The following is a 56900-nucleotide window of genomic DNA, read 5'->3' as shown; positions in this document are numbered from 1 at the left end:
ACCACGAGGAGAGCGCCGTGACCATCGCTACTGTCAACCCCGCTACCGGTGAGCTCATCGAAGAGTTCGCCCCACTCGCGGAGGAACAGGTCGATCAGCGGCTGACGCGAGCAGAGGCCGCGGCCGCGATACTGCGGGCAACCGACTTCGACACTCGTGCCCGGTGGATGCGGGCAGCCGCAGACCTGGTCGAGGCCGAGGCAGCCCACACGGCGCGAAGGCTCACGATCGAGATGGGCAAGCCGATCGCGCAGGCCCGCGGAGAGGTCCTCAAGTGCGCGCACGCGATGCGGTTCTACGCCGACAACGCCGAGAGCCTGTTGGCCGACCAGCCACTCGCTGACCCGAGCACGGTCAGAGCCTCGGCTGCCTACACCTCCTACGAGCCTCTGGGCGTCGTTCTTGCCGTGATGCCGTGGAACTATCCGATGTGGCAGGTGATCCGCTTCGCTGCGCCTGCGCTGATGGCCGGCAACGTCGGCCTGCTCAAGCACGCCTCGAACGTGCCGCAGTCCGCGATGTACCTCGACACGCTCTTCGAACGCTCGGGCTTCCCCGTCGGGTCGTTCCAGACGCTCCTCATCGGCTCGGCCGACGTCGAAGCAGTCGTCCGCGACCGGCGCGTCGCCGCCGTGACGCTGACCGGTTCCGAGCCGGCCGGGCGGTCGATCGCAGCTGTCGCGGGCTCAGAGGTGAAGAAGGCCGTGCTGGAGCTAGGTGGGTCCGACCCGTTCATCGTGCTGCCCTCCGCCGATGTTCGCGCGGCGGCCCGAACGGCCGTGACCGCTCGTACGACCAACAACGGCCAGTCCTGCATCGCGGCCAAGCGGTTCATCGTCCACACGGAGGTGTACGAGGAGTTCGTCGAGGCCTTTGTCGCGGGCACAAAGGCGCTGACGGTCGGCGACCCGCTCGACGAGAAAACCGAGATCGGGCCGATCGCTACGGAGGGCGGTCGGCGCGACCTCGTCGAACTGGTCGACGACGCCATCGCGAAGGGTGCCGTCCTGCGGTGCGGTGGGTCGGCGGTCGGTAATCAGGGGTGGTTCTTCGAGCCGGCGGTGCTGGAAGAGGTCACCGACGAGATGCGGGTGTACCAGGAGGAGGCTTTCGGCCCGCTGGCCGTGGTTCACCGGGTCGACGACATCGAGCAGGCCGCGGCGCTCGCCAACGACACGACCTTCGGCCTCAGCTCGTCGGTCTGGACCACTGATCCGGACGAGGAACGGTTCCTGATCACTCGCCTCGAGGCCGGTGCCGTCTTCGTCAACGGCATGAGCGTCTCTTTCCCCGAGTTGCCTTTCGGCGGCGTGAAGGACTCCGGTATCGGCCGCGAGCTCGCCGCGGAGGGCATCCGGGAGTTCTGCAACCTCAAGACGATCTGGAAGAACTGACGGGAAACGTTGGTCTCCTCGGACCCGGCGCGGGCTCGGCCATCGCCCGTCGGCTCCTCGCGCACGGTCATGACGTCGTGGCCTGGAACCGTACCCCGCGCCGCTCGCCGAGCTGGTCGAAGTCGGCGCTCGACCAGCTGCCCTGCCCGGGAGGCGATCGGCGCGTGGGTGAAGGCGGCGTTGGCCGGCGGGCCGTGCCGTAACAGTGACCGGACCCTCTCCACCGGATACAGGTCCGTGTGTGCATGAGGGCAGTTGCACGACGGTGAGCCAGTCGTGCGCGGTGGCGTACTCGCGTATCCCGGCGGCCCGATGGGTGTTGAGATCGTCGTGGACGAGGACGATGCTGGTGCCGAGTCGGATGTGGGCCGCACGACCAGGCCGCGATGGTCAGGCCGCGGTGGTCAGGCGCACCGCGAGGACCAGCGCACGTCACCCCCGACAGCACTCCGAAGATTTCAGTGGTCGAAAAGCTCGATGAAACGTGGCAGCGACGCGTCAAGCGCGTCGTCGTATGACATCGATGCGAACTCGTAGAGGGAGCGACGGCCAGCGGCACCTGCGCCGGTCGCCCTCAGTGCGTTGTCGAGCCACTCCCGGGCGACCACAGCTGCTCGGCCGGTCTCGACCACGGCCTGCACGAGACCGACCTCGCGGGCCCTCTCGGCGGTGAACGGCTCGCCGGAACCTATGTTCTCGATCGCCAGGCGCGGCCCGAGCCGATGGATAATGGGCACTTGCGCGATCATGGGCCACATCCCGGCGCCGACCTCCACCGTGCCGATTCGCGCACTGTCCACCGCGACAGCGAAGTCGCACGCCGCGACGAACGAGGCGCCCCCGGCGAGCGCGTCGCCGTTGACAGCAGCCGCGACAGACAAACCCAGACGAGGGAAAATCCGGAGGGTCTCCATCAACGCCTTGCCGAACAGAGCTGGGTCTGCACCTGCTTTGATGGGAGCGATGTCGAGACCGCCGCAGAAGGTCTCACCTGCGCCGGTGAGCAGGACGGCGCGGATGTCCGGGTTGTCGTCACACTCCTGCAGTCGGGTGCGGATGTCGGTGAGGATGCCTGGGTTCAGCAGGTTCCGCTCGCCATTGTGAATGGTCAAGACGCTGACAGCACCGACCACTTCTTGCTCCACGCCGCCGCTCCAGACGCTGTCCACGCTGTTCGCCATCTGAGTCCTCTCACTTCGTTGCGGTCTGTTTGTCGAAAACGGCGCGCCCTGTTCCTGGCATGTCGGCCTTGCCGCGCCGCGATGCGTCACTGATGCGTCCTCGCCCAGGTATCAGAGGACTCGGAGGATGTCGTCGACGCGGTCCTTGGCGTCGCCGAAGAGCATGGCGGAGTTCTCGCGGTAGAAGAGCGGGTTCTGGACGCCGGCGTACCCGGAGGCCATGGAGCGTTTGAAGACGATGACGTTCTCGGCGTTCCAGACCTGGAGGACGGGCATGCCGGCGATGGGTGAGTCCGGGTCCTCGGTGGCGGCGGGATTGACGGTGTCGTTGGCGCCGATGACGAGGACGACGGTGGCGTCGTCGAAGTCGTCGTTGATCTCGTCCATCTCCAGCACGATGTCGTAGGGGACCTTGGCCTCGGCAAGCAGGACGTTCATGTGGCCCGGCAGCCGGCCCGCGACCGGGTGGATGCCGAAGCGCACGTTGACGTCCCGGTCCCTGAGTCTGCGGGTCAGCTCGGCGACGCCGTACTGGGCCTGAGCCACGGCCATGCCGTAGCCGGGAGTGATGATCACCGAGTCGGCCGACCCGAGGAGCTCGGCGACCCCCTCGGCAGTGATCTCGCGGTGCTCGCCGTAGTCCTTGTCGTCGGCCGGGCCGGCCTCGATGCCGAACCCGCCGGCGATCACGGAGATGAAGGACCGGTTCTCGACAACGCACCAGCACCCGGCTCCACCACGACGTCGTACCCCAACTTCACCAGCTGGACCACCGTGGCAGGAGTCGCGGCAACGCGCGTCTCGCCGCGGCGGGCTTCGCTCACGATTCCGATCAGCATTCCCAGAACTCCAGGGTGTCGATGTTGCAGAGCACTCGGCGGACCCTCACGCACGCAAAGCAGGAGCGCCGTCCAAGGCGAGTGCGGACCTTGGACGGCGCTTGCCTGGGGGCCTGCGATCAGGCGACGGGCTTCGTCAGACCGCCGTCGACGCGCAGCACCTGACCGGTCACGTAGGAGGCGTCGTCGGACGCCAGGAACGCCGCCGCGGCGCCGATTTCGGTGGGCTCGGCCCAGCGGTCGAGGCGAATGCCAAGCCCCTTGGCCATACCTGCCCGAACCTCTTCGGCGCTCTTGCCCTGCTGCTTGCCCATGGCCTCGGTCTTGGTGAGCCAGCCCTCGGTCTTCGTCATCCCGGGAGAGATCGCGTTTACCCGGATGTTGCTGGGAGCCGCCTCGGTCGCCAGGTAGCTCGTGAGCGCGACCACGCCCGCATTCACGATGCCCGTAGGACCGGTGTTGGGAATCACCGCGTGTGCAGTCGCGCCGGCAACATTGACGATGTTGCCGCTGCCAGTCCGGCTCAGGAACGGGAGAGCGGCCTGCGAGACGCGAAGGAACCCGATCAGCTTCGTGTCGAAGGCCGATGCGATGACCTTCTCGTCGACCTTGTCCAGGGGGGACGGCGCGAGCTGCGGCCCTGCGTTGTTCACGAGGATGTCAAGGCTGCCCTGCCACGCGTGCACCTCTGCCAGCGCGCTGTTGACGGAATCCGCGTCGGTGACGTCCGCGACGACGGGGAGCACGTCCGCGGCGCCGGCTCCAGCGGTGAGACGACCGGCCGCAGCCTTGACGGCTGCTTCGTCCCTGGCTGCGATCGCCACCTTGGCGCCACGTTCGAGCAGCGCCTGCGCGATGGCGAAGCCCAGCCCTCGACTACCACCGGTCACGAAAGCAGTGCGGCCATCCAAGTTCCAACCTGCAGCCATGTCGGGCTCCTCCAGTCAGCAGTTCATTCCTTACTGAGGAGAGTGGATCTGAAGCGCTGAGGCCACTGCAAGCGCGGTTAACGCAGGGTTCACACACGGACTGTCGGGCCATCTCGCACCTTCCGAACGGGTAACGGTGCGAGGCGCATAATGCGCCCAGTCTGCTCTGAGGTTGAAGGAGGGAGGGGTGATGGAGGTCCTCAGCATCGAGGTACCCCACGGGAAACGGGGCGCTGGTGGTCGCCGCAACCGTGGAGCGCGCTCGCGCGCCAAAGTTGCGATCGGGACCTTCGACGGTGTTCACCTCGGTCACCGTCAGGTCCTCCACGGGTGCGACACGGTGCTCACATTTGACCCGCACCCGATGCAGGTGCTCAAGCCGCGCCAGGTACCGAGCCTGCTGAGCGATCGCCGACGGAAGCTCCAGAAGCTTTGCAGCCTGGGGATCCGGCGCGTGGCGATCGTCCCGTTCGACCAGGCCTGGTCGCGGGTCCCCGCCGAAGACTTCGTCGAAGGTGTCGTTGTCGACCAGCTTGGTGCGGAGTTCGTCAGTGTCGGCCAGGGCTTTCGATTCGGCGCCCGGGGCGCCGGGACGACAACCACTTTCGAGCAGCACCCCGAGCTGAGCACCCGGGTGGTCCCGCTCGTCACGTGGGGCTCTGCCCGTGAGCCGATCTCATCAACGCGCATCCGCCGGCTGATCTTCGACGGCGACGTCGAATTGGCCGCTGACCTGCTGGGAGTCTCTTTCGCCCTTCCGGCGGTCGTTGGCGATGAGGGACAGTTGCTGATCTCGTACGAGTTCACCCTCCCCGCCCCCGGGTTGTATCTCGGGTACGTCGACAGTCACCCTTGCGCGCTTCGAGTGTGTCAGGACCGCACGGTCGAGGTCATGAGCACAGCGCGGACCGGCACCCATGTCGAGGTGACGTTCGTGAAGCGAGCCTCATAGGCCGGGCCGACGTTCCGCCACTCCCTCAGGTGTTCGGGTTCCGCGGATCCCACAGGCGCCTGGGCGTGTGCCGTTCACAGCCCTTCCCACCGGGATATCCGACGAGCTCTGGCCGGAGCTCCCAGGGGGCAAGCGGCAGATCCGGGTCTGACCTGCGCCGGGCCTGTCGTGCGCACCGTCGGCTCACACATGATCTGGATGCCATGCGAGATGAGGTGAGCAAGGGCGGCCTCGAAGCCGTCAACGTGGCCACTCCCGGATGAGTCTCCACCCAGTCGTCCTCGGCCTCGATGGGACCGAGGACGTAGCAGCCCTCGGCGCCCAGAACGTCGACGAAGAACCGGGGCGCGGCGTCGAGATCGGGCACGGTGGTTCCTGGACGGTTACCACTGCGCAGACCCGGCAATCCACCAGCAGGCATCTCACACCCTCCTGACGTGTTTAGTATTACTGCACATCAGTCTCGGGCAGCGTCCGACGCCGAACAAACGACCGCCCGTAGACCGCATGCCGGAATCGAGGAGGGAACGGACCCGTGGAACCCGAAGCACGCGCTCGCTTGCGCACCGCTCGCACTGCGGCCAAGCTCAGCGTTCGCGAGTTGAGTCGCCGCGTCGGCATCTCACCGAGCATGTTGTCCCAGATCGAGAACGGGCACTCGGAACCCTCGGTCGCCACCCTCTACTCCCTGGTGTCGGAACTCTCGATCTCGTTCGACCAGCTCCTCGCCGTACCGGGGGCGGAGCACAGTCCCGGCCCACCGGCGACTCCCACGTCGCCTCTTGTGGCGCCCGACGAACGAGCTGTGCTCGTGATGGACAGCGGCGTCACCTGGGAGCGGCTTACGCCCAGCCCCGACCCGTTTGTCAATGCACTGCTGGTGACCTACCCACCTGGCAGCAGCTCCTCCACGAACGGAGGGTTGATGAGTCACCATGGGCGGGAGTACGGCTTTCTGATGTCGGGGCGCCTGACCGTCCGCCTCGGGTTCGAGACCTACAGCCTCGAACCCGGCTCGTCCATCAGCTTCGACTCTGCAGTTCCTCACTTGTACGTGAACGAGAGCGACGAGCCGGCGAGTGGCCTGTGGCATGTGGTCGCCGGCCACGGTGCGTCGGGAACCGAGGGCGCGATCCCCACCTGTCACCCCACTGACACACGGCGAGGAGGCCGCTCGTAACGACCCCGCTGCTCAGCGGGAGTTGACGCCGCTTGCTCTTCAGGTGTTCAGTAATACTGAACGCGCGTGTATCAGGTCGAATGCAGGCGGTGCGCGTGCGTCTCCCATATCCGCGACTGTGCGCTTGGCAAAGGACTTGTGATGGCGATTCCGACGTTTGGACCGAACGCGGTCGACTGGGAAACCCGCGTCGACATGAACAGGCTTCGCGACGAGCGGCTGACCCGTCTCCGTGAGTCGTTGGAGCGGTCCGACCTCGGTGCGGTCCTGGCCTTCGACTTCTCCAACATCCGCTACATGACCTCGACCCACATCGGCACCTGGGCAATCGACAAGATGATCCGGTTCTCCCTGCTGGTCAGGGGAGGTGAACCGATAGTCTGGGACTTCGGTTCAGCCGCCAAGCACCACCAGCTGTACAACCCGTGGTTGGACTACTCGAAAGCCCACGCGGACGGTGACCCGCACGGAGCCCATCACGGGGCCGATGCCCGTAACCCGAGCGGCGCTCGCGCCGGCATCTCGACCTTGCGTGGCGCCATCAACCCTCTGGTCGGGATGGCCGACTCCGTCGCCCGGAAGATCAAGCGCGAACTCGAGCTCTATGGGCTCCTGGACGAGCCGCTCGGCGTCGACGTCATCGAACTCCCGGTCCTGATGGCCCTGCAGAACGCGGGCATCACGGTGGTCGACGGCCAGCAGGTGTTCCTGGAGGCCCGACGCATCAAGACACGTGACGAGATCCATCTGCTCACCCATGCTTGCTCGATGGTCGACGCCGCCTACGAGAACCTCTATGAGTTTCTCCGGCCGGGTGTGCGCGAGAACGAGTGCGTGGGTGTGGTGGCCAAGACGCTCTACGACCTCGGCTCGGAGTTCGTCGAAGGCGTCAACGCGATCTCCGGGGAGCGGTGTGCGCCACACCCCCACGTCTTCTCGGACCGCATCGTGCGGCCCGGGGATCCGGCGTTCTTCGACATTCTGCACAGCTATAACGGCTATCGCACGTGCTACTACCGCACGTTTGCTGTCGGCAGTGCTTCTTCCGCCCAACGCGACGCCTACACGCGCTGCCGTGAGTACATGGACGAAGCGATCAGCCTCGTCCGGCCCGGAGCCACGACGGCCGACATCGTGTCGGTGTGGCCGACGGCGCAGGAGTTCGGGTTCCCCGACGAGGAAGCGGCCTTCGCGCTTCAGTACGGCCATGGTGTCGGGCTGTCGATCTGGGAGAAGCCGGTGTTCTCCAGACTGGTGTCCCTCGAGCACCCCGAGGTACTCGAAGAGGGCATGGTGTTCGCGCTGGAGACCTACTGGCCGTCAAAGGACGGTTGGGGCGCGGCCCGGATCGAGGAGGAGCTCGTGGTGACCGCGGACGGGTGCGAGGTGATCACCAAATTCCCCGCGGAGGAGCTTCTTGTTGCCGGGCGGCGTTACTTCACCGTCTCGGGACCGTTGTCGACCGAGCGTGACTCCCAGTCGCATCTGAACACGGTTGCCGGGACCCGGTCCAGCCACCGCAACGACTCTGCTGACCTCTGACCGACGGGGCTGTCCCAAGCCCGTTGGTTCACGTGGCCGTGGGCCGCAGATTGCTCCCGTGAGTCAGATCGGCACAACACCCTCACGGAACTCCGCCTCGAACTTCCGCTACTTGTGAGCCGTCACCCTCGACTGGCCCGCTGGGCACGGACCTTTGCGTTACGAGGGGACCTCACACGGCCGGCCGGCACCTTGCTCTCCGCCTTGCGTGGTGGAAAGCGCCGGCCGACCGAGATCGGCCTTCGAGTCCCATCAAGATCGTTTATGGGTGGGGCTCGCCCTTCGCCGGACATCGAGACGGCCTCTGCTTGATCGTGTGTTTCCACCAGGAAACACGTTGATCAACCAAAGGCCGTGATGGAGGGTCTGCAAGACGATGCCGCGTCACCGAAAGATCTGCGTTGAGGTCTACGGACGGATTGCTGCGGAGACCGGGGAGTTGCCCCGCCGGTATGAGGCAAGGGCCGGAGCGACATGCCGGGCCGCTGGTGTGACGCTCAGTCGGTATGCGATCAGTCGGTGGTCTCAGGGGCGATGTTCTTGTTGAAGCGGAGCATGTTGTGAGGGTCCCAGGCAGCCTTGATCGAACGCAGCCGCTGGTGCTTGGCCTTGCTGCCGTGCACTCCGCGCCGCCACTCTTCGCCCAGGTCGTCGGTGAGGTTGGCGTAACCGTTCGTCAGTGCGTGCGGCCGCATCGCCTCGGTGAGGGTCGTGGCCCACTCGTCGTACTGCGCGTCGTACTCGGGCGCGTCCCACTTGCAGATTGCTTCCCACAGCCAGGCGGCTCCCGTACGGGAGAAGGCCATGGCGTCCTCGTCGACATCCTCGGAGATCGCGCCGCCCATGAACGAGATGTTGATCGAGTAGATGACGCCGGGGTTCGACGGCAGGGCGACAACGTTCTCCAGCAGCACGTCGACAGCGCCGGCGGACAGAGTCGGCAGGTACCCACCACGCAGGTTCATACGCATGCCGTAGGGGGCGACGGCGTCGAGCATGCTGTTCGCCTGGACCCATGTGGTCTTCGCGACCAGGTTGGCGAGCGGTTGGCCGAGTGCGGCGAGCGGCTCGACGACCTCATGAGCCGTGGTGGGCTCCCCGGTGTAGACCACGACGAGAATCAGCACCGGCTTCCCGTGCACCTCCTCGGGCAGCATCGGCAGCGGGGGAGCATCAGCGATCGCGACCAGCAGGCCCAGCTCCCGCGGGGCTGTGGCCAGGTGCGCCGATAGCTTGCCGAGGACGTCGGCGGCCTGGTCGAACGGGAAGATCAGCTGTCCTGCAACGACGTCGGGGCCGACCGGGTGCGCGCGGTACTCGAGCGAGGTGACGACCCCGAAGTTGCCGCCCCCGCCGCGCAGCGCCCAGAACAGCTCGGGGTTCTCGGTCTCGTCGGCGCGGACCTTGCGGCCGTCCACGGTGATCACGTCGCAGGCCAGCAGATTGTCGACGGTGGCGCCGTAGCGGCGCATCAGGTACCCGATGCCGCCGCCCAGAGTCAGCCCGGCGACGCCGGTGCTGCTGACCGTCCCGGCGGGTACGGCCAGGCCGTGCTGCTGTGCGGCGGCGTCCATCTCGCCCAGCTTGACGCCCGGTTGGGCCCGTATCACCCGGGTCTCCGGGTCGACGGTGACCGCCCGCATCGCCGAGAGATCAATGACCAATGCGCCACCGGGCATCGCATAGCCGTCGGAACCATGCCCGCCGCCGCGCACGGCCACCGGTATGGCGTGTGCGGAGGCGTAGCGCAGCACGGTCGCGACGTCATCCTCGTCGGCGCACTGCGCGATCAGCGCGGGGCCCTCGTCGGCGGCACGGCCCTGATACAGGGCACGCGCCGCGTCGTACTGATCGTCGCCGGGCCGTAGTACCGCGCCGCGGAAGTCGGTGGGGAAGCCGGAGTAGGTGTGGGGTTCTGTTGACACGCTCATGGGGGGTCTCCTGTGTCAGGGACGCACAAGTTCTCACCGGAAAATCAGCTTCCGATTGCGCCGAAAAGAACCTAATCACCGGTGAAGAAAACGTCCGTTAATCGTCCCTGCCGATCGTCACACGGCGTGCCGATGCCCGCGGGAACGTCCGCCTGATCAGCCCGCTGAGCGGCGGGTGGGCTGCCGTCTGCTCACACCGGGGATTCGCGCTGTGCTCCCCGGCCGGCGCGTCGCGACTCGTAGCAGTCTCGCGAACCCGCGAACCGAGCCCCTGCGTACGCTGCTTCGTCTGGAGGGGGAGCAGTTGAGGTGCAGTGAGGTTTTCCCAGCGTTGATCACGTCCAGATTCCGTGGAGGTGGCGGTAGCCGATGGCCTGGGAGACCCCGGCGTCGCGGGCCAGGCGGTGCACACATCCGCATGCGCGGAACCAGCGCAGCACAGCACGGCCTGACCGAACGGCCCCATGACATCCAGCTGGACACGGTCGAAGTCGGTGTTCGGCACCACCGCCCGGCCTGTCAGACGAAGTGCAGGCGCAGTTCGAGAGGGCGGGCTCGACCCGCCGGTGCCACCCAGGGCGCCTTTGGGATCCATTCTGCGCCGTCGATGCCAAGGTTTCCAGAGCGAATGGTTGAAAATGGATCCATTCTCTGTCACGGTGGAGGAGTGACACCATCAACGGCTCGCAGCGAGGACACCACCAGTTCCTCGCCCAGGCGTTGAGGTATCTCCGTCCGGCGGCCTGGACGCGACCGCAGCGTCTCGGACGAGTTTCGCGCGCCCTGCTGCGTACGCTCGGTGAGATCTGCGGCCTCGACCGAGGCAAGGTCGATGCGCCGTGGCACGCACGATGCGTTTCACCCTGTCCGTTGACCATCGACCTGCCGACTGCGCGGTCGCGGCTCAGTGGATGCAGGAGTTCATCAGCCTCCTCGAGAACCCGTGCGGATCGTGACGTGACGTCCAGAGCGTTGAAGGACACAATGAGCCTGCCCGAGCAAGACCCTCAAGCGAAGACTCCCCCTGTCGCCTGGAGCGTGGCGCTGCGCGGTGCCGTACGAGGCAGGTCCATGGCGCAGACGACCGCGGCCGCCCTGATAGTCGGGTCAACTCTGTTCATGGCCAACCTGTACTCGCAGGTCCGGGACGGCCCGTTCACGTGGGTACTCACGATTCGCATCGCCCTGACCTTCCTCGTGCCGTGGTTCAACGCGACGATGGGGATCGCGATCGGCTCCCGGAAACCTGGCACTTCACCGCGTTGCCAGAACGAGCCTGCAAATATGGCCAAGCCCCAGGAGTCTGCCCCACCTTCCCCCCGATCCAGCCGCTTCCAGGCAGGACCCGTCGAAAGGTAATTCTCATGTCACTGGTGCCGCTCCTCACGTCCGATCAGTTCTCATCGGCCGACCAACCCGCTCTCGCCCAGGGGGTGAAAAATTTCGGCGAAGTGCTGAACACCTGGGCGGGCATCGGTAACAGCCCCGGCTTGTTCGCCAAATACCTGCCGTTCCTCGGGCAGCTCAACGGCCCCGGCGCGTTGGATCAGCGTGTGAAGGAGCTGGTCGGCGTGCGCGTCGCCGTGCTCAACCACTGTCGCTATACAGCGAGTCACCGATGCACGTCTGCGCTGTCGAAAGGGGTGGGGGTCGACGAGCTCGCGGCCGTTGCGAACGGCAAGCTCGAAGGCTTCACCGAGCAGGAGCGGCTGGCTCTTCAGCTAGCTGAGGAGATGACAGTCGTCCTTCCGACGGTTCCCGTAGAAAGTAATCCGACCGGCGTCTCGGGGAGTGTCCGCGACGACGTGCAGCAGGTGTTCGACGCAGCGGCGCTGGTAGAGCTTGTCATGTGCATAAGTGTGTGGAATGCGTTGTCACGCTTCCACCGTGTCATGGACTTCGAGCTGGACATGCCGGAGGCACCCGCACCTGTGGCGGCCCAGCTCTGAAACCGAGTAAGGCAGTGAGGCCGGTCAGGCAGGAGTCTGGCCGGCCTCACGCTGTAGCCGGACGAGCCACGCGCGCGGCGAGCGGCTTGCGAACGTCCTGCCGCTCGTAGCGGCCATCCGCTTGCAGGCGAGGCTAGGCGAGGTGGGGAGGCATCGCGAGCCGTTGTGCTCGCCGTGAACCGGTGCTCCGCAGCACCTTGGGATCCGCCCAGACACATGTTGTGGTCAGGAAGCTGCACGTGAGACTTGAACAGGACCCGTCGGAACTCTGCTCCTCTGCGCCGATGCCGGCACCGCCGCGCAAAGAGCGCGCGGATGCGGCGCGCAACCGCGTGGCGATACTCAAGGCTGCCGCAAGACTCTTCGACGAGTATGGCGCGGACGGCACCTCCATGGACCAAGTGGCGGCTGCCGTAGGTGTCGGCAAGGGCACCTTGTTCCGTCGCTTCGGCGAGCGACAGATCCGGACTGGCCACCGCGCTGCTGGCCGACCGCGAGCAGGCACTGCAGGAAGCCACCTACACGGGCCCGCCCCCACTGGGTCCGGGGGCCCCGGCATGCGAGCGCCTCATGGCATTCTTCGATGCCTACGTCGACCACCTGATCCAGCACCTGGATCTGGTCCGCACATCGGAGACCTCGACCACGGGCGCGCGCTACCGGGCCCAGGCCTACCGTTTCTGGCACCGCCATGTGACGACCCTGCTCAACGCCCTACCTGACCCGCAGGCCGCAGGCCGCAGCCCACACGCTCCTCGCCACACTGTCCGCCGAACACGTCACCGCGCTCCTCCCCGAACACAGACTCCGCGCCTGTCTGACCCACCAGGCCCGCATCACACTGCATGAGCCCGGGAAGCACACTTCGTTGGAGGTCTCCGGCCAGCGGCATGCGCAACCTTCCTTAAGACCTGATCGAGTACGTCAACCAACGCCGTTCCAACGCTGCTTGCCCGGCGGTCTTCCCGGGCCTGCACCCCCGGTGCGCATTTGGCGCGCCACCTCGACGGCGGTGCACCGGCAGGCATGCCCGTGCACCAGACGGAAGCGCTCGGCGCGACCAGCATCTACGTGCTGTTCCCCGCGGTTACGAATCAGGCCGGCCTTCAGGCGCGCGTGGCCCTGCTCGCCGCCTACCGGGCAGTGGATCAGATCCTGGATGAACGTGGGCGGCGGACTTGGCGGCGGTCCGAGAGTCGGTTCTTCGGCTGCCCGCAGCCGCTACCCCGAGGGTGGCCCCATCGACTTCACGCGACACCCCGCGGCCGGTCCAGGCCGGCCACCGGCTCACCAAGGGCCGGTTCCCCCAGCAGCACGTGGCCACAGTGCCGAGAATCCTGACGGCCGGGCTTGCCTCCCTCGCGCGCCATCTGCTTCCGCGCCATTGTCTATACTTCGACGATGGAGCCGGGCGGATCGGCACACCTGTTCGCGGGCCGAACTCACAATGCTCCGTGACTACCACATCGCTGCGCGATGTATAAGCGAACACCCTTGATGCGCATGGGTTGTTGCGCTCCCGCTCCGCGTGAGCGCCAGCCGGGGCCCTCGTACAACCCTGATGCCCAGCATCAGGGTTGACGCTCTGTTCGCTGCGCTCCCGGATCGGCGCAGCATCGCTGACGGCGTCTCGGCGAGATTAACGCGCCACTAACGCCCCTTGGCTAAAGTCACAGGAATCAACGGCCGGGCGAGTGTCCACTTCGCACTGAGATGTGATTTCGTCGATTCGCATTGCGCAGTTCGAAGCGTCGGCCGATTGTGAAGCCGTTTTCCCATCTACTAACGCGTTGAGGGGTAACTTCTAAACGGGTTCGCCGCAATTCCCGGTGACGTTCTGGCGAGTGGAATTTGAATGACGGCCCGACAAGAACAGTCCGTGCACGATGGTACTTGGTGAAGTGGAGAAGGTGGCATTTGATGCGAACTGGCGACCAGTACTTGGAGTCTCTCAGGGACGGGCGCGTTGTCTGGGTCGGAGGTGATCGGATCGATGATATCACGACACACCCGAAGACCAGGGCAGCGGCCAGGAGTTTTGCGAAGTTCTACGACCTGCATCACGAGCCCGAGATGCAGGACGTCATGACCTTCGTCGACGACGGCGGAGTGCGTCGTTCGATGATGTGGTTCAAGCACGAGGACGCCGAGGGGCTGCGGCGTAAGCGTGTGTACCTGGAGACCGTGGTCCGGGAGCTCGATGGCGGATCGATCGGGCGGACCCCGTGCGCGAACAACTACGGCCTGGTCACCTACGAAGAGGACCCGCAGCCGTGGAGCGACCAGTCCGTGGGTACTGGCGGGCGTGACCTGACCGTGGGCATCCGAAAGTTCCTGGATCTGGTGAAGGAGGGCGACCTCAACTGCGCCTTCGCCTTCATCGACCCTCAGATCGACCGGTCCAGGCAGCACGCGGCCAAGACCGCGCTGCGTGTCGTGGAGACTCGCGACGACGGCATCGTGGTCAACGGTGTCAAGGCCGTGGCCACCGGTGTGCCGTTCGCCGACTACATTCACATCGGCGTCTTCTATCGCCCGGGAATCGAGAGCGAACAGGTCATCTACGGCGCCTGTCCGGCGAACGCGCCGGGCGTCACGATAGTCTCCCGCGAGGAGACGGTGCGTGACGATCTCGTTAACCACCCGATTTCTTCGGCCGGTGACGAGCTCGAATGCACCGTCATCTTCGACAACGTGTTCATTCCGTGGGAGCTTGTATTCCACATCGGAAGTCCCGAGCACGCTTCGCTGTACCCGCAGCGCATCTTCGACTGGACGCACTACGAGTCGCTCATCCGGCAGATGGTCCGGGCCGAACTCATGGTCGGGCTCGCGATGCTGATGACCGAGCACCTCGGCACCTACCAGATTCCGCCGGTCCAGGCGCGCCTGGCGCGTCTCGTCGAGTTCTACCAGACGATGCGAGCCCACGTGATCGCGTCCGAGACGGAAGGGTTCATCTCGCCGTCGGGGCTCTACAAGCCGAACGTTCTGCTCTTCGACTTCGGCCGGTCGTACTACCTGGAGAGGTACTCGGAAATGAGGAACGAGGTGATCGACCTTGCCGGCCGTGCCTCGCTCCTGTTCCCCACCGAGGAGCAGTGGAACAGTCCCGAGCTTCACGACTGGCTGGAACCGCTGCAGGCAGGTGCGGCCGGCGAGCCCTACGACCGTGTGCGCATCTCGCGCGTGATCCGTGACCTGTTCCTCTCCGACTTCGGCGACAGGGTGAGCACCTTCGAGCAGTTCAACGGGACCCCGATACTCGGCACTCGGATGTACACGATGAAGCGCTCGGAGCTGTCACCCTCCGGGCCGATCACAAAGCTTGCTCGGAAGGTCTGTGGCCTTCAGGAGCCCGGCGTCCCCGAGGTGACGGCTTACACAGAGCAGGCCGAATATGCCCGACGTCTTGATGGCGCACGGGCTGAGGGTTCGCAGGTCCGCTGAGCCGACGACGGTGCAAGGGCGGTTCGTGGCCGGCTGCCGGCCGCGAACCGCCAGCCCTCACCGTTGCCCTGGGCAGAGGCTCGATGAGGATCAGCAGTAACTGGGCGAGGGATGTCGGCCCGGGCACCTTCGCGTGTGGATGGAGAGGATGACATGGCCTATTACATTGCGCGTGCGGCGGACCGGAAGTTCTTCGATGTCGAGGGCGTGCCGGGTCTTCGGCAGGCGCTCCTGGTCGGACACGAGCAGGGTGCTGCGCACCTGGAAGTGAGCTTGTACGAGCTGGCTCCCGGGGCGACAACGGGCTGGGCTCGCTGCCCGTTCGAGGAGTCGTGGTTCATCACAGGCGGATCCGGCGAAGCTGCCTTTGCCGGGCTGCGCTACGAACTTGGTTCCGGTGACTACGGTGTGGCGCCTGTCGGCATCGCCCACTCGCTCTCCGCCGGTGATGAGGGACTGACATGGCTCGGGGTACGCGCACCCAAGCCGCCGACGTTCGAGGGAGCCCGTAGCAGCATTGCCGCCAAGCCCTCTCCGGGTGAGAATCTCGGCCGCCCGTCCGAGACGGATCCCCGGCATCGCTTCGTCGGGCACTTCGAGGACTCGGACATGGCCCCGTACGCGCAGCTGTCGATGCCTGGCTACCACGGTCCCAACGTCAAGAACATCAGCCTCAGGATGATGGTCGACCAGCTCGTGGGAGCACAGCACCACACCGTCTTCGTGTGCGAGATCGCGCCGAAGTCCGGCCCGGGCAAGGCGGCCAAGGTCCACTACCACCCGTTCGAGGAGATCTACTACTTCACCTCTGGCGGGATGCGAGGGACCCTCGACGGCAACGACGAGGTCATTCAGACAGGTGACCTGGTGTGGGCAGGCACCAACGGCACACATGGTTTCGTCAACGAACGGGACGAGCCGGCCCGCTGGATCGAAGTGCAGTCGCCGATTCCTCCGACTTCGGACGGGTTCTTCTTCCCGGACGACTGGCGTAAAGTCCCGGATGATCACTGACGAGCACTGAGGATCACCGGGGATCACTGAGGATCGCCGGGGATCACTGACGAGCACTGGGGATCACTGAGGAGCACGGAGGCTCGACGATTGATGGGTGACTCCGATTCCGGTCGGCCAAGCGGTTCGAAGGCGCCAGGTCGCCAGCGTCGCACGATCATCAGACGGAAACTGGCAATGCCGGAGCCGGCGAAAGGCGTCGTCGTCCGCGACAGACTCAGTCAACGGTTGAGAGGGCTGCTCGACCGCCACACTGTGGTGAACGTCTTCGCGACTGCCGGGGCCGGCAAGACCACGGCAGTGGTCCTGGCAGTCAGTGACCTCGACAGACCCGTTGCCTGGCTGTCACTCGACGGTACGGAGCAGGCGGCGGGCCGCCTGCTCGTCTATCTCGAGGCGGCTGTCGAGGGCGTTGTCCCCAGCGCAGCCGATGTGGCGACTGATGCCCTGAGCAGCAGTCTTCACATCGCTGAGGCAGCCGGTCTGCTGGCTGAAAGCCTCCAGGGGAGTCGGCTCATTCTCGTGTGTGACAACGTGGAACGAGTCGCGCCCGACGAGACCTGCATCGCCGTGCTGTCGTCCTTCGCCCGCTACCTGCCGTCCGGCGTGAACCTCGTACTGATCTCGCGCGTCGATGTCTGCCTCGACCCGGGCTCGACCAGCGAGCGTGACCGGGTGGGTGAGCTGGTCGAGAGCGATCTCGCTTTCGATGCTGAGGAAGCGGGCGCTGCACTTCGAACTGTCGGCCATGTCGATGTGAATCCGGCTCAGGCGGTGGCGGCGACAGGGGGCTGGGTCACTGGCGTCCTGTTCGAGTGCTGGCGTCATGCACGGTCTCGCGAGCTGGATCCCGACTTGCTGCGGTCCTATGTCGCAGCGAACGTCTTCAACTCGCTTTCCCTGACTCAGAGGACGTTCCTCCTTCATACGAGTCTGCTGGAGGAAGTATCGGTTGAAGGTGCCCGGGCACTGGGACAGGAGAACGCAGCGCAGGTCATGGCGGAACTCCGCGGCCGGCATCTTCCGGTGACGTGGTCCCCGGACGGTTCGCGCATGACGCCGCACCCGGTGTTTCGTGACTTTCTGCACGAGGCTCTGGGACGGGAGGATGCCAAGACGCTCGGCATGGTTCGTCGCAGGCACGCCGAGGTCCTGATCGCCCGCGGCGAGCACGAGGAAGCCGTCGATGAGTTGCTCCGGCTCGGTGATCTGGAGGCGGCTGGGCGCCTGGCTGCCGTGGCCCTCCCCAGCCTCGTCGCGCGGATGGACTTCGCGCCCGCGGCACGGTGGCTCGATGCCCTGGGAGCGTCGGTCCGGACTCTGACCTCGGAGATCGGATCGGTCATCCTGCGCGTTGCGTTCGCGCTCGAGCAATCTCATCGTGGAGTGGAACTCGTCGATCGCCATGGATACGACTGGCTTCCGGAGCTGGGAGATCCCGACTTCGAAGAGGCCCACGTCCTGGCCTGTTGGTGCCTTTGGCACTCTGGGCGGATCGAGGAGGCGCAGTCCATTGCCGATCGGCTGCCACCGGGTCGGAACCGGCTTATCGCGCAGACGCTGATCGCGCTGGCCACCGGCGAGGAGCAGCCACCTTTTCCCGAGTACTCGACCATGCCGTCCGGCCCACTCGACGGTTTGCTGATGCGGCTTGCTTTCATGCGCGGTCGCCTTGAAGGACTCGACGACCCGGGTTCGTTCGATCCGTGGCGCACGATACTCGGCGGCCCTTGGGTCGTCGCCGCGCTGCGCGCCACCGGGCGACTCGATGCCGCGATGTCGATGTTCGAGCCTCGCAGTGGTTCATCGCAGCCGGTCTGGCTGCATGCCGTCGACGCCGTCGATCTCATGCTTGACCTCGGCCGCGGAGACGAAGCCTGCGCGTCCATCAAGCGAGGAAGAGAGCTCATCGCGTCAACCGGCTCGAAGGTGTACAAGAGCATGAGCCTGCTTGTCGAAGCCAAGCTGTGGCTGCGCCTCCAGGGTGACACCCAGCGTGCCGACCGTGTGCTGGCGGAGGCAACTGCCAACGGAGCCTCGGAGTATGCCCTCACACGGGAGACGTGGCAGATGTGGTCGGGTCTGTCGATGTTGCTGCAGAACAGAGATGCCGAGGGGCACGAGCACCTCTCGGAATGCCTCCGGAGCATGCAGCAGGGAGACCGCCATCTCGATCTCCCGACGGCTGCTGTGTACCTGGCTGAGGCGCAATGGCGTCTCGGCCTCGAAGACGAGTCCGACGCAACGGCCGACCTTGCGATGGACTCCGCCTCGACGCACAGAACGCAGCACCTGCTGCTGACGGCTCTGGCGGACGTGCCGTCCGTTGCGGCCAGAGCTGCGGACACCAAGTCCAGCCGCATGTCGCCCTGGCACGAGACCCTCGCTGCTCTCTCGGGCCAACATCCCGTACGTGTGAACGCGAGTACGCCCCGACTGGTGCTCGAGGAGTTCGGCGAGCCGACCCTCACGGTCGACGGAAACGTGGCTCAGCTTCGGCTGACGAAGAGTGTCGAGCTTCTCAGCTACCTGCTCTGGGCACCCGATCGCAGGGCTACACGTGAAGAACTTCTCGGGGTCCTTTTTGGTGGCCGCAGTGATGCTGCCAGCCGAAGCTATCTGCGGCAGGCGCTCTACCGGCTTCGCGAGGTACTGCCTGACGGCCTGGGCCCGACGCAGGACGGCGACGTTATTCAACTGGTCGGCCCCACGTTGGCCATGGGTTCGGCACAACAGGCAGTCGACCTCGTCGCCCAGGCCGGGAGGCAGGACGGAGAGATTCGTCTCCAGACGCTGTCGCACGCCCTCAGCATTGCTGAGAAGGGGCTCTACCTTGCGACGGTTTCAGGGGACTGGGTTGCCGAGCGTCGCGTAGTCCTGGCGGACACCTTCTTGTCGGCCCGAGTCGCCGCAGCCAAGCTCGCGTATCGAATGAACCGTTATCGCGAGGCGAAGGGGCTGGTCGACCACGTGCTTCGCGAAGACCCGTACCGCGAGCAGGCCTGGCAGCTCGTCATCAGGCTGGCGCATGCCAGCGGCAGCGATGACGCCGTGCTGGCGCTCTACCAGCGGTACGTCGCGCGGATGCGGGAGCTCGGCGTGCCGCCGTCCGACGAGGTTCGCAGGCTCGTCGTGCAGCTGCGCCGATAGGCCTGGCCGATTTCGCGTCGGTAAACACGTCGTCAGGCACACTCAAGTCAGCTGCTCACAGGGAACGCTCAAGCCATCTCGTTACAGGCAACGGAGGCATCATGAGTGCATCGACCGCGGAGGAGATGCGTGCTGCATTTCGCGGAGCAATGGCGCGCTTCACGACCGGCGTCACGATCGTAACCACCAGGACTCCGAACGGACCAGCAGGGATGACGGCCAGTGCTGTTGCGTCTGTTTCACTGGATCCGCTCTTGCTGCTGGTGTGCGTCGGAAACACCCTTGCGACGAGGGATGCGATTTCCGCCTCCGGAGTCTTCGCTGTCAGCGTCCTTTCACGGGACCAGGAACGGCACGCGCTTCGGTTCGCGAGCCGGTGCGACGACAAGTTCGCCGGTGTCGGGCTGCGAGCCGACCACGACATCCCGGTCGTCGCCGGCTCAGTCGCTCACTTCGCTTGCAACGTGCACGAAGAGATCGCCGGCGGAGACCACACGATCTTCATCGGCGAGGTGCTCAGCTGCGGTTACTCCGTCGACCCTGACCCCCTCGTGCACTTCGGTGGAAAATTCGGCAGCCTCTGCGATCCCCGTTCCCATGCGCAGCTGGCATTCGACTGGCAGCTCGCTTCATCGGTGTAGCAGGACCCCGCCCAGGCACCCAGGCCAGTACCGCGCATCACCGTGAGGCGTCGGGCTGGCCTGGGTGATATCAACAACTCTTTGCGTACGTCGCGCGCCTTGTCCCCAGGAGATGAACGTGAATGTATCCGTGCTGGGTCTCGGACAGATGGGATCCGCCATTGCCGAACGACTCATCAGCGCAGGCCACGAGGTCAGTGTCTGGAATCGGTCGAAAGGCAGGGCTGACGGCCTGGTGGCCAAGGGCGCGTTCGAGCTGGACGCCCCCCATGAGGCATGGGCCCGGTCAGAGGTCTGCATCACGATGCTCGCAGACTCCCGTGCCCTGGCCGATGTCGTGCTCGCGCCCGACGGGGGGCTCGCCCACGCCGCATCCGGCAAGGGACGGACTCTCATCGACATGAGCACTGTCTCTGCGGAGGTCTCCCGTGACGTGGCCGCAGCGGCCGCGGCCGGCGGCGTCCAGTACCTCCGCGCTCCAGTGAGCGGGAACCCGGGTGTCGTACGTGCCGGGAACCTCACGATCATCGCCTCGGGTGAGGACGCCGTCTTCACCTCCGTCGAAAGCCTGCTCCGCGACATCGGCCCCCATGTGTTCCACGTCGGCGATGGGGATGCTGCACGAATCATCAAGCTGGCTCTCAACCTCATGGTCGCTGGGACGGCCGAACTTCTCGCCGAGTGCATCGCATTGGCGGAGGCACACGACGTACAACGGGACAAGCTTCTGGAGATCGTCGGCGCCTCGGCGGTCGCGTCACCGTTCGTGAAGTACAAGATCGGGCCCCTCCTGGCGGACGACTACACGTCGACGTTCAGCTCGCGGCTCATGCGCAAGGACCTGGACCTGGCCCTCGAGTCGGCGGCAGCCGGTGGAGTTCCGCTGCCGGTCACCGGCGTCGTGCAGCAGCTGCTTCAGGCGTGCATCTCGACTGGGCTGGGTGAGCTGGATTTCATGGCCCTCCTCATCCGGCTTCAGCGTGAGGCCGGTCAGACACCTGCTTGACCGGCTTCGGCACCGGGGCAGGAACAGAGCAGGTTCCATCGTCAGTTGCGGCAGTGACGTCGCGTTGCAGAGTGTCCACACCGCCGGGGTCACCTCACCTGCGCCGAGCCACCACCATGGACGAAGGCGGCCGGGGCCTCTTCCTGGTAGCCCAGTTCGCCGACCGCTGGGGTACTCGCTACACATCCGGCGGAAAGGTCATCTGGACGGAACAACAGCTCTCCGCAAGGGACCAGCCCACCGAACAAGCCCCGCCCACCGCCCCACCGCCCGCCTGATCCAGCCCCGCCTCGCGGCTGCCCACGACCTTCTGGTGCTGAGGGTGGTCACGAGCACGCTGCTTGATCGTGTAGAGCTGGGCTGATCGCTTCTTCCACGGCTGCCTCGGCCTTTGTGCCTGCCAGTCCCGCCCACGCCGATCCCTCCTTGCCGGGAAACATGCCGACGCCAGGTCTCCGGACACATCGGCTTCGGCCGTCGCCACTGCCGTCATTTCGGCGGCGCTGATCTGACTCGCGGGGCCGATAGGGCACGCGGCTTTCGCACCGTCCGTTCAGTGTGTGACGCGCTTGCCCTGGCTGGGCAAGGCGGCTTGACAAGGCTGATTCCACAGAAGATGCCGATGGCGGCACTCGTACGCCGACAGCGTTTCTCCTGGAGGGGCGTCGGCGTGAGTGGGTTGTGTGCGTTATGCGGAGCCGTTCGGGAGCAGGAGCCGGGTGAGCCAGTCGGTGCGGGTTCGGCGGGCTGTGGCCGAGATGTTTGCCTGCGGGTACAGGGCGTCGAAGCCGTGGAAGCCGCCTGCCCAGACGTGGAGTTCGGCCTGGCCGCCGGCCGCCCAGATGCGGGTGGCGTAGTTGGTGTCCTCGTCGCGGAAGACTTCGGCGGAGCCGGTGTCGATGTAGGTGGTCGGCAGGCCCGAGAGGTCCTCTGCCCGGGCGGGCGAGACGTACGCGGACACCTCGTCGTCGGTGAGGTCGCCGAGAACGGCTCGCCATCCGAACTCGTTCATCTCGCCGGTCCAGACGCCGGGCACGCCGGAGTACTGGCGGCTGGAGGTGGTGGTGTTGCGGTGGTCGAGCATGGGGCAGATCAGCACCTGTGCGGCGATCGCCGGGGCGCCGAGGTCGCGTGCCAGCTGGGTGAGGCCGGCAGCGAGGCCGCCACCGGCGCTGGCGCCGGCGACGATGATCCGGGTGGGGTCGATGCCCAGTTCTTCGGAGTGTTCGGCGGTCCAGAGCAGACCTTGGTAGCAGTCGTCGACGAGGGTGGTGCCGGTGGCTTCCGGTGCGAGCCGGTAGTCCACGGAGACGACGACCGCGCCGAACTCGTCGAGCCATTCCAGCGGGATGTCGATCTGGGAGAAGCGGTCACCCATGACCATCCCGCCACCGTGGATCCAGTAGACGCAGGGGGCGGCTGTGGTGTGATCGGTGTTCGCGGGGCTGAAGACTGACAGGCGGATCTGGGCGCCGTCCTTGGCCGGCACGCTGATCTCGCGCCTGTTGACCTGCCGGTGTGCCAGGAGCGAGTCGACGGACGCCGCGGGGAGCTGGCGCAGTTGCGCGAGAACTTCCGGGGTGAGCTGGGACATGAGGGGCATGCCGGTCAGCAGCTCGCGCAGTTCGGGGTCCAGAGCGGGACGTGCCGTGGTCATGGTTGTGGGCCTTTCGTGGTGTGGTGCGGGACGGACGAAGACGGGGCGTCTGGGCAGGTGGCCGGGTGGCGGGTCGGCGGATCGGTCCGGGGGCTCAGAAGGCGGTCTTGCCGAGGACCGGGACGTAGTCGGTGTACTCGGACTCCTTGGCCAGCAGCCCGGCGATCTGCGCCACGATGGCGTGGGCGGCCCCGTCGGCGAAGATCCGGTGGTGGTCCTCCTCGCTGGTCCAGCCCTCGGTGACATGGATGACGTCGGGGTCGGACGCGGAACGGGAGACGAGGTAGACGACGCAGTGTTCGCTCGCGCCGGGGCTGCCTTCGTTCAGGCCGGTCAGCAGCAGGTCGACCAGCCGGCTGCCCATCCCGGGCTTGGCGGTCAGGGTGGCGTTGAAGCCGTAGTTGGCAAGCATGATGTTCTCCTTCGTAGTGATGGAGTGGGCTGGTCCCATTGAATGCTCCTGACCTGCTGAAACGTTAGAACGATGCTCGCGATCACTTGCACGATCCTCGCGGCTTCGGGAGCAGGATGGCGGAGGGGTGCTGCAATGGGCGTATGTCCCTAGAAGAGTTCCGAACCCTGCTGGACCGGCATGCCCGGCCCGACTGGACCACCGCCATCGACGGCGTCCTGATCTCGAAGGTCGACCGGCCGGATCCGCCGGCGCCCTCCATGTCCGGCACGGTGCTCGCAGTCATCGCCCAGGGCGCCAAGCGACTCGCGCTGGGCGAGAGGGTCTACGAGTACGGCCCCGGGCAGTACCTGGTCGCATCCGTCGACCTGCCCGTCACCGGGCAGTTCACCCAGGCCGACCCCGAGCAGCCGGCCCTCGGCTTCGGCCTCACCCTGGAACCGTCCGCTGTCGCCGAACTCCTGCTGCAGGCCGGTCCCGGCGACCTCCCCCGCACCGGCGGAGGCACGCCGTCGGGGATCGCCGTCAGCGACGCCCCGCCCGCCCTGCTCGACACGGTGGTTCGGCTGCTGCGCCTGCTCGACCAGCCCCGCGACCGGGCCGTACTGGCCCCGCTGGCCAAGCGCGAGATTCTGTGGCGTCTGATCACCAGCGATCAGGGTGCGACGGTTCGCCAGCTCGGCCTGGCCGACAGCGGCCTCAGCCATGTCTCCCGGGCCGTGCGCTGGATCCGCGAGCACTACGCGCAGCCCTTCCGGGTTGAGGACGTGGCGCGGATGTCGGGCATGAGCGTCTCCGCTTTCTACCGCAGTTTCCAGGCGGTGACGGCGATGAGCCCCATTCAGTTTCAGAAACAGATCCGCCTCCAGGAGGCCCGACTGCTGCTCGCCACCCACCCCGGAGACGTCACAGGGGTCGGGCACCGCGTCGGCTACGACAACCCGTCGCAGTTCAGCCGCGAGTACCGCCGCCAGTTCGGTGAACCACCGAGCCGGGACGCGGCCCGCCTGCGGAACACCGTGCGCACCCCCGTGGGCATCCTGCCCTGAACGGAAGCGGAACACGGAAGAGGATCGTGCAAGTTAAGGAGAGAATAGTTCTACTATTTCTGCAGGTCGGAGCGATCTAATGGGATCAGTAGTTCTTCCGCTGAGTAGGAAAATGCCTGCACATTGCGGATCCCACCACATCGCAAGGATCACAGCATGAAGACAGTTCTGATCACTGGTGCCTCATCCGGATACGGGCGGGAGACCGCCCTCTACTTCCACTCGCAGGGGTGGAACGTCATCGCCACGATGCGCACGCCGCGTGCGGGCGTCCTGCCCGAGTCGGACCGGCTCCGCGTCGTCGAGCTCGACGTGACCAAGCCCGAGACCATCACCGCCGCGTTCGAGGCAGCGGGGCCCATCGACGTCCTGGTCAACAACGCGGGCGTCCCGTCGATCGGCGTGTTCGAGGGCACCCCCATGGCTCGGGTGCGGGACGTCTTCGAGACCAACACGTTCGGCGTGATGGCAACAACGCAGGCCGTGCTCCCCCACTTCCGCGAGCGGGGCTCTGGCGTGGTGGTCAACGTGACCTCCAGCGTGGTGCTGGGCCACATGCCACTCTCAGCCGTCTACAAGGCGAGCAAGATGGCCATCGAGGGGTTCACCGCATCCCTCTCGCTCGAACTCGCGCCCTTCGGCGTGCAGGCGAAGACGGTCGAGCCGGGTGCCTGCCTGACGACCAACTTCGCAGCCAATGCGACGAACGGCGCCTCGATGGACGAGCAGGTCCCGGCGCCCTACGCATCATGGGCGAAGAAGACCATGGACGCCTTCACGGGCCAGGACCTGTTCACCAAGGAGAGCGACGTCGCCGAGACGGTGTGGCGCGCCGTGCACGACACGACCGGCCAGCTGCGCTTCCCTGCCGGCCCCGACGCGGTCTGGCTCGCCCAGGCGAAGTGATATGACGTCGACTGAGCGGATATGTGACGGCTCCGGACGGTGGCGAGGGTCAGGGCACCGGAGTTCAGCAGATCGGCCGCCGGCTCGGTCGCGCCCCGGCGACCAACTCGCGGGAGCTGTGACGCAACGCGGCCACTCGAGGCGGGAAGCTCGAGTACCGGGCTTCGGTAGCGCAGTGGAAGGCTGAGCTTATGTCGCGACGTCCCAAGACCGCGAACCTTGCCGTCAATGAACGGCTCCGCGAGTCCGTCCAAGAGCGGCTCTCCGGCAAGGTTCGCCGACCCAACGGGACACCAGTACCGGGACCTGAGACCGCACCCTGGAAGGGCCGCAGCAAGCCGCCCCTTCATGAGTACCAACATGCCGCTTGACCAGGCCGGATGTTCTACCGGCACCCGCAGAGTCGTTGACCACCCCGGCGTATAGCCGTGTCCTGCTCGCCAGAGACGAGTTTCGCCAGAGACGAGTTGACGGAGGCAGGCGGCGAGGCGAAGGTGCCCCGCGGACACGACGGTGTGGTGGACGACCGCGTGATCATCGCTCCTTGAATTCTTCGCTTCGTCGAACCGGTCACGACGAGGAACGGGACCTCTGGTGGATTACTTGTGCCGAGCAAGATGATCGAGAACCAGGGGTCCCGTCGCGGGAGAAATCCGTCATCACGCGGACGATCACGGTGTGTACGCGCCCGGGCTGTCGGTCATCTGGCAGGCGACGGCGAGCCAAGTGCGGCGGTCGAGGCGGAGGATCTTCACTGCGTCGCAGGCAGGAGGCCTCGAGCGGGTCGCTTGCACCCCAAGCCGAGGAATCGTCGGCTGACAGGTAACATCCGAGTCGCAAATACTGTAACCGGAGGAAAGTTTTCATGCTGACCCCGATGCCTGCTGCACCGACGCGTGAACGTTCGGCCACGCTCGAGCGTTCTGTGACCGCGCCGGTCAACGGTGGCGGGAGCAGCGCCGGCGGCCACCGTCGCACGGCAGCGGGGACTGTCTTCTCGCCGCAGGCTTTGGCCCGCACGTCCACGGCCGCGGTGTCGGGCATTTGCGTGGGGACGGGGGTGCCGGAAGCCCCGCTGAGGCCGGCATCCGCAGGCGCGCGATGATCGGTCGGGACGAGGAGTTGCGGACTCTGCACGGGCTGCTGACGGACGCGGCGGCGGGGCACGGCGGCGCGCTGCTGGTCCACGGCACCGCTGGCGTCGGCAAGTCGGCCCTGCTGCGCAAGCTCGGCGCCGATGCCGCCGAAAGCGGTTTCAGAGTGCTGCGGACCTCCGGGGTGGAGACCGAGCAGTGGCTGCCGTTCGCCGCACTGCAGCTGTTGCTGCAACCGGTCGCCCGTGACATCCAGAACCTGCCCGCCGCACACCGGTCGGCGCTGAACGGCGCGTTCGGCGCCACGGAGACCGAGCCCCAGATATACCGGGTCGGACTGGCCGCGCTCGAACTTCTCGCCGACGCGGCCGACCGGCAGCCGCTCCTGCTGCTCGTCGATGACCTGCAGTGGATCGATTCGTCCAGCCGGGATGTGCTCAGATTCGTCGCCCGGCGCACCAGCGACCTCGCCATAGCGCAGATCGCCGGCGCCCGTACCCAGTCCGCCGACGCGTACATGTACCCGGACCTCCATCTGGAACCGCTCGGCCGGACGGCCGCCGCCGAGCTGCTCGACGCCGGCGCGCCCGAGCTGCCGGAGCCGGTACGGGCGCTCATTCTGGAGCGCGCCGCGGGTAACGCGCTGGCCCTGGTCGAGCTGCCCAAGGCGGCGCAGGGCATGTCCGCGCAGATGGACGACCTGCCGCTGACCCAGCGGCTGGAGAACGTCTTCGCCGCACGCACCGACTCGGTGAGCCGGGAGTGTAGCGCGTTCCTGCTGGCCCTGGCCGCCGAGCCGGCCGCTCCGCTGAACCGGCTGCTGCAGGTAGCTAGTCGCCTCTGCGGTTCGGAGGTCTCCGTGGACACGCTGCAGGAGGCGGTCGACGCGGGCCTGGTCACCCTGGTCGGCCGTACCCCCGAGTTCGGGCATCCGCTGATGCGCTCGGCCATCTACACCCGCGCCGCGGTGACCGATCGGCTGGCCACCCACCGCGCCCTCGCGGTGGTGATGGACGACATTCCCGAGTGCCAGCTCGTCCACCAGGCCGCGGCCGCAATCGGCCCGGACGAGGAGCTAGCCGACCGGCTGGAACGTTTCGCCGACGCCTCGCACGCCCGGGGCAAGGTCGCGGCGGCCGTCCCCGCCCTGCGACAGGCGGCCGACCTCGTCCTCGACCCGCAGCGCCGGACCGGCATCCTGGTCCGGGCAGCCGAGCTGGCCAGCGAGGTCAACGACCGTATCAACACGCAGATGCTGCTGGACCGCGCCGACATGAGCGCGCTCGGCCCGGTGGAGCGGGCCCGCCTCATGATCGTGTCCGACAAGTCCGCTTTCGAACCGGACAAGCCGCACCGGCGCATCCAGGACATGGTCACCGCGGCGGCCGAAGCGTTCGACGCGGGAGCCGGCGACGTCGCCGAGGACCTGTTGTGGCGTGCCGGGATACGCTGCTTCTTCCAGGACGGCGACGCGCAGGTGCGCGCTCAGACCGCGGCGGAACTGGACCGGTGGAACCCCGATCCGGACGCCCCCCATGTGCTTGCGGTGCGGGGGTATGCCCAGCCGTACCGGTACGGGGCCGACGTGATCGCGCGGCTCGACAGTCTCGAGCCGGACCGCGAGGACGCCCGGATCCTGCACTTCTTCGGCACCAGCGCCATGTCTATCGGCGACTTCGACCGCGCCAGCCGCTACCTGGCGCTGGCGGCCACGGCGTGGCGGTCGCAGGGCAGGCTCGGGCTGCTCGCCCGCTCTCTGTCCGGCAATTATCCGCGGGTGTTCCTCGGTCAGCTCAACCGGGCTCGCGAGGAGTCGGCCGAGGGGCTCGCCCTGGCCGAGGAGACCGGAGAGTGGATGCAATGGCTGGGGCTGAAGGCGACGGCCGGCCTGGTGGCAGCGCTGCGCGGTGAGATCGAAGAAGCAGCGCGCTCGGTTCGCGAGCTGCGCACGCACAGCCTGTTTGCCGGTATGCGGTACGTCACGGTAGTAGCGCAACAGGTCGACGGCCTGCTTGCTCTCTTCGATGGCCGCGCAACGGAGGCCTACGACATTCTCGCGTGTGCGTTCGATCCGACTGACCTGCATTACCACTCGATGCGTCGCTGGCTGCTGGCGCTGGACCTGGCGGACGCCGCGGTGGCCGCCGGCACCGCGGAGCAGGCCCGGGAACTGCTGGCCGACCTGCCAGAGCTGGCCGACCGACTGCCCTCGGAAGCGATGGTGGTCGCGCACGCCTACACCGACGCGGTACTGGCTGCGGACGACACAGCCGAGGAGCGCTACGCCGCGGCCCTCACCACGCTCCCGGCCGGCTGGACACTGGCGCGTGCCCGGCTGCACCTGCACCACGGCCGCTGGCTACGCAGGCAACGCCGCAACGTGGACGCCCGCACCCCGCTGCGACTGGCCCGCGACGAGTTCGACCGGATCGGCGCGCAGCCCTGGGCCGAGATGGTCCGCGAACAGCTGCGCGCCACCGGCGAGTCGAGCGGCCGACGGCACGCCAACACCAGCGAGCAACTGTCGCCCCAGGAAACGCAGATAGCCGTACTGGCATCACAGGGGCTGACCAACCGGGAGATCGGCCAGCGCCTGTTCATCTCCCACCGCACTGTCGGAGCCCACCTGTACCGGATCTACCCACGCCTGGGCATCACCAGCCGGGGCAAGCTCCCCGCCGCGCTTGCCGCCCTCCACGAAGAACAGCCCGAGGCCACCTTGTCCGGCGGCCCGAAGTGATCTGTCGGTGTCCGACCCCGGGCGGACGGCCCGTCGCACCGGGGGCGCCGACTCCCGTGCCACTCAGGTCTCCGCCGACCGGCTCGGGCAGCTTCACGGCTCCGGCCACGGCGGGGGCGGTGTTCACCCGGGCGGCGAACTTTAGCCCGGAGACTGCGGGTCCTGCTGCTCAGAGACCCGGGCGGGGCAACCCCCGGGTCTCTGAGCCCTCGATTGAGCCGGACAACGAGCGCACGTTCGCTGAGTACATCCCGCTACCCAAGGGCCTTCGCGTGCAGGCGGCGGACAGTGGCTGCGAGGAGGCGTCGAACCTTGTCCCTGTTGGCACCGTAGGTCTTCAGCGTGTGGCAGTTCGGGCACCCAGGTTTCAAAGCTGAACTGCTTCTGGAATGGCTTGTGCCAGTAGCGCAAGGGACGACCAGCGGACTGATACTCCGCCATGAGTTCGTTGCCATTCGTGATCCGCTGATCCGCTGATCCCCCAAGAGGCCGTCACCGACGTAGGCAATCCAGCCCGCGTCCGGCAACCGACCGTCGGCATAGGGGCCCTTGCCGTCCGAGAAACCGCTCAGAATGCTGTCAGCTAGGCACCCAATGCCTGCCATCTCGGCGCAACCGAGCCTTCGACGGAGCCATTGATCGTGTGGAACAGGAGCCCGCGCTGGCGTGCGGGGTCGGTAAGCAGCCCGTGCAGACACCGTCGCCCATAGTGCAACCGGGATTTCGCGGTGCTGGGTGGGATGCTCAGGATCTCCGCGATCTCCACGCGGGAGAAGTCTTCAACGTCGGCCAGGTATACAACGATGGCGAGCTTCCGCGGGAGTCGCTGCAGCGCGACTTTCACCGCATGCTCCGACAGCCGGCCCACAGCTTGCGCCTCGGCGGTCTGGGGAACATGCAACGTCGGGCGTTCTGTGTCCGGCAGCCGGCCGATGGAGCGTCGCATCGGAGAGCTCGAGCGCACCGGGCGCTGTCGCTCGCCACGGGCATCGAGCGCGGTCTCGGCCAGGAACCGGAACATCCACATCCTGGCATCTGTCTGCCAGGTCAATGACCCGAAGGAGTCGAAAGCCCTGAGGTAGGTCTCCTCAATCAGGGCCTCGGCGTCGCGGCGATCGCGGGTCATCTGTACCGCGGCCGCGTACAACCGGTCGAGGAACGGCATGGTCACACGGTGGAAGAGCGCGAAGAGTTCGGCTGGATCCGCCGCGGCGGCGGCAGGGCCGTCCAAAGTGCCGCTGTTCGGCGGAGCGGCCATCTCGTAGTCCGTGCTATCAGCGACAGGGATGCGTTGTTCCTGATGCGGCAAGACGTCTCGTGGTGTGCGACGACTGCTCGCGCGGGCCTCTTTCTCGTGCGGTGTCGGGAGGGAAGTCAGGCCCGGGACGGTGCTCGGTCGTTCTCGGTCAGGACGCGGCGTGCTGCGGCACGCCGCGTCCTGGGCGCTGGACGGGTCGCAGGTGATGCCGCTGGCGCCATCCAGAGCCCTCACGACAGGGCCGCGCTCCGCCAGAGTGCGGACGATGGCTCCACCGATGGCCCCGGTTCCGCCTGTGACGACGGCGACCCTGGGTCCGGTGGATTGAGGTGAGGTGTCGGGCATGGGGAGCTCCAGTATCAGTGAGGAGGGTATGTGAGTCGGGCTTGTCGGTGCGCTCGTTCGCCACAGCCCTGCCACGGTTGACTGCTTAGGGGTAGGTGCCGCGGCCGGGCAGGCCGCCATCCCCGAAACCTGCGGCCGCGGACCAGTGGACCGGCTGCACAGGAGCATCTTTGGCCTGCAAGCCGGAACGCGTTGCAAGTCTGGCCGCAAGGCCATCACCGGTGCCTCAGTCACACGACTAGACAATCGGACCTGAGGCATAAGTCATGGCGTCTATTGCCGTAGGTATGTGCCCTTCCGCGGCGGCGTCACCTCGCAGCAGTCCGACCGTGGCCGGGGCCGTGTCCAGCGCGTCGCAGGGCAGTAGAGCCGGTGGCCTCGGTCAGCGGCCTGGCGAGCAAGGCCGGCCAGCGCCCCGAGATGACCGATGGCTTCGTCCTCACTGATGTGTCGCCGTTCGTCAGGCGCAGCCGCGCCCACTTCCGGGCCACCTCGTCCAGCTTCGTTCTGTCCGCCGTCACCAGCGAGCTGAACGGTCAGCGCCAGCCCTCGGCCGTCCGGGCTCGGCATCCATTACACACTCGCGCTTGTCGTTGTTGTAGGCGCCCGAGCCCGCCCGCTTCAACTGGTGAGTTACTTGTCACCTGGTTCGCCGCTCGTTACCGGCACCCCCCGTTCGCGCCGACGCCTTCCCGAACACATGCTCGCGCGCTGCCTGGCATACACCTCGCGGTGTCCCCGGGTGTCCTTACGCTGTCGGGAACGGTGAGCTGGAGCACTGCAACGGCACCTCGCGGAAGGCAAGACCAAACGCGAGATCATCCGCTGCCTCAGCCCGGATCCACCGGCTTGATTGTGGTGTGATCGGTTCGGGGTCGTGCAGGGCGTGTCGGGGCTGAGTTGCGGATTCGGGCGTGGGGTGGCCGCTGGTCTGCCCAGCCTTTCCACTTTTCCGCAGTTCTCGGGCCCTTTCGGGCAGGTCGGTCGGGGAGTGTCAGGGGGCTGGTGGCGCGTGCACGATGCTGAAGAGCTGGGTGAAGTCCGTGCTCCAGGGCCAGCGTTCGGGCAGGTGCAGGGTGAGGCGGCGGGCGGAGCGGGCCAGGCGGGCGGGCACGTTGATCAGGTGGTCACGGATGGTGGCGGTGGTCGCTCTGGCATGGAACGTGCCGGCCAGTGCGCCGGCGGCGCGGGTCAGGTTGTGCGCCAGGGCGGCCAGGGCGAGCCACGCGGCATTGGCCTGGAAATGCCCGGAGGGTGCGTGGGCGAAGGCGCTGTTCTTGACATCCGCGATCACCTGCTCGACGACAGCGTGCCGTCGGTGATCACGCTCGGCATCGTTCAAGGAGAGCGGGGAGTCGGTGAACGCGGCGTGGTAGCGCCAGGTGTCAAACAGCGTGCCCTGTCCGGCGGGGACGGTGCCAGTGTTCAGGCGTTTGACGCGGCGCACGATCAGACGGGCGGTGACCTGCTGCTTCTTCGGCTTGGAAGTGAAGGCGGTGTAGCCGGTCTCGGCTATCTCGGCGTCGGAGATCCAGCACTGGCCCTCCTCGTCCCAGACCGCCTTGGGGTACTTGATCGGCATCCAGGCGTCCTCATCGATGCGGGCGATGGCGGCCTTGACGGAAGCGTTCATCCGCACGGTGATGGAGAACCGCGCGCCCAGCGCCCGGCAGGAGTTGACGACATCGGCGCCGTAGAACGCCGAGTCCGCGCGCATCACCAGCAGGCCATTCGCGCCGCAGGCGCGGGCGGTGCGGATGGTCTCGGCGACGAACGCTGCCGCCCCGCGCGCGGAGTTCGATGGTCCCTTGCGCAGCCTCGTGGCGGCGATCACCGGGGCGGCCAGGGGTGTGGAGACGATGCCGAGCAGCGCGTTCAGGCCCTTGACCTTGCTGTATCCGTAACCGGTGCCCTGCTTGGCGTAGCCGTAGGTGCGGCGGATGGTGTCATCGATGTCCACGTAGGCGACCTGGTCCGCGCCGGGCAGCAGCGGGGCGTGACGGGCCAGTTCGGGAAGGAACCGGCGGGCCACGGCGTGCAATTGCTTCACATGCCCGTGCGTGAAGGAACGCAGAAACGACCCCAGCGTGGACGGGGCCCGCACACCGGAGAACAGGCGGCCCATCGCGCCGTGCCGTAGCCGGTGCATGTCATCGATGCTGTCGGCGCCCGCGACCATGCCGCCCACCAGCGACATCACTTTCGCTGTGGGGAAGGCACCGGTGCCGTCCTTCGAGGCCGGCAGACGGATGTACTCCCCGACCAGTGCGGGCAGACCGCACCGCTCGGCCAACCGCACCACCGGCTCCAGGCCGCCGTACGCGATTAGGTTCGGGTCGTCGAACGCGGATGAGACCGCCGCTGCGGCATGGGAAGATTGCATCTCGGAAGTGCCTTGCTGATCGTGCCTGATGTGGTCCTAGAGAAACCCCATCATCGCAGGTCACAAGGCACTTCTTCGTTCCCCGAGAAACTGTCCACAGACATCAAGCCGGTGGATCCAGGTTCAGACCTGCCGACGCGAACTCCTGGACCGAACGCTGATCTGGAACCAGAGCCACCTTCTACACGCGCTCCGCGAGTTCGAGACCTTCTGCAACGAGCATCGACCGCACAGAACGTTGGAGCACGCCGCTCCGCTCCGCCCGCTACCCGAGCCGATCAGCGCGCCAGGACACAGCAGCCACCTGGAGGTCCGCCGCCGAGACCGCCTCGGCGGAACCCTTCACGAGTACCGACACGTCGCTTGACCAGGCCGGATAATTACAGTAATCGGCACCCGCAGAGTTCGAGACCTTCTACAACTGCCATCGACCGCACCGAGTCCTGGGACAAGCCGCGCCGCTGCGCCCACTGCCTGCACCGATCAACGTGCCAGAGCAGATCGGGCATCTTGAGGTCCGCCGACGAGACCGGCTCGGCGGAACCCTGCACGAGTACCAACATGCCGCCTGAGCAGGCCGGATGATTTATCGGCACCCGCAGAGTTGGGCGGCTCGCCTGTATGCCCTGTGGCGCCGATCCAAATCGCGATGGCGGCCATTGGGCCGGCGCAGACGAGGAAGCCGATGAGGGCGTCCCGGCGGCCAGATGTGCTCATTAGATCCCCCGCGATATGGCGTTAGCCAAGGTAATTGATCTGCAACACCGTGATCGTCTTGAGCGTGTTCCCGACGAGGAGTACGGCGAACGCCTGCTCGGTGACGATCATCCGCATGACGCCGTCGTCTTCGCCGTAGGGTTCGGTGGCGGCGATGGGGTCGTGGCAGGCGTCGGCTAACGCGAGGGTGAGGGTTTCGCAGGCGGCAGGCGGCATCGCTTCGTGGACGGCTTCGGCGGCCGGGTCGTACTTCAGGCGGTAGATCACTCGCTGGCTCCAGATCGCAGGCACGACAAGCTGAAGAAACCTCAGTCTGGTAGGCAGCGGCACTGCGTAGCGTAGTGATTCATCGACGGCGCGTGTCGAGAAGTGGTGAATCAGGCGGCGCCGCGGGCCCGGATGCGCTCCGCGTCACCTAGGACGCGCTCAGTCGCGTCGATCCACTGGCCGGGAGGCTCTTCGCCCCGAGCCTCAGCAGCAGCGATCTCCCGCCCGCGTTCGACGGCGGCGAGCGTGTCCTTCGCGATCCGCTCCCACTTGGCGAACACGGCGAGCAGTTGGTGCGCCGGCGCCCGGTTGATCTCGCCGAGGAAGCGCTGGGCGAGGGCAGGATTGCCGAGGGCGTCACGGATGGACTCGATGGTCCACGGCTTATCGCTCATCCCGGCCTCCGAAACTTTAGCGGGCTTGAGTTTCAGGCTATCGCGAACCCTGGTCGGGGAAGCTGGATCCGCGATGCCAGATACGGGGATCAGATCCGGTAGGCCGGTAACGGAATGCGGTCGGCCACGTCACTAACCTTCGTGGCAGCCGCATAGGCACTTCGCCCCGCAGTGCTTGCAGGTTGCGGGCCGTTTCGCCCCGTTGAGCCTGGTCATGCAGCAGTTCCGACAGCACCCCGGCGCACTCCGTGTTCGACAGGGGGACCCGGTCCGAGCTCCGGCTTCTGGCCACCTCGCGGTGGCGGCAGGGTCCACCGGGTCAGAAAGCCTGTCGGGTCTCCTTGGCGGACGAGGCGCGGGCGAACCACGTCCGCGCCTCGTCGTCGGACAGGACGCGGGTCAGCTCGGCCGTACCCGGCAGATGGGGGAAGAACCGGTCGGCGTTCCAGCTGCGCTGGTACAGCGGTTCGTCCAGCACGAGCAGGCGGTATTCCTCCACCACGGGGATGTCGTCGGGCAGTCCCTCGTTCCAGATCCGCTCGCCGTCAGGGGCGAGGAGTTCGAAGGCCCCGGTCGCGACGGCCTCGGTGCGTCCTCGGGCGGGCTCGGGGTCCGTGGCCAGGCGGACGCTGTCAGCCGAAGGGGCGGTGCCGGGCACGTGGCCGCCGCTGACGAGGACGTGGGCGAGCAGCGTGTGCAACTGGAAGTTGTCCCCGATGCCGCCGATGCGCACCTCGAACCCGCTCCCGGTGGGCCGGTGTAGCACGATGAGGGGCTCGTCGTCCAGGATCGCCAGCGCGTAGGCCAGGCACTTGAGGTCGTGCCGATCCAGGGCTGCCAGGTCGCGGCAGGCGGGGAGGAGTGTGGATGCGTGCCGACGGCGCACCTCTGAGCTGCGGCACAGTACGGCCAGCGCGGGCGGCTGCCATTCCTCGGCCGAGCACCAGGCCAGCGCCAACCGCGTGGCCTCGTACGTGTCGCCGCCCAGGCGGGCCAGCAGCGCATCGTCGATGATCTTCTCGTCGGGCTCCGGAAGTTCGTCCTCGGCTCCGCCGGCGGTGGTCCAGCGGCGGGCGAACTCCAGGGCGTCGAGCAGGTCTCGGTGGATGCCGTCGAGGATTGGTTCCGCGCAGGCCGCCGGATCTGCGCCGCTCTCGACGCAGAAGCCGGCCGCCGACGCCAGGAGCGGGCGTGGGCCGGTGGGCGGGAAGGCGGGTAGCAGCGCGGCCAGCCGGGGCCCCGCCAGGACGCGTTCGGCGTCCGTTGCCTGCTGCAGGCCCGTCAGCGTGGCGGTGAAGGCACGTTCGGTGCGGGCACCGTCGCGAGCGTCAACCGCCTGCTCCAGCTCGGACACGACGGCGCCGAGGTCCGAGGCCTTCTGCTTCCTCTTGAAGATCACCGGCACACCTTAAGGCCCGAGGGCTGCCCGGCGTCACCGTTCGAATCTTCCGGACCGCTCTGTGCTGTCGACATCGGTGAACATCCGCTGTCGGTTCTCAGAGGACGGTTCGTGAGTTCATGTCCGTTTCGAATATGGCGAAGCACTTCAGTTGGCGAGTGAACGCGTCGGGGGCAATGGCTTGGCTGGAGGATTGTGGCTGTGGGGCCTCGTGACACGCCCGGCAGAGGTGCGTCACGATGATCGCTATGACCGACGGAATTGCATGGCTTGCCGCTCCCCAGTCGATCGCCTTCGGTGGCTACAGCGTGGTGCTCGCTCGAGGGTTGGATGCCGAAGAGCTGGTGTCTCGGCTGACCGCGACAGTGTTCGGGCCGACGCGCACGGCGCGTAGTCTGGCCCACCTCACCAGCAAGGACCTGATCGATGTCGTGGAGGACGGCCCCTGGGACCCCTACCCCGCGATAGGTCTGCGTTATGGAGAGATCGGCGAATGGGTCTTCGTGGTCAAGTACGGTGGGTGGCAGGCGGAGTTCGGCCCGCAGCCGCCTGTTTCTCGGGGTGGTGCACACGTCTTCCAGCTGGAATTCGAAGAGGAGAACGGCAAGCCGGTACCGCCTCAGTTCTCCTATCTCCATGATGATCGTCTCATGTGTGCCTTCAATCTCCACCTGGACCGTTCATGGGGATACGACGGCGTGAACGGTGATCGCGAGGTGGCGGTACGCGTCGAGGAGATGCTGGCTGCTGCCGGCCTGCCAGACGCCAACATGCCTCGCCGGGAAGTGCACCGCATCGCACTGGAGATCATCGAACGATACTTCGGCCTTTCCCTGCCACGCAGGCAAGTCCTGGAGGCCGCGCTACCCGCTGTGGTCCTAGAGATCGCGGAGCCGGCGAATCCCTTCAACTAAAGCGGCTAGTCACATCGAGGTGAGGCCGCGGCAGGATTGCTGGTCGCTTACTACTTCCTGGCGAAGCTGCCGGCGTCGACTTCGGTGAGGACACCGAGTTTGACGAGGCGTTTCAGCTTGGCGCGGGTGCCTTCGATGTTCTTCGGCAGGAGTTCGTGGTCGAGGACTTCGCAGACGTCACGGGCTCGGAGGGGGCCAGTGGCCTCGTTGAAGACGGCGAGGATGCGGGGGTAGTCCGGGTGTTCGGGCAGGCCGGGTGAGACTGGGTGGGCTGGGAGCCGGTCCGCGAGGGCAGTGACGGTCTTGCGGGTAATCGCGAGGTGTTCGAGGTGGGTCTCGGCTTCCCGTAGCCGTCCCTGCAGTTCGGCGACCTGTGTGCGGAGGTCGTCGGCCAGGGCCCGGGTGGCGTCCTCCTGGACGTGGAGTGCGTCGAGCAGAGGCTGGACGTTCACGCGGTCACCGGCTGCGGGTCGCGCCAGGTGGGCGTGTTGGCGCCGGTGAGCCGACGGGCCATTACCTGGGTCATCGCCCAGTAGACGCGGGAGGCGGAGGAGGCTGGGTGGTGTTCGTAGTCGCGGACCAGGCGCCGGTGCAGTATCAGGATCCCGTAGGTCTGCTCGGCTCTCCACCGCTTCGGCTGTGGGACGAACCCCTTGTCCTCCGGGTTGCGTTGGACGGTCTCGACGTCGATGCCCAGGAGGGTGCCGTGGGCGGCGACCTGGTTCTTGAAGCCCTGGTCGACGAGGGCTTTCTCGACGGTGCCACTGGTGTGTTCGGCGACCTGGTCGAGCAGGGCGACGCCCGCGGCGTTGTCGTGGGTGTTCGCGGAGAGGACGGTGACGGCGATGACCAGGCCCAGTACGTCCACGGCCAGGCCCCGCTTGCGGCCCGGCACCCGTTTCCCCGGGTCCAGGCCGGTCGTGGAGGCGGGGACCCCGGCAGCTACGTGGACACTCTGCGTGTCCAGCACCACCAGGGTCGGGTCCTCTAATCGGCGGGCCCTCTCACGGACCTGGCAGCGCAGCAGTTCATGGATGACCCGGTCGGTCCCGTCGTCCCGCCACGCGGCGAAGTAGTAGTACGTCGCGCTCTTCGGCGGCAGGTCGTTGGGGAGGTAGGCCCACTGGCAGCCGGTCCGGCCCTGATAGAGGATCGCGTTCACGATCTCCCGCATCGCATAGGCGCCCTGGCGGCCGCTGACCGATCGGTGCCGGTCCTTCCACGCCGTGATCACCGGCTCGATCAACGACCACTGGCCATCCGATAAGTCGCTCGGGTACGGCTTGCGTTCACTCACCCCGCCACCCCAACAGACCACCGCCCGTGGACCAGCGGATTCCGCTCGCACCCACACCATCAGGCGACGACAGAACCTCTCAAAGACTCACGAACCGCCCTCTGAGACCTCACATGACACCGTCCTCGCCCTGCTGCGTGCCCACGTGTAACCCCTGCTCGATCAAAGTCACAGCATCCCGCGACGACTTCACCCGCAGACCGGGCGCGGGGCAACTGGTGTGGCACCGTGGACGCAGACGTGGTCCGTCACTCCCCCCGTGGTGGCGGACCACGCCTGTCTAGGTGGCCGACGGCGTCGGCTCCGGCGAAGAGGCCTCCTCGAGGACCTGCCGCAGATCGGTGTACATCCGCAGCCGCACGCCGGGCTGGCCGGCATCCCGGGTGGTGCGATCGGCGGTCGAGGTCCCCCAGGTTCGGGCGATCGCGGCCTGGAAGTTAGCAGACATACCGCCTGACCGGAAAACTCAACGGTCAGATGGGGATGGCGAGATAGCCCCTCGATGGTGACGGTCGGGGGCTGGTGTGGGGCGGTGGGGTCGTGGGATGTCAGGCGGCTGCCGGGGTGAGGGTGACGTCGTGGCCGAGGGCCTTGAGCTGGCGGACGAGGTCGCGGCTCTTGCGGGCCGGGTCGAGGTTGCGGGTGTGGAAGTCGGGGCCGAGGTCTCGGTAGCGGGCGGTCGGGTCGTTCATGAGGTGCCAGACGGCGACCAGGATGGAGCGGGCGACGGCGACCAGGGCTTTCATGTGGCCGCGGCGTTTGACGATGCGGCGGTAGCGGGCGCCGAGGAAGGTGTCGGTGCGGGCGGCGGAGATTGCTGCTTCGCCGAGGGCGCCGCGGAGCCAGGGGTTGCCTTTGCCGGTGGGGCCGGAGGTGTTCTTGTTTCCGGACTGGAGGGTGCGTGGGGAGAGTTTCGCCCAGGACACGAGATGGCCGGCGGTGGGGAAGACCGTCATGTCCAGGCCGGTCTCGGCGAGGATGACCTGCGCGGTGCTGGGGCCGACGCCGGGGATCTCGTCGAGGCGTTCGGTGTCGGTGATCGGTATGAGGGTGCCCTGTCCGGGGCCTTCGTCGTCCTCGGTGGTGGACAGCTCGGCCAGACGCAGGGTGATCCGGGCGGTGAGCTTGTCGATCTGCACGGTGAGGTAGTCGACGGTGTCCAGCAGCATCCGGCACATGAAGGCGTGGTGTTCTTCGAACCGGCCGGTCAGGGCCTCGGCCAGGGTGCTGTGGCTGGCCTTGATGGTGCCGTGGGCCAGGTCCGCCAACGCCTTGGGGCTGCGTTCGCCCGCGATCAGTGCCTCCAGCATGGCCCGGCCGGAGACGCCGAAGATGTCGGCGATCACGGTGGACAGCTTGATCTGGGCGTCCTCGAGGAGTTTCTCGGTGCGCTGCTTGTGGCGGGTGCGCTCGTGGGTCATGACGGCCCGGGCCCGGGTCAGATCGCGCAGTTCACGGACCGGCTTCGGGGGTACGAACGAGGGCCGGAGCATGCCGCGTTCGGTGAGCTTGGCCAGCCAGACCGCGTCCAGGCGGTCGGTTTTGGGCCGGCCCGGGACGTTCTTGACGTCACGGGCGTTGACCAGCCAGCACTCCAGACCACGCGATTCCAGCAGAAAGAAGTACGGCTTCCAGTAGGTCGACGTCGCCTCCATCACCACCCGGGTGACGCCCTGGCAGACCAGGTGGTCGGCCAGGTCCAGGATCGCGCCGCTGGTCGCGACGGTGTTGAAGACCCGCTGCACGCGCTTGCCGGGCTTGTCCTCGTGCGGCACCCGCACACAGACCATGCCCGACGCCTTGGCGATATCGATCGCCGCGACACGGGCCACGAGCTCCTCGGCCTGCTCGATCTCCTCGACGCCACCGTCGTCGGTGTCCGCCATGCACAACTCCCTGGTATCGATCCGTACGGGCCGACGCCTGCCCAGGGGGCCGCGGGGGAGCGAAAATCTGACCGGCGTGCTCGATGGCAACAGTGCGTGGCCCCTCTGCGGCCCCGGCACCAGACTGACCTACGGGCTCAACGTCCCAACGAGCTACCGGCGTCGGCGGGCAGGCGCCGCAGCCATGTTTTCACGCCGGCAAGGCGCACCCGAAGGGAACAGGGGGACTGACCTGCGAAAACGTCTAAGTTAGTTCAGTCAATATGCCGTCGATGACGAGCAGGCCGGGTTCGGATAGGTGCGCTTCTCGGATCGGGTCCACGCCTGTCAGTACGTGTTCGTGGACGCCCGGGGTTCTGTTCAGACTCCGGATTCACCTGACCGGGTGAGTTGTCAGTGGCGACGCCTACCGTCCCTGGCATGACCAGTTTGCCGAACTCCCGTGACAACGCATGGGTGTTGGAAGCCACCATCCGGACAGCACCGGCCGCCGATCCTCAATGGCAGGAGCAACTCGACAGGCTCCGCGGAATCGCCTCGTACGCGCCTGAGACCCAGACGTGGCATGCCCGCCTCGGCGCACTCGACCTGGCGGGCGTGACAATGCTGCAGACCCTCTTCGACACCGCGCGCGCCCACGGCACCGAGGTGTGCCTCACACCCGTGGTGGTCCCGGCGTACTGGGACGGCCCCGTCTTCACGAGGGAGCCGGACGTGGCAGCTCTGCTGGAGGCACAGGCCGACCGCGGTCGGCCGCTCGGTCAGCTGCCTCTGTCCTGAGGAGCCGGCGCCGGGTGAGGACTTCGAGCACGTTGTCGGCGACCGGGAGGTAGTCCGCGCGGTGCGGCGGCCGTCCGTGATCGCGTCGGAAGACACGGATCAGCCGGGCGACTTCCTCGCGTGCCGGCCGTCCGCTGTCGTCCGGGACGCGCAAGTCCCTATCTCCGTCCTGAATCATCGGCGCTCCTCGGCAGGGGTGCCCACCGTCGACTGCCGCTGTCGCGCTCATGTCGCGCGACGTCCGTGCGCGTTCTCTGGACGACCTGTAGGGATCCGGAAAGGTCGAGCATCACGACCTGCGGTGTCGCGGTACTCCAGCATTCGTGGCAATGCTCAGGCTCTCGTATGTGAGCAGGCAAGAGCGCAGCCCCGATGTCGGTTGTCGATGCGGCTTTGCCCATCGCCGTCGACGGCTGTCGGCTCTAGCCTTGCCCCGGTTCCATGGGGCCTGGCCGCCGCTCAGCGATGGGGCCTGGCCGCCGCTCAGCGGGGCGGGTCGACCAGGCGACGGACGGTCATTTCCGCGTCGCCTGCCCGGGCCGCCAGCGACACCGATCCGTCAGAACAGCTCAGGGCGGCGGGGCCGGTACCCGGCAGTGGAGCACCCAGTTTCTCGCCGCTGACGGCGTCCCACAGCCGGATCGGGCCGCCGTACAGAGCGATGAACAGCACGCCGCCGCCTGCTGCGGTGGCGCAGGCCAGGCGGGTTTCCGGGCCTGGTCGCATGAGCGGGCCGATCGGTTCGCCGGTGACCGCGTCCCAGCGCGACAGGGTGCCGTTCATGTCCAGGGAGGCGAGCATGACTCGCCCGTCGTTCAGGGCGAGGGAGACCAACTGCATGTTGTAGTCACCGGGCCCGTGGATGGGGTTTCCGTACGGTTGGCCGGATGCGGCGTTCCAGCGGAGGATGCGGCCTGCCTCGTCCTCCGAGGCGATCAGCGCAGTGCCGTCGGGCAGTGTGATGGCTGTGATGGCCTTGACGCAGGTGGTGTGGCCGACCAGCGGCGGGCCCAGGAGCTCACCTGTCGCCGCGTCCCATCGGTACACCCGAAAGCCGCAATGGCCGGCCCCGGCGATGAACGCGCGGCCGTCCGGCAGGATCCCGGTGGCCACGTCCCAGATGGTGTCATCGGCGGCCATCTCGTGCCCATCCAGCTCCGCGCCGGTCAGCGCGTCGAGCCGCAGGATGCCGTCCTCCGTGGCCACCGCCACCACCGGGTTGCCGCCCGGCGGTGAGGCGACCGCGAGCGCATTGGCAGACCATGCATCAGCCGAACACCACAGCATTCGGCCGGTGAACATGTCCCAGCGGCGGATCTCCTGGCCTTCGCACGATGAGAGCAGCACCACCTGCCCCGACCGGGCCCGCGCCAACGTCGGCCAAAGGATGCGCCCTGGCTCGGAAGTGAACGTCGTCACTCGTGCCGAGCGCATGCCCTGCCGCATCACGCCTCCGCGCTGCCGTGTCGACTGACCACTGCTGAGCTACTGGATGTTGCTGATTCAGTGTTGAAATACCCGTCCACTTGATGAACTAGATCAGTCTCCTACACGACCGCCTCGGTCCCACTGCCGGGCTGACGGGGGAGGTGAGTTGATGGCGAGGGCGGCTGGGTAGATCACCTGGTGCTCGTAGCGGGCACGGGCGCGATCGGCGACGGCTTCGATTGCGAGGGGTTTGTCGTCGCTCGCGTCGAGGGTGAGCTGCCGGGTGGCCCGGTCGGCGGGCTGAAGGGCGTCGGCGCGCAGCGCGATGCTGCGGACGCGGGCGCGCTGGAGACCGAGGGAGTCGTACAGCGTGTATGCGGCGCGGGCCAGGAGGACGGTGTGCTGGGTGGCTTCGGGCAGGGTGCGGCTGCGGCGGGTGGCACTCAGGTCGGCGTAGCGGATCGTGCAGGTCACGCCGGTGGCGATCTGGTCGGTGGCGCGGAGGCGGGCACCGAGTTCGTCGGCGAGGGCGAGCAGGATGCGCCGGTGGGCGGCCGGGTCGAGTTCGTCCCGGGGGAAGCGGTGCTCTGTGCTGAGGCTCGCTGGGGCCGGGGTGGGGTCGACGGCCGTGGTGTCGCGGCCGCGGGCGTGCTCGTGGAGGGCGCGGCCGGCGCGGGCACCGAGGAGCCGCTGCAGTGTGTGCTGAGGGACGTCGGCGACGTCGCCGACGGTGTGCAGTCCGTACTCGCCCAGCAGCGCGGCGGTCTTCCCGCCTACGCCGGGAAGGTCCCGCACGGGCCGGGGCTGAAGGAAGGCCGAGATCGCCTCGGGGGAGTCGTCGATGACGGTGCGCCGCCCGAGCGGCGTGAGGGCGCAGGCCATGGCAGCGAGCATCGGCGTGCCGGCCACGGCCGCCGAGCTGCGCACCCCGAAGTAGGCGAGCACGCGGAGCTGGACGAGTTCGGTGATGCCGCGGGCATCGCGGTGCCACCAGCGGGTCGCCCCGGTGAGGTCGAGGAGGGCACCGTCCTCAAGCAGTTGCACGCGCGGCGTGAAGTCCTCCAGCAAGCGGCGCAGCCGTTCCGGGAGTTCGGCGTCGGCGTCGGGCGGCAGGTCGAAGGAGAGGCGGAGGATGCTGCGGCCGCTCATCATGATCACCCTGCGCTTCCCTGACTTCGGTGTCCTAGTCGGCGCAGGTCCGCGGAGCGGGTCCCCGCGGGCTGGAGATCGGCATAGGGGTGAATCCGAGCCCCGGCCGTGCCGTCTGCGAGCGTGCGCTGGGGCGCGGCGGACTGCGCCGGGGTCGGGGCGGGCGTGGTGCGGCCGAGGAGCTCCAGCGCGGCCTGCGGGCCCAGGTCGCGGCGGGCTGCGGCGACTTCTTCGAGGTCCCAGGCCATTGCGCCGACGACGGTGCGGCGCGGGCCGCGGGCCTCGACGGTGCCGCGCACCAGCAGCAGGCCGGAGTGGAACACGGTGTACGCGACGTGCTCGTGGGAGTCCTCGAAGAAGGCGATGTCGACCAGGCCTGAGCCGTCTTCTAGTGTCACGAAGATGACCCGCTTGCCGGACGGGATCGGCGGGGTCTGGGTGGAGGCCCGTACTCCGGCGACGAGGACCGGCTGTCCGGGGATCATGTTGCGGAGGTGGGCGGCGTCGGTGGCGCCGAGCTCGCGCAGCAGCCGGTGGTGGTGCTCCATCAGATGCTGGCTCACGTCGATGGAGAGGGTGTCGAGTTCGGCTCCGAGCTTGTCGCGGCTGGTCATCTCCGGCAGGCCGCTCGGCCCGGCGGTCACGAGCTCTCCGCCCAGCGGCAGCTGCCCGTCGGTGGCGGCGCGGTTGCGGTACTGCCGGTGCAGTTCGGCGGCCTGCAGCAGCATGTCCCGGCGGGTCAGGTCCGCCGCGAGCTCGTCGAGGGCGCCGATGCGGATCAGGCGCTGCGCGAGCGGCAGGGACGGGCGGGCCCGCTGCCACAGGTCCTGCAGGTTCGTGTAGGGCTGGCCGGCCGCGAGGCGGGCGGTCTCGGCCGCGGTGATGCCCTTGATGGTGGCGAAGGCGAGCCGGACGCCCCACCCTTGTGGGGTCTGTTCGACGCTGTGCCCGGGCCGGTAGCGGTTGACGTCGACGGGCAGGATGGGAACGCCGTGGCGGCGCGCGTCGGCGACGATGACGCGGCGCGGCCACATGCCCGGATCATGCTCGAGCAGCCCCGCATACAGATACGCCGGGAAGTGCGCCTTCAGGTAGGCGGACTGCAGGGCCGGGACGGCGAAGGCGACCGCGTGCGCGCGGCAGAAGCCGTACGCGCCGAAGGAGGCCACGGTCTCCCACACCTCGTCCAGCACGGTCTTGTCGTAGCCGCGCTGGCCGGCAGTGCGGCGGAACCAGGCCTCGACCTTGGGCAGCCGGTCGCTGTCGGCCAGGGCGCGGCGGGCGACGTCGGCGGCGGCGCGGTCGCAGCTGGTCATCTTCGCGATACTGGTGGAGGGCACTTATTTCCGGGGAGCTGTATTCTCCAGGGTCACATCCTGTGCCGTTGCGGCCAGGGGTAGCCAAGCTGACGGGCGAACTCCGGCGAGCCGCCGCAGACATCGGCAGCCACGCGTGGGTCAGACGCCGTGAGTTCCTCCACCAACTGATCGGCCTGGGCCGCCGGGTCGTCGTCGGAGATGCCCAAGGTCATCCGGAACTGGAGCCAAGGACGGTCATTCTTGATGGCGGCTCGGCCCGGATGAAATAGGAAGAGATTGATCTGATCCGGCTCCCAGAGCCAGGCAGACACGCTGCCAAGTTCACACTCCCAGCGCTCGAGCCAGCCCGTGCATTGCCGAAGCTCCTCTTCAAGGAGACGGGCAACAGTCCTGGCTGGCCATTCCCAAGAGCGGTCCAGCGTTGCGCGCTCAACCTCTGCTTGGTATTGCTGAGCGTCGAATCTGAACTCCGGCAATTCAACCTCATCTTCATCAGGGTTGCGCCATGCACCCCAAACTACCTGGTCGCCATCACGATGGATCGTGACATACAGAGCACCGCAGCACCCTTCTGTGCACGTTGCCTCCGCCAAGCGAACCTCGCGCGGAGACCCGTGAGCATGAAGTGGCCCATCAGCGAAGAGGAGGTAACGAGGGTCTTCGCCCGGCCCCTCGTCAAACACCTCAGCCACTACGTCCCGCCCTCCAATTTGGGGACGTACCTCCACTGCGGTTCCACGGATCACCTGGTCGGGGACAACAACACTGAGCGCGAAGCTCTGCAGGTCAGGGGTCACGGAACAATAGTCGTCCAGGGTCCGGGCGTTGTCATCTGCTTTCCTGCAAGCCATCCTCACCGCATGCCCTGGCCTCGATGAAGGCAGTCCAATCACGCTTCACGAACCGGACCCAGTCGACTGCCGTGTTGATGTGTACGCCGAGAATCTCGCTGAGGGTGGAGGCGGGCAGGTCCGAAGCGAGAGCCAGTACCGCGCTGTTCTTTGCCCGCCGGACAGCAATTCCGTGGGAGATGAGTCGATTTGCCAGCGGCGTCGCGCCCGCCGGTCGGCCAGCCAGGTTGCCAGGAAAGAGCCAACTCCTCGTTGGATGCGGTCTCTCGACCAAAGGTCGAGGCTCCTTGCCGGCCTGTGCAACGACCAACCGCGCGACAGCGGGTGGCATGAGTACCGGATGTGTACCGAGGGCGATATAAGTGCCATTGGACCGCTCTTCGACATGCTCCCGGGTCAGTTGGACAATCCGGCTGACAGGAACTCCGTAGAGGAGAACGAGCGCCCCGGTGGCACGAACATCCAGAGGAAGGTCTGCGTCTCGGACGCAACGCTTGAGAAGTACAACCTGCTCCTCTTCGCTGTGGAAATTTTCAGGATCTCCTGAGGTCCGCGACGCGACGTTGATGTCGCCACAAATTCCAGCCTTGTTTGCCCAGTTGATGAAGTCAACAATCTTGTGCCGCGTTGTGATCCCATCGGCCAACCATCGGTCGATGTCCGCCTGAGTCATCGACCGAAACTGGATTCCCTGATCGTCGAGCCAAGGCCGGCGAGTACAAGTGCTGCAGTTCCAGTGCGTCCACCCTGGCCGACGTGTGGATCTTGCGCACGGCCGCGTAGGTTCCGTTGCGCCCCAGCACATCGGGGCTGGGCATGGGCGGCACGGCGACATCCACATCGCGTTGAGCGCCCTCTCTTCCAATGCGGCGCAGCTGGACAAGGAGCTGGAGCGGGCCCGCGTCGCCTACGACGGACCGATCTTCTTCTGCAACACGGTCGAGCACTATTCCACCATCATCGGCGACGCACGGATGCACCGCCTCATCCGCCGCGGCACCACCTACGGCCCGCCGCTGCCCGAACCACGAAGCTGGGCAGGTTCTGCAGGCGGCGCCGGACCGGCTCCTCGGGGGGCGTACTGGAAGACGACGGTGCCGACCGCGCCCCGGCTCATACACATCCTCGTGGAACACGTATGGTGACGCTGCCGGTTCCGCCGTGATGCCCGGCCACCGGGTCACGCACGGATCTCTTCCAGGGAGTCGTTGTCGAGGGACTTCCGGGCGTGTGCGAACAGCTCCAGTTCGGCCAGCTCCCGGCCCACCTTCCCCTGGCCGAAGAACAGGCCGCGGAAGAGGTCCTCACCGTCCGTCTTCGTCGATGCCGCCGATATCGCGACGGCCGGCTTGGCGGACGTCCCGGACGTGTCGGCCATGGCGGACGGCGCCATCGACAGGCACAGAGCTGCTGCCGTGATTCCGGCAGCCGCCAGGATTCCGCGCTGCTTGATGTTCAATTCGTTTCCCCTCGAATCGATGAATGCACCGAGGGGCTGAATGCGTGTGGTCAGCACGCCTCCCCCCGGACAGCGATCAAGAGCTTCACGCTTCACATGCCTCGCACAGAAAAGTCGATCATCTGTGATTGAGGTCACATGTCGATGCTTGGCGGGTCATTGAATCCATGATCAAGTCTCGTCGTCGAGCGCGCCGTGGCTCATGGCGGATTATCCGCTGTCGGCTTTCTTATTTATTTGACGCGCTGGTGAGGGGAGCGTATTGACTGCCTGACGGCAGGATCCAGGCCGGCGCGGGGGAATTCACCGGCCAGGACCTGTTCCTCGCGTTGCGTGCCGGGCACTCAAGGAGTTCAGAAGGGCGGCTCCGCGTTCGGCGTCGTCCACGCTCACCGCGAATTCCCTGCCCTTTGACGGGTGGATGACCAGGCACTCGCCGCCGCGCAGCATCACGGTGGTTCCCAGCCCACTCAGCCGGTAGCCCCAGCCACCAACCTGGGCGGGCGTGCGGCTCTCGACGCGTGCCGACTCCACGTCCTCGGCGGCCCAGTGTCGTGTGGGCCAGCCGAAGGGGCCGAAGGCGACGTCCAGACCCTGCTCGCTGACTCGTGCCTGCACCGAGGAGCAGCCGAGGACCAGAACGGAGGCGAGGGTGAACGGCGTGGCCGCCAGCAGGAACGGAAGGTCCGTCAGGCCCGCGAGCGACGACACGAAGACGGTGGTGGCGAGTAGCCCGGTCAGGGCGGCGATCGCCTGGAGCCAGGAGTTCGACGTGCGGGCGAGCCATACGACCCGCTGCCCTGGGGGAATGTCCAGGGTCGGGCCGTCCGCCGCGGGCCGGGGCTCGTCCGGCGCCCGGCGCGCGGCCAGCAGACCGGCCGCGCCCACCGCGGCCGCTACGACGAGCGTGCCCACGACCCCGCTCGTCACCGATCCCGCGTCGTGCCAGTCCGCGCGGTCCAGATTCGCCCGTACGACCGATGCCTGCCCGCCGAGCAGCGTCACACCGCCGAACCCGAGGCCCGCAGCCGCCCACCCCGGCACCGCGCCACCGGCCCCTGCCCGGCGCAGCGTCAGTACGACGACGACCGCCAGCACGCCCCAGATCAGCGCGGGGAACAGTGCCGCGGCCCAGAGCGGCATGGAGCCGTCGGGCCTGCCCGAGCCGGCGTGCCAGTGGGTCGCCAGCCGGTCCGGGAGCCGGCCGCTGGCGGCCAACGGCAGCGCCACCAACAGGGCCAGGACGCCGACGCCCCAGCCGACGGCGCCCCACGCCGCTCCGCTCTTGCGTACCTGCTCGGTCACGAGATCCCCCTGATCATGTCGATGAGGTCGTCCTTGCTGTAGCCGAGGTGCGCCGCGTCGGTCACCAGGTCGCGTACGCGGTGCAGCAGGACGGAGCGCTGGTCCGCCCCGTCGGCCACTGTCACGCCCCGGCCCCGGCGGAACTCCAACACCCCTTCGTCGCGCAGCGCCCGAAGGCCCCGCAGAACCGTGTTGACGTTCACATCCAGGGCCTGGGAAAGGTCCCGGGCCGGGGGAAGACGGTCTCCCGGCCCGCACTCGCCCTCGGCGATGGCGCGCCGGATCGCGCCGGCCACCTGCTCGTGCAGGGGGCGGCTGTCCGCGGTGTTCAGTCTCAACAGCATGGTGCTAGTGAAGATAGCACCATGTGCTTGAAGTGGGGGAGCGGTTTGAGACTGACACCGCGCGAACCTCAGGAGGGCCTCCTCAGGACATCAACCCCGCGAGCGAGTCAGTCGCCGAAGAGGCTGTCCTGGATGTACTGGACGACGTTTCGCTTCGTGTACAACAGGCCCAGCAGCATGCGCACGTGCCCAGGCGTACAGGGGAAGACGGTCTCCCGGCCCGCACTCGCCCTCGGTGATGGCGCGCCGGATCGCGCTCCGCGAGGCGGTCGAGGTCGGACTGTGCCTCCTCGGATTGCAGCAGGCCCCGGAGACGTGTCCGCTCCACTTCGAGGCGCTACACCAGCCGGTGCGGCCCGGCCTGGAATCCCACCGGGGCAGCGACGTCACCGAGCTTCACGGCCTGCGGGCCGACGTGTACGAGGCGTCCTCCCCGGCGCCACCGCTTCATGGTCGGGTCCACGGAGAAGGTGGCCAGATCCTTGTCGTCGATGAGGCGCTGCTCCGCCCTCGTCCCGATGGGTGGCCACCCGGCCGGCGTCGGCCCACAGCCGCATGGTGTCGGGACTCAGGCCGAGAAGCCATGCGGCCTGGCCGATTGAAGACAGGCGCCCATTCGTCCGCGAAGCCTGGCCCCGCAGTTTCGCCGCGGTGAGCACCGACGAGAGTTCGGGATGTCTGTTCGCGGAGTTGGACGTACGTGGTCATTGCGCGGTGAGCTCGGCCAGTACCTCCGCGGCGTCGGTGCTGCCCTGGTGGGCGAGGCGGCGCAGGGTTTCCAGGTCGTCCAGTTCGGTGGCCGTTTCGATGAGCTGGGCGGTGGCTGTCGCATTGCCGCTGTCGGACAGGCGTTGCAGCTCTCCGAGGTCGGCCCGCTCGGCGGCGAGCTGGATCAATTCATCGGTCGCGGTCGCATTGCCCTGGTCGGCAAGACGCCGCAGTTCGCCGATGTCGCCCAGTTCGGCGGCGAGTTCGATCAGCTCGTCGAGCGCCGACGCGTCACCGCTCTCGGCTCGTTGCCTGAGGGCGGACAGGGCAGGGTCGGGCAGGGCGGAGTCGGGCATGGTGGGCAACCTCTCACCTGGGGAGCTTTCCTGAGGCTCGGAGTTTCTGGCGACGGTCGTGCCATTCGTTCAGCAGCTCGGGGAGCCGCTCGGCGAGGAACTCGGTCAGCGCGATCATTTCTTCGAGCGGGGCGCGGCGTTCCGGCGGAGCGTCGGCGAGCAGGGCCAGTCCTTCCCGCAGCAGCGCCGCCTGCTCCTCGTGGATGGCGGAGTCGAAGTTCTGTGGCTGCGGGCTCGCTGGATCCAGACTCACTCGGTCCGCCCGTTCGCCGGCGGTGCGCGTGCGCCGCGTCATGCGGTAGTTCTCGAGCATCTTGACCGCGCCGGTGATGGCGCTGCGGCTGGCCAGCAGGGCCTCGCTCAGCTCGTCGATCGTCTGCTGGGGCGGGTCGCAGACGAACAGGTACCCCAGTAGGCGTCCGGCCATCGGTGGAAAGCCGTACTGGCGTGCGTAGAAGCGGCCGACGTGGTCGGCGAAGATCAGGTCGGCATCCCGGGGCATGTAGTCGATGGTAGCGGCTCTGGCTGAGATGACACTTATTTGTGTCATCTCCGTCTCCAGCGCTTTAAGGAGCTGGCGGATCTTGGCGTGTTCACATCGTCGGCACGGCACTAGAGTGAGACGGTGACCTCTCCGTCGGAAGACCTGCCGTCACTGATCAGCGAGGACGACCGCGACGCGGCCGTGCAGCGTCTCCAGGAGGCGTATGCCGAGGGGCGCATCTCGCACGAGGAGATGGACGAACGCCTCCACCGGGCGCTCACTGCCACAACGCACGGTGAGATCGCTTCGGCTCTGGTCTCGGTTGCGCAGGGGAACGAGGGCACCACGTCCACGATTGCCGCCGCCGGTGGACGGATCAAGCGGCGCGGTGTGTGGCGGGTACCTCGGTTCCTCAAGGTCGAGTCCGCATTCGGAAGAGTGCACCTGGACCTGTCCCAGGCGGTCTTCGAGCATCCGGTGGTCGACATCGAGCTGCAGCTCGGCACCGGCAGGGCGAAGATCACGGTGCCTCGCGACGCGGTCGTCGGTTTCGAGGATCTGCGCACCGGATGGAAGGACACGCACTACAAGCCCCCGCGGAGCTCCCGCCCCGGCGGGCCGAAAATCCGGATCTCCGGAACCATGGGGTACGGACGGTTGAAGATCCGCCACGCGCGGCGTTGAGGCCCTGCACGGGAGCGGGATCACCTCCCCGGCCCCGCTAGGACAGCCCGGACGCCCGCAGAACGGCCTGTGCCGTCTCGCCGTCGATCTGCTCGGCCAGCCGTCGGAGTACGTCTTCCCCTTGGAGCAGGGTGCCCTTCTCCAGGGAGCGGCGGACGCCGGTGTCGAGTTCGTGCCACAGGAAGGGGTTGGCGGACAGGACGCGGGAGTCGAGTTCGAGGCGGTGGCCGTACGCGTCCCGCAGCACGAGCTGGGCGCTGACGCCGTCGTACTGCCGTACGGAGACGAGGGCATCCGTCCGTACGGCCCGTCGGCGGAGCGTGCCGCGCGCCATCAGCCAGCCCTGGCCCGCCGTGACGCGCTGCGGGAGCAGGACGGCGAAGACCGCCACGGACAGGGCGGACCAGAGCGCGGCGCGGGGTGCCGTCAGCGTGCCGGCGTCCCAGTCGACCAGGGCGGACAGAGTGCCGAAGGCGAGGGCGCAGCCCACCGCGAGCCGGGCGCTGCCGCGCCAGTGGCGGTCGCCGGCCGGGCTCACGGGTCCGCTCCGTTGCATGGCGTCGACGCTAGGCGTGTGGGTGCGGGTGGGCGACCGGCACTTACGGGCTCCTGACGCCGTACCGGTGAATCTTGACGGGATCCTGACGTCGCGGCCCGCTCAGCCGACGTGGACCTTTGGGCGGCGGGAGCGGTCGGGTTCGGCCTCGCGGAGGACCTCTCGGGTGACGGGGGCGACCTCGCCCTGGCCGAAGAGGAAGAAGCGCAGGAAGTTGGTGAAGGGGTTGCCCTCGGTCCACTCGAAGTAGATATGCGGGGTGCAGCCGGTGCGGTCGCGGACGTCGAGGAGGAGGGCGGCCAGGGCGTTGGGGATGGAGGAGGACTCCAGGGTCAGGACGCGGTAGCGGCCGTGCAGGACCTCGCCGCGTACGGTCAGGCCCGCCTCGAATTCCGACGGGTCGCCGACCGTGACCTCGACGAAGACGAAGTCCTCCTGGGCGGGGAGGTCGTTGTCGGTGCGGATCTGCTCGATCTTGTCGCGGTACTCGATGAGGTCCCGGTTGTTGGGTTCGTTGGCGATGAACCGGATCCGGCGGCTGGCGATGTCCCGTACGAAGCGTTCCGCCATGTCGTCCAGGCTCACGCTGGTGACCCGCAGTTCGAAGGCGCGGGCCAGCCGGGAGAGGAGCGAGACGAGGATGATGCCGGCGATGAAGCAGGCGCCGATCTTGACGCCGTCGGGGCGTTCGACGACGTTCGCGACGGTCACGTAGAGGAGGACCGCGGACACGACCGCGAAGCCGATCGTCCAGCCCCGCTGCTGGGCGCGGCGGGCGGCGATGGTCACCGCGATCGCCGCGGAGGACATCAGGACCAGGACGCCGGTGGCGTAGGCGCCGCCCTGTGCGTCGACGTTCGCGTTGAAGATCCAGGTGACCAGGAATGCGACCAGGGTGAAGACGATCACCATGGGGCGGACGGCGCGTGCCCAGTGCGGGGCCATGCCGTAGCGGGGGAGGTAGCGGGGCATGAGGTTGAGCAGTCCGGCCATGGCGGAGGCGCCGGCGAACCACAGGATGGCGATCGTCGACACGTCGTAGACGGTGCCGAAGGCGCCGCCGAGGTACTCGTGCGCCAGGTAGGCGAGTGCGCGGCCGTTGGCCTGGCCGCCGGACTCGAACTCCTTCTCCGGGATCAGGAGCGTGGTGATGAAGCTGGTGGCGATCAGGAACACGCTCATGATCACGGCGGCCGTGGTCAGCAGCTTTTTGGTGCCCCGGATGCGGCCCTTGGGGTTCTCCTCGGTGTCCTCGGGGTCGCCCTCGACGTGCGGCATGACCGCCACGCCCGTCTCGAAGCCGGACAGGCCCAGCGCGAGCTTGGGGAAGACCAGCAGGGACACGCCGATCATGGCGAAGACGTTTCCGTGCGCGGCGGTCAGTCCGTTGGTCCAGTCGGTGACGACGTGGCCGGCGGTGAGGACGTGCCAGAAGCCGACGATCACGACCACGGTGTTGAGCGCGAGATAGACCCCGACCAGGACGACGGCGACGCCGATCGCCTCCAGGAAGCCCTTGAGGAACACCGCGCCGAGCAGCGCCACCAGGATGAGGGTGATCAGCATCTGTTTGTCGTGCAGGGTGCTGGTCAGGTGCGGGTTCTCCACGAGGTGGGTGGAGGCGTCGGCGGCCGACAGGGTGATGGTGATCAGGAAGTCGGTGGCGGCGAAGCCGAGCAGGGTCAGGACGAACAGCTTGCCCTTCCAGAAGGTGAGCAGTCGTTCCAGCATCGCGATCGAGCCCTCGCCGTGCGGGCTCTCCTCGGCGACCCGCCGGTAGACGGGCAGTGCGCCCGCCAGGGTGACGATGACGAGCACGAGGGTGGCGACGGGGGAGAGGAGTCCGGCGGCCAGGGCGGCGATGCCGGGCTGGTAGCCCAGTGTGGAGAAGTAGTCGACACCGGTCAGGCACATCACCCGCCACCAGCGCTGCCCCTTGTGCACGGGCTCCGGCTCGACGGGCCCCGGCATCTGCCGGCCCTTGCTCATGTCGGACAGGCCCTGCAGCATCCACGCCCGCAATCGGCTCGTGGGTGCGTGCTCGGTGGTGGCCATCGGCGTGCTCTCCCTGACGTACGGCTCTTCGGTCGTTTCCGGCCATCGAGGAGACGGCGGGACCAGCGTAAGCAGAGAGTGATCCACTGGCCCAGGGGCTCGCGCATGCTGAGAGGAACGACTCTGCTCGTGGTGCCGCTCATTGTCGCCAGCGGTGGCGGCCTCGGCACGGCAGGATCAGGAGCCAGTGCGGAACGACATGTCGTATGCCGTCTCGCTGCCGCCCTGCACGAAGGTGAGGCGGACGAGGAGCACGCGGGCTTCCGGCGGTAGGCCGGGCTGCCCGGTGAGGGAGCCTTCGGTGCGGTTGCCGTCGGGGCTCGGGCCGTAGGCGCCGCCCCAGTCGAGGTACTCGTTGCCCAGGTCGTCCTTCGCCTCCAGGAAGGGCAGCAGAGGAGTCTCCTCGGTTTCGGCGTCCGCCAAGGGCGGAGTGATGGAGTAGTGCAGGGTGAAGGAGTCGTTCCTCAGCTTCAGTTTGCCGACCGTCAGTTCGTGGCGGCCGTCGAGGACCTGCAGGGTGAGAAGGGGAGCTTTGGTCACGTCGAGTTCATTCCTGTGCCGGGCCGTTCCTATGCGGCAAGTCGGTTGCGTCGTACCGGGTTCCCGGCCCCGTGGTGAACGTACTCGCGTACCAGACGGAAGCCGGCCGTCCAGGCGAGGAGCCGGCTGGCGCGGTTGAGGGTGGAACAGTTCCAGCTGGGGGTGTGGCCGCGCGCGGTGATGTCCGCGGTGAGGGCCCGGACGCAGGCCAGGGCGAGGCGGTGGCGGCGGTGGTCGGGCGCCGTGAAGACCGCGACGTCCTCGTAGCGGGTGCCGCGGAAGTAGGTGCAGGCGATGGCCAGTGGCTGTCCGCCCCGGTCGACGGCTGCCCAGGCGTGTCCGGAGGCGGCCAGGCCCAGCGGACCGCCCCAGCTGGCATGGATCCAGGCCGCGTCGGGGCCCAGGGCGAGCAGCGTGTCCGTGTCGGCGGGTTCGAGGCGGCGTACGGTCACGCCGCGCGGGACGGTGCAGGGCTGCGGTTCGGCCTGCAGGGTCCACACCATCCTTTCCCACGGAGTGATGCGGTCGAAGGCCGTGCCGAGGGCCGGGAGGAAGCGGGCGGGAGCCTCGATGCGGCTGTTCGCGAGGGGTGCCAGGTCCTCGGGGGCGAGTGTGTCCGGGGCGCCGCGCAGCAGGACGTGGCCGGCGCAGGAGACGGCGACGACACGTGGCTGGTCGGCTCGGTCCGCCCACCAGTGGCCGAAGCCGGTGGTGAGGACGTGCTTGCCGAGGGTGGCCGGGCCCGGGGCCCCTGCGGGGAACCAGCGGGAGCGGGCGGGCAGTTGGCGGGGTGCGAGTTCAATCATCGACGCCTCGAAAGCAGAGAGGGGAGGGGCGGGCGGAGAGGGAGCCGCTCGGATGCGGCCGGTCTCGTCTCTCCGCCCGCCGTGCCGGTCGCGGCTCAGCGCTGGCCGGCCTTGCGGCCGTGGTTCGCCTTCTTCCTTCGGCGGGCTTTCTTCTTGCGGGAGCGCTTCGACGTGGACATCAACTCCGTGTTGTAGGGGGCGAGTTCAAGCGGTCCGGCCGACGAGGAGGTCGGCGAGCTTGCTGAGGCGCTTGACTGTGCGGTCCTCGGTGGCGGCCGGCGCGGGGTCGACGCGCTCGGCGCGGTCGTAGTATGCGCCGTTGATGATCTCGACCGCCGCATCGCACAGGCGGACCACGTACGCGGCGCTCTCGGCAGGCGTGACGCCCTCGTGGGAGTAGAGCGGGAGCAGCGCGGTGTCGCAGACGCCCGGGTGCACGGACACCGCGGTCACCCGCGGGTCGGCGGCGAAGACCGTCAGGGCCAGCTGCGACTGGGCGTAGGCGGCGAGCCGGGAGTAGCGGCGCGCGCGGTTGGGGTCGGCCCAGGAGATGGAGGCGGTGCGGTGCAGGGAGGAGGAGACGTTCACAACCCGGCCGCCCGGCTCGCTGGTGAGCGCCGGTTCGAGCAGGCAGGTCAGCAGGTAGTGGGCGAGGAAGTTGACCTGGAAGGCGATTTCGTTGCCGTCCGTGGTGACGGTGTGCCGCTCGGGCGCCGCGATGCCCGCGTTGTTGACGAGCACGTCGAGGTGCGGGTGCTCGGCGATGACCTTGTGAGCGAGGGCCTCGACCTCGTCGAGGTGCGTGAAGTCGGCGGAGTAGGCGCACAGCCGGTCGGCGTCGACGCTCGCCGTGGCGACGAGGCGGTCGGCGGCGGCACGTGCTTCCTCGGCGGTGCGGCCGTGCAGCAGCACGGTGGCGCCGCGTTCGGCGAGTTGCCGTGCGCTCTCTAGGCCGATGCCGGAGGTGGCGCCCGTGACGAGGACGGTGCGGCCAGAAGAGAGGGAAAGGGTGGAGTCAGACATGGTTCATCCGGGGTTGCGGGCACGCCGCACACCCCCAGGGAGGGGGTGGCGGTCGTGCGGACAGGAGAGAGAAAGGGCGCCGGATGGGATCACGACGCCCAGTGACTGCGGAAGAGAGCGTCAGGTAAGGGCGGACGCGAACCGTTCCAGGCAGCGCGGCGCACGACGGAGCGGCCGAGTAGGACTCGGCGGCCGGTCGAAGAGGAGCCAGGCGCTGTTCACGTATCCCATCGAAGCCGTCCCGCACATCGCGGGCAAGCCCGACAGCCGTTCCCTGATGTGGTTCTGACGTGTGCATACGTGACCTTGACGGACCGGGCGGACAAAGGAGGTGGCGCGCGGTTCAGCCAAGGCCGGGCACTCCCGAGATCAGCAGGTCGATGATCTTGATGCCGACGAAGGGCAGGATGAGCCCGCCGAGGCCGTACAGCATGAGGTTGCGGCGCAGCAGGTCGTGCGCGGACGACGGTGTGTAGCGGACGCCGCGCAGGGCGAGCGGGATCAGGGCGACGATGATGAGCGCGTTGAAGATGATCGCCGAGGTGATCGCGGACGTCGGGCTGTGCAGGCCCATGATGTTGAGCGACTTCAGGCCCGGGTAGGCGCCCGCGAACATCGCCGGGATGATCGCGAAGTACTTCGCCACGTCGTTCGTGATGGAGAACGTCGTCAACGCCCCGCGGGTGATGAGGAGTTGCTTGCCGATTTCCACGATCTCGATGAGCTTGGTGGGGTTGGAGTCCAGGTCGACCATGTTTCCGGCCTCCTTGGCCGCCGAGGTGCCTGTGTTCATGGCCACGCCGACGTCCGCCTGCGCGAGCGCGGGCGCGTCGTTCGTACCGTCGCCGGTCATCGCGACCAGCTTGCCGCCCTCCTGCTCGCGCCGGATCAGGGCGAGCTTGTCCTCGGGGGTGGCCTCGGCCAGGTAGTCGTCCACGCCCGCCTCTTCGGCGATGGCGCGGGCGGTGAGAGGGTTGTCGCCGGTGATCATCACGGTGCGGATGCCCATGCGGCGCAGCTCGGCGAAGCGTTCGCGGATGCCGTCCTTGACGACGTCCTTGAGGCGGATCAGCCCCAGCACCCGCGGCCCGTCCCAGTCGTGCACGGCCACCAGGAGCGGGGTGCCACCGGAGGCCGCGACGGAGTCGGCGAACCACCGGGCCTCGGGCGGGACGT

49 protein-coding genes and 9 pseudogenes (1 of these 58 running past the window's edge) are annotated in these 56900 nt (G+C 67.5%); 24 read left to right on the top strand and 34 right to left on the bottom strand.

The window, feature by feature from the left end:
* Positions 1-17: 17 nt before the first annotated feature.
* On the top strand, positions 18-1394 hold the full coding sequence (locus tag OG819_RS51795; RefSeq protein WP_266656859.1) for an NADP-dependent succinic semialdehyde dehydrogenase: 1377 nt from the start codon (positions 18-20) through the stop codon (positions 1392-1394).
* Between the two features lie 458 nt (positions 1395-1852).
* Here OG819_RS51795 and OG819_RS51790 read toward each other — a convergent pair whose 3' ends face one another.
* From OG819_RS51790 to OG819_RS51775, 4 genes and pseudogenes are all read right to left on the bottom strand, one after another.
* Positions 1853-2575 carry an enoyl-CoA hydratase/isomerase family protein gene (locus tag OG819_RS51790; protein WP_266656858.1) on the bottom strand — a complete coding sequence of 241 codons (723 nt, stop codon included), beginning with the start codon at positions 2573-2575 and terminating at the stop codon, positions 1853-1855.
* A gap of 111 nt (positions 2576-2686) precedes the next feature.
* Positions 2687-3283: pseudogene (locus tag OG819_RS51785) on the bottom strand (NAD(P)(+) transhydrogenase (Re/Si-specific) subunit beta); the annotation flags it as partial.
* Between the two features lie 11 nt (positions 3284-3294).
* Positions 3295-3414 (bottom strand): annotated as a pseudogene (locus tag OG819_RS51780) (hypothetical protein); the annotation flags it as partial.
* 119 nt (positions 3415-3533) lie between these two features.
* The gene (locus tag OG819_RS51775) at positions 3534-4343 is read right to left on the bottom strand and encodes an SDR family NAD(P)-dependent oxidoreductase (protein ID WP_266636644.1); all 810 of its coding nucleotides are present in this window, start codon (positions 4341-4343) and stop codon (positions 3534-3536) included.
* 190 nt (positions 4344-4533) lie between these two features.
* On the opposite strand from OG819_RS51775, the gene OG819_RS51770 reads away from it, so the two are divergent.
* The 4 genes from OG819_RS51770 to OG819_RS51755 all read left to right on the top strand — a co-directional run bounded on the left by OG819_RS51770 (position 4534) and on the right by OG819_RS51755 (position 8017).
* Positions 4534-5295 carry an FAD synthetase family protein gene (locus OG819_RS51770; protein WP_266656857.1) on the top strand — a complete coding sequence of 254 codons (762 nt, stop codon included), beginning with the start codon at positions 4534-4536 and terminating at the stop codon, positions 5293-5295.
* Positions 5296-5554: 259 nt separating this feature from the next.
* The gene (locus OG819_RS51765; RefSeq protein ID WP_266656856.1) at positions 5555-5731 is read left to right on the top strand and encodes a hypothetical protein; all 177 of its coding nucleotides are present in this window, start codon (positions 5555-5557) and stop codon (positions 5729-5731) included.
* Positions 5732-5830: 99 nt separating this feature from the next.
* On the top strand, positions 5831-6475 hold the full coding sequence (locus OG819_RS51760; protein ID WP_266636648.1) for a helix-turn-helix domain-containing protein: 645 nt from the start codon (positions 5831-5833) through the stop codon (positions 6473-6475).
* A 141-nt stretch (positions 6476-6616) separates the two neighbouring features.
* Positions 6617-8017 carry a Xaa-Pro peptidase family protein gene (locus tag OG819_RS51755; RefSeq protein ID WP_266636650.1) on the top strand — a complete coding sequence of 467 codons (1401 nt, stop codon included), beginning with the start codon at positions 6617-6619 and terminating at the stop codon, positions 8015-8017.
* Between the two features lie 512 nt (positions 8018-8529).
* Here the strand turns inward: OG819_RS51755 and OG819_RS51750 are convergent.
* Positions 8530-9948 carry an FAD-binding oxidoreductase gene (locus OG819_RS51750; RefSeq protein ID WP_266656855.1) on the bottom strand — a complete coding sequence of 473 codons (1419 nt, stop codon included), beginning with the start codon at positions 9946-9948 and terminating at the stop codon, positions 8530-8532.
* A 350-nt stretch (positions 9949-10298) separates the two neighbouring features.
* Positions 10299-10394, bottom strand: a pseudogene (locus tag OG819_RS51745) (IS5/IS1182 family transposase); the annotation flags it as partial.
* Positions 10395-10754: 360 nt separating this feature from the next.
* On the opposite strand from OG819_RS51745, the gene OG819_RS59415 reads away from it, so the two are divergent.
* The 9 genes and pseudogenes from OG819_RS59415 to OG819_RS51705 all read left to right on the top strand — a co-directional run.
* Complete coding sequence (locus OG819_RS59415) at positions 10755-10904, top strand: 2-oxo acid dehydrogenase subunit E2 (RefSeq protein ID WP_331760907.1); 150 nt, start codon at positions 10755-10757, stop codon at positions 10902-10904.
* A gap of 408 nt (positions 10905-11312) precedes the next feature.
* Entirely contained in the window at positions 11313-11897 is a 585-nt protein-coding gene (locus OG819_RS51740; RefSeq protein WP_266636654.1) for a carboxymuconolactone decarboxylase family protein, read from the top strand.
* Positions 11898-12181: 284 nt separating this feature from the next.
* Positions 12182-12619 carry a helix-turn-helix domain-containing protein gene (locus OG819_RS51735; RefSeq protein ID WP_323139484.1) on the top strand — a complete coding sequence of 146 codons (438 nt, stop codon included), beginning with the start codon at positions 12182-12184 and terminating at the stop codon, positions 12617-12619.
* A 1129-nt stretch (positions 12620-13748) separates the two neighbouring features.
* Positions 13749-15347: a 4-hydroxyphenylacetate 3-hydroxylase N-terminal domain-containing protein gene (locus tag OG819_RS51730; RefSeq protein ID WP_323138283.1), complete on the top strand. Its 1599-nt coding sequence runs from the start codon at positions 13749-13751 to the stop codon at positions 15345-15347.
* Positions 15348-15500: 153 nt separating this feature from the next.
* A complete protein-coding gene (locus OG819_RS51725; protein ID WP_266636656.1) occupies positions 15501-16361 on the top strand; it encodes a cupin domain-containing protein in 861 nt (286 codons plus the stop codon).
* 177 nt (positions 16362-16538) lie between these two features.
* Complete coding sequence (locus OG819_RS51720; protein ID WP_266656854.1) at positions 16539-19511, top strand: BTAD domain-containing putative transcriptional regulator; 2973 nt, start codon at positions 16539-16541, stop codon at positions 19509-19511.
* Between the two features lie 101 nt (positions 19512-19612).
* Positions 19613-20152 carry a flavin reductase family protein gene (locus tag OG819_RS51715; RefSeq protein WP_266636660.1) on the top strand — a complete coding sequence of 180 codons (540 nt, stop codon included), beginning with the start codon at positions 19613-19615 and terminating at the stop codon, positions 20150-20152.
* Positions 20153-20264: 112 nt separating this feature from the next.
* Positions 20265-21158 carry an NAD(P)-dependent oxidoreductase gene (locus OG819_RS51710; protein WP_266656853.1) on the top strand — a complete coding sequence of 298 codons (894 nt, stop codon included), beginning with the start codon at positions 20265-20267 and terminating at the stop codon, positions 21156-21158.
* 89 nt (positions 21159-21247) lie between these two features.
* A pseudogene (locus OG819_RS51705) lies at positions 21248-21436 on the top strand (ATP-binding protein); the annotation flags it as partial.
* Positions 21437-21846: 410 nt separating this feature from the next.
* Here the strand turns inward: OG819_RS51705 and OG819_RS51700 are convergent.
* Together OG819_RS51700 and OG819_RS51695 are read right to left on the bottom strand one after the other, a co-directional pair.
* Positions 21847-22815, bottom strand: a complete 969-nt coding sequence (locus OG819_RS51700; RefSeq protein ID WP_266656852.1) for an alpha/beta hydrolase — start codon at positions 22813-22815, stop codon at positions 21847-21849.
* 94 nt (positions 22816-22909) lie between these two features.
* Positions 22910-23227, bottom strand: a complete 318-nt coding sequence (locus OG819_RS51695) for a putative quinol monooxygenase (protein ID WP_266636666.1) — start codon at positions 23225-23227, stop codon at positions 22910-22912.
* 143 nt (positions 23228-23370) lie between these two features.
* Between OG819_RS51695 and OG819_RS51690 the strand changes: the two genes are divergently transcribed.
* The 4 genes and pseudogenes from OG819_RS51690 (at position 23371) to OG819_RS51675 (ending at position 29016) form a co-directional block, all read left to right on the top strand.
* The gene (locus tag OG819_RS51690) at positions 23371-24276 is read left to right on the top strand and encodes an AraC family transcriptional regulator (RefSeq protein WP_266636668.1); all 906 of its coding nucleotides are present in this window, start codon (positions 23371-23373) and stop codon (positions 24274-24276) included.
* A gap of 156 nt (positions 24277-24432) precedes the next feature.
* Positions 24433-25182 carry an SDR family oxidoreductase gene (locus OG819_RS51685; RefSeq protein WP_266636670.1) on the top strand — a complete coding sequence of 250 codons (750 nt, stop codon included), beginning with the start codon at positions 24433-24435 and terminating at the stop codon, positions 25180-25182.
* Positions 25183-25232: 50 nt separating this feature from the next.
* Positions 25233-25523 (top strand): annotated as a pseudogene (locus tag OG819_RS51680) (IS30 family transposase); the annotation flags it as partial.
* Between the two features lie 760 nt (positions 25524-26283).
* Positions 26284-29016 (top strand): helix-turn-helix transcriptional regulator, encoded by a 2733-nt coding sequence (locus OG819_RS51675; RefSeq protein ID WP_266656851.1) that lies wholly within the window; start codon positions 26284-26286, stop codon positions 29014-29016.
* A 583-nt stretch (positions 29017-29599) separates the two neighbouring features.
* On the opposite strand, the gene OG819_RS58920 is transcribed toward OG819_RS51675, so the two are convergent.
* Together OG819_RS58920 and OG819_RS51660 are read right to left on the bottom strand one after the other, a co-directional pair.
* Positions 29600-30619 (bottom strand): sigma factor-like helix-turn-helix DNA-binding protein, encoded by a 1020-nt coding sequence (locus OG819_RS58920; protein WP_323139469.1) that lies wholly within the window; start codon positions 30617-30619, stop codon positions 29600-29602.
* Between the two features lie 994 nt (positions 30620-31613).
* Positions 31614-33002 (bottom strand): IS1380 family transposase, encoded by a 1389-nt coding sequence (locus OG819_RS51660; RefSeq protein WP_266622617.1) that lies wholly within the window; start codon positions 33000-33002, stop codon positions 31614-31616.
* A gap of 109 nt (positions 33003-33111) precedes the next feature.
* Between OG819_RS51660 and OG819_RS51655 the strand changes: the two are divergent.
* Positions 33112-33369: pseudogene (locus OG819_RS51655) on the top strand (integrase); the annotation flags it as partial.
* A gap of 34 nt (positions 33370-33403) precedes the next feature.
* A pseudogene (locus tag OG819_RS51650) lies at positions 33404-33574 on the top strand (integrase); the annotation flags it as partial.
* A 166-nt stretch (positions 33575-33740) separates the two neighbouring features.
* Here the strand turns inward: OG819_RS51650 and OG819_RS51645 are convergent.
* From OG819_RS51645 to OG819_RS51635, 3 genes are all read right to left on the bottom strand, one after another.
* Entirely contained in the window at positions 33741-33986 is a 246-nt protein-coding gene (locus OG819_RS51645; RefSeq protein WP_266636709.1) for a hypothetical protein, read from the bottom strand.
* Between the two features lie 110 nt (positions 33987-34096).
* Positions 34097-34381: a hypothetical protein gene (locus tag OG819_RS51640; protein ID WP_266656850.1), complete on the bottom strand. Its 285-nt coding sequence runs from the start codon at positions 34379-34381 to the stop codon at positions 34097-34099.
* Between the two features lie 319 nt (positions 34382-34700).
* Positions 34701-35780 (bottom strand): hypothetical protein, encoded by a 1080-nt coding sequence (locus tag OG819_RS51635; protein WP_266656849.1) that lies wholly within the window; start codon positions 35778-35780, stop codon positions 34701-34703.
* 248 nt (positions 35781-36028) lie between these two features.
* Between OG819_RS51635 and OG819_RS51630 the strand changes: the two genes are divergently transcribed.
* The gene (locus OG819_RS51630; RefSeq protein WP_266656848.1) at positions 36029-36694 is read left to right on the top strand and encodes a hypothetical protein; all 666 of its coding nucleotides are present in this window, start codon (positions 36029-36031) and stop codon (positions 36692-36694) included.
* A 50-nt stretch (positions 36695-36744) separates the two neighbouring features.
* Here the strand turns inward: OG819_RS51630 and OG819_RS51625 are convergent, their stop codons facing one another.
* The 4 genes from OG819_RS51625 to OG819_RS51610 all read right to left on the bottom strand — a co-directional run bounded on the left by OG819_RS51625 (position 36745) and on the right by OG819_RS51610 (position 39877).
* Positions 36745-37146, bottom strand: a complete 402-nt coding sequence (locus tag OG819_RS51625) for a hypothetical protein (RefSeq protein WP_266636722.1) — start codon at positions 37144-37146, stop codon at positions 36745-36747.
* Positions 37143-37991 carry an IS5 family transposase gene (locus OG819_RS51620; protein ID WP_266656847.1) on the bottom strand — a complete coding sequence of 283 codons (849 nt, stop codon included), beginning with the start codon at positions 37989-37991 and terminating at the stop codon, positions 37143-37145. Before OG819_RS51620 ends, OG819_RS51625 begins: the two co-directional genes overlap by 4 nt.
* 280 nt (positions 37992-38271) lie before the next feature.
* Positions 38272-38439, bottom strand: a complete 168-nt coding sequence (locus OG819_RS51615) for a DUF6207 family protein (RefSeq protein WP_266636728.1) — start codon at positions 38437-38439, stop codon at positions 38272-38274.
* Positions 38440-38539: 100 nt separating this feature from the next.
* A complete protein-coding gene (locus OG819_RS51610; protein ID WP_266647905.1) occupies positions 38540-39877 on the bottom strand; it encodes an IS110 family transposase in 1338 nt (445 codons plus the stop codon).
* A gap of 420 nt (positions 39878-40297) precedes the next feature.
* Between OG819_RS51610 and OG819_RS51605 the strand changes: the two genes are divergently transcribed.
* Positions 40298-40657 carry a hypothetical protein gene (locus OG819_RS51605; protein ID WP_266636730.1) on the top strand — a complete coding sequence of 120 codons (360 nt, stop codon included), beginning with the start codon at positions 40298-40300 and terminating at the stop codon, positions 40655-40657.
* 483 nt (positions 40658-41140) lie between these two features.
* On the opposite strand, the gene OG819_RS51600 is transcribed toward OG819_RS51605, so the two are convergent.
* The 5 genes and pseudogenes from OG819_RS51600 to OG819_RS51580 form a co-directional block, all read right to left on the bottom strand.
* Positions 41141-42091, bottom strand: coding sequence for a PQQ-binding-like beta-propeller repeat protein (locus tag OG819_RS51600; protein WP_323138311.1), 951 nt, complete (start codon positions 42089-42091; stop codon positions 41141-41143).
* Positions 42092-42196: 105 nt separating this feature from the next.
* Positions 42197-43234, bottom strand: a complete 1038-nt coding sequence (locus tag OG819_RS51595) for a hypothetical protein (RefSeq protein WP_266656846.1) — start codon at positions 43232-43234, stop codon at positions 42197-42199.
* A 5-nt stretch (positions 43235-43239) separates the two neighbouring features.
* Positions 43240-44559 (bottom strand): annotated as a pseudogene (locus OG819_RS51590) (DNA polymerase III subunit alpha); the annotation flags it as partial.
* 44 nt (positions 44560-44603) lie between these two features.
* Positions 44604-45350, bottom strand: a complete 747-nt coding sequence (locus OG819_RS51585) for a hypothetical protein (protein ID WP_266656845.1) — start codon at positions 45348-45350, stop codon at positions 44604-44606.
* A 31-nt stretch (positions 45351-45381) separates the two neighbouring features.
* Entirely contained in the window at positions 45382-46077 is a 696-nt protein-coding gene (locus OG819_RS51580; RefSeq protein WP_266656844.1) for a hypothetical protein, read from the bottom strand.
* A gap of 172 nt (positions 46078-46249) precedes the next feature.
* Between OG819_RS51580 and OG819_RS51575 the strand changes: the two genes are divergently transcribed.
* Complete coding sequence (locus OG819_RS51575; protein ID WP_266656843.1) at positions 46250-46549, top strand: hypothetical protein; 300 nt, start codon at positions 46250-46252, stop codon at positions 46547-46549.
* A 35-nt stretch (positions 46550-46584) separates the two neighbouring features.
* Here OG819_RS51575 and OG819_RS51570 read toward each other — a convergent pair whose 3' ends face one another.
* The 6 genes and pseudogenes from OG819_RS51570 to OG819_RS51545 all read right to left on the bottom strand — a co-directional run bounded on the left by OG819_RS51570 (position 46585) and on the right by OG819_RS51545 (position 50078).
* Complete coding sequence (locus tag OG819_RS51570) at positions 46585-46863, bottom strand: hypothetical protein (RefSeq protein WP_266656842.1); 279 nt, start codon at positions 46861-46863, stop codon at positions 46585-46587.
* 303 nt (positions 46864-47166) lie between these two features.
* Positions 47167-48168, bottom strand: coding sequence for a DUF1648 domain-containing protein (locus tag OG819_RS51565; protein WP_266656841.1), 1002 nt, complete (start codon positions 48166-48168; stop codon positions 47167-47169).
* A complete protein-coding gene (locus OG819_RS51560; protein WP_101402927.1) occupies positions 48165-48512 on the bottom strand; it encodes a GntR family transcriptional regulator in 348 nt (115 codons plus the stop codon). The genes OG819_RS51565 and OG819_RS51560 overlap by 4 nt, the downstream gene beginning before the upstream one ends.
* A 340-nt stretch (positions 48513-48852) precedes the next feature.
* Positions 48853-49069 (bottom strand): annotated as a pseudogene (locus OG819_RS51555) (MerR family transcriptional regulator); the annotation flags it as partial.
* 147 nt (positions 49070-49216) lie between these two features.
* Positions 49217-49576, bottom strand: a complete 360-nt coding sequence (locus tag OG819_RS51550; protein WP_266636738.1) for a hypothetical protein — start codon at positions 49574-49576, stop codon at positions 49217-49219.
* Positions 49577-49589: 13 nt separating this feature from the next.
* Positions 49590-50078: a hypothetical protein gene (locus OG819_RS51545; protein WP_266656840.1), complete on the bottom strand. Its 489-nt coding sequence runs from the start codon at positions 50076-50078 to the stop codon at positions 49590-49592.
* A 123-nt stretch (positions 50079-50201) separates the two neighbouring features.
* On the opposite strand from OG819_RS51545, the gene OG819_RS51540 reads away from it, so the two are divergent.
* Positions 50202-50744 (top strand): DUF1707 domain-containing protein, encoded by a 543-nt coding sequence (locus OG819_RS51540; RefSeq protein ID WP_266656839.1) that lies wholly within the window; start codon positions 50202-50204, stop codon positions 50742-50744.
* A 37-nt stretch (positions 50745-50781) separates the two neighbouring features.
* Here OG819_RS51540 and OG819_RS51535 read toward each other — a convergent pair whose 3' ends face one another.
* From OG819_RS51535 to kdpB, 6 genes are all read right to left on the bottom strand, one after another.
* Positions 50782-51300 carry a hypothetical protein gene (locus OG819_RS51535; protein WP_266636744.1) on the bottom strand — a complete coding sequence of 173 codons (519 nt, stop codon included), beginning with the start codon at positions 51298-51300 and terminating at the stop codon, positions 50782-50784.
* A 102-nt stretch (positions 51301-51402) separates the two neighbouring features.
* Entirely contained in the window at positions 51403-53355 is a 1953-nt protein-coding gene (locus OG819_RS51530) for an amino acid transporter (RefSeq protein WP_266656838.1), read from the bottom strand.
* A 177-nt stretch (positions 53356-53532) separates the two neighbouring features.
* On the bottom strand, positions 53533-53895 hold the full coding sequence (locus OG819_RS51525; protein WP_266636748.1) for a hypothetical protein: 363 nt from the start codon (positions 53893-53895) through the stop codon (positions 53533-53535).
* Positions 53896-53924: 29 nt separating this feature from the next.
* The gene (locus OG819_RS51520; RefSeq protein WP_266656837.1) at positions 53925-54701 is read right to left on the bottom strand and encodes a GNAT family N-acetyltransferase; all 777 of its coding nucleotides are present in this window, start codon (positions 54699-54701) and stop codon (positions 53925-53927) included.
* A 204-nt stretch (positions 54702-54905) separates the two neighbouring features.
* Positions 54906-55724 carry an SDR family NAD(P)-dependent oxidoreductase gene (locus tag OG819_RS51515; protein ID WP_266636751.1) on the bottom strand — a complete coding sequence of 273 codons (819 nt, stop codon included), beginning with the start codon at positions 55722-55724 and terminating at the stop codon, positions 54906-54908.
* A 343-nt stretch (positions 55725-56067) separates the two neighbouring features.
* Positions 56068-56900 carry the 3' portion of a potassium-transporting ATPase subunit KdpB gene (kdpB, locus tag OG819_RS51510; RefSeq protein WP_266656836.1) on the bottom strand. Its footprint extends 1321 nt past the window's final position, so 833 of the gene's 2154 nt are visible here — the last part of the coding sequence; its start codon lies off the right edge, out of view — the gene reads right to left on this strand; it ends in the stop codon at positions 56068-56070.

It is taken from the genome of Streptomyces sp. NBC_01549 (assembly GCF_026339955.1).
Classification (GTDB): Bacteria; Actinomycetota; Actinomycetes; order Streptomycetales; family Streptomycetaceae; genus Streptomyces.
This window is presented reverse-complemented; position numbering and strand designations above follow the sequence as displayed.

Bases quoted from the DNA above. Each gene is read 5' to 3' on its own strand.
- OG819_RS51770 (WP_266656857.1), top strand. From the start codon at position 4,534: ATGGAGGTCCTCAGCATCGAGGTACCCCACGGGAAACGGGGCGCTGGT.
- OG819_RS51640 (WP_266656850.1), bottom strand. From the start codon at position 34,381: ATGAGCGATAAGCCGTGGACCATCGAGTCCATCCGTGACGCCCTCGGC.
- OG819_RS51530 (WP_266656838.1), bottom strand. From the start codon at position 53,355: ATGGCCACCACCGAGCACGCACCCACGAGCCGATTGCGGGCGTGGATG.
- OG819_RS51545 (WP_266656840.1), bottom strand. From the start codon at position 50,078: ATGCCCCGGGATGCCGACCTGATCTTCGCCGACCACGTCGGCCGCTTC.
- OG819_RS51615 (WP_266636728.1), bottom strand. From the start codon at position 38,439: ATGTCTGCTAACTTCCAGGCCGCGATCGCCCGAACCTGGGGGACCTCG.
- OG819_RS51520 (WP_266656837.1), bottom strand. From the start codon at position 54,701: ATGATTGAACTCGCACCCCGCCAACTGCCCGCCCGCTCCCGCTGGTTC.
- OG819_RS51595 (WP_266656846.1), bottom strand. From the start codon at position 43,234: ATGAGCGGCCGCAGCATCCTCCGCCTCTCCTTCGACCTGCCGCCCGAC.
- OG819_RS51550 (WP_266636738.1), bottom strand. From the start codon at position 49,576: ATGCCCGACTCCGCCCTGCCCGACCCTGCCCTGTCCGCCCTCAGGCAA.
- OG819_RS51790 (WP_266656858.1), bottom strand. From the start codon at position 2,575: ATGGCGAACAGCGTGGACAGCGTCTGGAGCGGCGGCGTGGAGCAAGAA.
- OG819_RS51610 (WP_266647905.1), bottom strand. From the start codon at position 39,877: ATGGCGGACACCGACGACGGTGGCGTCGAGGAGATCGAGCAGGCCGAG.
- OG819_RS51690 (WP_266636668.1), top strand. From the start codon at position 23,371: ATGTCCCTAGAAGAGTTCCGAACCCTGCTGGACCGGCATGCCCGGCCC.
- OG819_RS51720 (WP_266656854.1), top strand. From the start codon at position 16,539: ATGCCGGAGCCGGCGAAAGGCGTCGTCGTCCGCGACAGACTCAGTCAA.
- OG819_RS51695 (WP_266636666.1), bottom strand. From the start codon at position 23,227: ATGCTTGCCAACTACGGCTTCAACGCCACCCTGACCGCCAAGCCCGGG.
- OG819_RS51660 (WP_266622617.1), bottom strand. From the start codon at position 33,002: ATGCAATCTTCCCATGCCGCAGCGGCGGTCTCATCCGCGTTCGACGAC.
- OG819_RS51750 (WP_266656855.1), bottom strand. From the start codon at position 9,948: ATGAGCGTGTCAACAGAACCCCACACCTACTCCGGCTTCCCCACCGAC.
- OG819_RS51755 (WP_266636650.1), top strand. From the start codon at position 6,617: ATGGCGATTCCGACGTTTGGACCGAACGCGGTCGACTGGGAAACCCGC.
- OG819_RS51560 (WP_101402927.1), bottom strand. From the start codon at position 48,512: ATGCTGTTGAGACTGAACACCGCGGACAGCCGCCCCCTGCACGAGCAG.
- OG819_RS51700 (WP_266656852.1), bottom strand. From the start codon at position 22,815: ATGACCACGGCACGTCCCGCTCTGGACCCCGAACTGCGCGAGCTGCTG.
- OG819_RS51740 (WP_266636654.1), top strand. From the start codon at position 11,313: ATGTCACTGGTGCCGCTCCTCACGTCCGATCAGTTCTCATCGGCCGAC.
- OG819_RS51775 (WP_266636644.1), bottom strand. From the start codon at position 4,343: ATGGCTGCAGGTTGGAACTTGGATGGCCGCACTGCTTTCGTGACCGGT.
- OG819_RS51765 (WP_266656856.1), top strand. From the start codon at position 5,555: ATGAGTCTCCACCCAGTCGTCCTCGGCCTCGATGGGACCGAGGACGTA.
- OG819_RS51715 (WP_266636660.1), top strand. From the start codon at position 19,613: ATGAGTGCATCGACCGCGGAGGAGATGCGTGCTGCATTTCGCGGAGCA.
- OG819_RS51725 (WP_266636656.1), top strand. From the start codon at position 15,501: ATGGCCTATTACATTGCGCGTGCGGCGGACCGGAAGTTCTTCGATGTC.
- OG819_RS51600 (WP_323138311.1), bottom strand. From the start codon at position 42,091: ATGCGCTCGGCACGAGTGACGACGTTCACTTCCGAGCCAGGGCGCATC.
- OG819_RS51675 (WP_266656851.1), top strand. From the start codon at position 26,284: ATGATCGGTCGGGACGAGGAGTTGCGGACTCTGCACGGGCTGCTGACG.
- OG819_RS51535 (WP_266636744.1), bottom strand. From the start codon at position 51,300: ATGCAACGGAGCGGACCCGTGAGCCCGGCCGGCGACCGCCACTGGCGC.
- OG819_RS58920 (WP_323139469.1), bottom strand. From the start codon at position 30,619: ATGCCCGACACCTCACCTCAATCCACCGGACCCAGGGTCGCCGTCGTC.
- OG819_RS51630 (WP_266656848.1), top strand. From the start codon at position 36,029: ATGACCGACGGAATTGCATGGCTTGCCGCTCCCCAGTCGATCGCCTTC.
- OG819_RS51515 (WP_266636751.1), bottom strand. From the start codon at position 55,724: ATGTCTGACTCCACCCTTTCCCTCTCTTCTGGCCGCACCGTCCTCGTC.
- OG819_RS51580 (WP_266656844.1), bottom strand. From the start codon at position 46,077: ATGACTCAGGCGGACATCGACCGATGGTTGGCCGATGGGATCACAACG.
- OG819_RS51605 (WP_266636730.1), top strand. From the start codon at position 40,298: ATGACCAGTTTGCCGAACTCCCGTGACAACGCATGGGTGTTGGAAGCC.
- OG819_RS51685 (WP_266636670.1), top strand. From the start codon at position 24,433: ATGAAGACAGTTCTGATCACTGGTGCCTCATCCGGATACGGGCGGGAG.
- OG819_RS51735 (WP_323139484.1), top strand. From the start codon at position 12,182: ATGCCGGCACCGCCGCGCAAAGAGCGCGCGGATGCGGCGCGCAACCGC.
- OG819_RS51710 (WP_266656853.1), top strand. From the start codon at position 20,265: ATGAACGTGAATGTATCCGTGCTGGGTCTCGGACAGATGGGATCCGCC.